This window comes from Janthinobacterium lividum (assembly GCF_034424625.1).
Classification (GTDB): Bacteria; Pseudomonadota; Gammaproteobacteria; order Burkholderiales; family Burkholderiaceae_D; genus Janthinobacterium; species Janthinobacterium lividum.
Genome location: NZ_CP139976.1, coordinates 3,253,070 through 3,310,740, shown reverse-complemented (window position 1 = coordinate 3,310,740; position 57,671 = coordinate 3,253,070). Strand labels below are relative to the sequence as shown.

The 57,671-nt window shown below is 62.6% G+C and carries 45 protein-coding genes and 3 tRNA genes (1 of these 48 cut by a window edge); 20 read left to right on the top strand and 28 right to left on the bottom strand.

Features of this window, described 5'->3' with window-relative positions:
* Nucleotides 1-1,622: the 3' portion of a tetratricopeptide repeat-containing response regulator gene (locus U0004_RS14935; RefSeq protein ID WP_070259783.1), read on the top strand. The gene continues 4 nt to the left of window position 1, outside the view; 1,622 of the gene's 1,626 nt are visible here — the last part of the coding sequence; its start codon lies beyond the left edge, outside the window; its stop codon occupies nucleotides 1,620-1,622.
* A gap of 99 nt (nucleotides 1,623-1,721) precedes the next feature.
* Entirely contained in the window at nucleotides 1,722-2,171 is a 450-nt protein-coding gene (locus tag U0004_RS14930) for a VOC family protein (protein ID WP_070259781.1), read from the top strand.
* A gap of 15 nt (nucleotides 2,172-2,186) precedes the next feature.
* Here U0004_RS14930 and U0004_RS14925 read toward each other — a convergent pair whose 3' ends face one another.
* The 4 genes from U0004_RS14925 to U0004_RS14910 all read right to left on the bottom strand — a co-directional run bounded on the left by U0004_RS14925 (nucleotide 2,187) and on the right by U0004_RS14910 (nucleotide 7,180).
* The gene (locus tag U0004_RS14925) at nucleotides 2,187-2,432 is read right to left on the bottom strand and encodes a hypothetical protein (RefSeq protein ID WP_034787325.1); all 246 of its coding nucleotides are present in this window, start codon (nucleotides 2,430-2,432) and stop codon (nucleotides 2,187-2,189) included.
* 345 nt (nucleotides 2,433-2,777) lie between these two features.
* On the bottom strand, nucleotides 2,778-3,413 hold the full coding sequence (locus tag U0004_RS14920; RefSeq protein ID WP_081345873.1) for a TetR/AcrR family transcriptional regulator: 636 nt from the start codon (nucleotides 3,411-3,413) through the stop codon (nucleotides 2,778-2,780).
* 11 nt (nucleotides 3,414-3,424) lie between these two features.
* Nucleotides 3,425-5,851: a membrane-bound PQQ-dependent dehydrogenase, glucose/quinate/shikimate family gene (locus tag U0004_RS14915; protein WP_081345872.1), complete on the bottom strand. Its 2,427-nt coding sequence runs from the start codon at nucleotides 5,849-5,851 to the stop codon at nucleotides 3,425-3,427.
* A gap of 282 nt (nucleotides 5,852-6,133) precedes the next feature.
* Nucleotides 6,134-7,180 (bottom strand): NAD(P)-dependent alcohol dehydrogenase, encoded by a 1,047-nt coding sequence (locus U0004_RS14910; RefSeq protein ID WP_034787320.1) that lies wholly within the window; start codon nucleotides 7,178-7,180, stop codon nucleotides 6,134-6,136.
* A 180-nt stretch (nucleotides 7,181-7,360) separates the two neighbouring features.
* On the opposite strand from U0004_RS14910, the gene U0004_RS14905 reads away from it, so the two are divergent.
* Nucleotides 7,361-8,323 (top strand): AraC family transcriptional regulator, encoded by a 963-nt coding sequence (locus U0004_RS14905; protein WP_070259776.1) that lies wholly within the window; start codon nucleotides 7,361-7,363, stop codon nucleotides 8,321-8,323.
* On the opposite strand, the gene U0004_RS14900 is transcribed toward U0004_RS14905, so the two are convergent.
* The gene (locus U0004_RS14900; protein ID WP_070259774.1) at nucleotides 8,305-11,877 is read right to left on the bottom strand and encodes a hydantoinase B/oxoprolinase family protein; all 3,573 of its coding nucleotides are present in this window, start codon (nucleotides 11,875-11,877) and stop codon (nucleotides 8,305-8,307) included. The genes U0004_RS14905 and U0004_RS14900 overlap by 19 nt on opposite strands.
* 132 nt (nucleotides 11,878-12,009) lie before the next feature.
* Here U0004_RS14900 and U0004_RS14895 point away from each other — a divergent pair, with 132 nt between their 5' ends.
* Entirely contained in the window at nucleotides 12,010-13,554 is a 1,545-nt protein-coding gene (locus U0004_RS14895; RefSeq protein WP_070259772.1) for a bifunctional ADP-dependent NAD(P)H-hydrate dehydratase/NAD(P)H-hydrate epimerase, read from the top strand.
* Between the two features lie 108 nt (nucleotides 13,555-13,662).
* Here the strand turns inward: U0004_RS14895 and U0004_RS14890 are convergent, their stop codons facing one another.
* Entirely contained in the window at nucleotides 13,663-14,415 is a 753-nt protein-coding gene (locus U0004_RS14890; protein WP_070259770.1) for an ABC transporter ATP-binding protein, read from the bottom strand.
* Between the two features lie 55 nt (nucleotides 14,416-14,470).
* Between U0004_RS14890 and U0004_RS14885 the strand changes: the two genes are divergently transcribed.
* Entirely contained in the window at nucleotides 14,471-15,103 is a 633-nt protein-coding gene (locus U0004_RS14885; RefSeq protein ID WP_034787626.1) for an arylesterase, read from the top strand.
* Nucleotides 15,104-15,286: 183 nt separating this feature from the next.
* Here the strand turns inward: U0004_RS14885 and U0004_RS14880 are convergent, their stop codons facing one another.
* The 11 genes from U0004_RS14880 to U0004_RS14830 form a co-directional block, all read right to left on the bottom strand.
* The gene (locus tag U0004_RS14880; protein ID WP_070259836.1) at nucleotides 15,287-17,212 is read right to left on the bottom strand and encodes a SurA N-terminal domain-containing protein; all 1,926 of its coding nucleotides are present in this window, start codon (nucleotides 17,210-17,212) and stop codon (nucleotides 15,287-15,289) included.
* A 410-nt stretch (nucleotides 17,213-17,622) separates the two neighbouring features.
* Nucleotides 17,623-17,699: transfer RNA gene (locus U0004_RS14875), tRNA-Asp, on the bottom strand.
* A 17-nt stretch (nucleotides 17,700-17,716) separates the two neighbouring features.
* A tRNA-Asp gene (locus tag U0004_RS14870) sits at nucleotides 17,717-17,793 on the bottom strand.
* Between the two features lie 125 nt (nucleotides 17,794-17,918).
* On the bottom strand, nucleotides 17,919-18,191 hold the full coding sequence (locus U0004_RS14865; protein ID WP_010398442.1) for an HU family DNA-binding protein: 273 nt from the start codon (nucleotides 18,189-18,191) through the stop codon (nucleotides 17,919-17,921).
* Between the two features lie 204 nt (nucleotides 18,192-18,395).
* The gene (gene lon, locus U0004_RS14860) at nucleotides 18,396-20,807 is read right to left on the bottom strand and encodes an endopeptidase La (RefSeq protein WP_034787304.1); all 2,412 of its coding nucleotides are present in this window, start codon (nucleotides 20,805-20,807) and stop codon (nucleotides 18,396-18,398) included.
* A gap of 276 nt (nucleotides 20,808-21,083) precedes the next feature.
* Entirely contained in the window at nucleotides 21,084-22,352 is a 1,269-nt protein-coding gene (gene clpX / locus U0004_RS14855; protein ID WP_034787303.1) for an ATP-dependent Clp protease ATP-binding subunit ClpX, read from the bottom strand.
* Between the two features lie 200 nt (nucleotides 22,353-22,552).
* A complete protein-coding gene (clpP, locus tag U0004_RS14850; RefSeq protein WP_369811567.1) occupies nucleotides 22,553-23,170 on the bottom strand; it encodes an ATP-dependent Clp endopeptidase proteolytic subunit ClpP in 618 nt (205 codons plus the stop codon).
* An 85-nt stretch (nucleotides 23,171-23,255) separates the two neighbouring features.
* Complete coding sequence (tig, locus tag U0004_RS14845) at nucleotides 23,256-24,596, bottom strand: trigger factor (protein ID WP_070256539.1); 1,341 nt, start codon at nucleotides 24,594-24,596, stop codon at nucleotides 23,256-23,258.
* A 726-nt stretch (nucleotides 24,597-25,322) separates the two neighbouring features.
* Nucleotides 25,323-25,405: transfer RNA gene (locus U0004_RS14840), tRNA-Leu, on the bottom strand.
* Between the two features lie 175 nt (nucleotides 25,406-25,580).
* Entirely contained in the window at nucleotides 25,581-28,679 is a 3,099-nt protein-coding gene (locus tag U0004_RS14835) for an efflux RND transporter permease subunit (protein ID WP_070256143.1), read from the bottom strand.
* The gene (locus U0004_RS14830) at nucleotides 28,676-29,839 is read right to left on the bottom strand and encodes an efflux RND transporter periplasmic adaptor subunit (RefSeq protein ID WP_070256147.1); all 1,164 of its coding nucleotides are present in this window, start codon (nucleotides 29,837-29,839) and stop codon (nucleotides 28,676-28,678) included. The genes U0004_RS14835 and U0004_RS14830 overlap by 4 nt, the downstream gene beginning before the upstream one ends.
* A 288-nt stretch (nucleotides 29,840-30,127) precedes the next feature.
* Here U0004_RS14830 and hpnC point away from each other — a divergent pair, with 288 nt between their 5' ends.
* From hpnC to U0004_RS14800, 6 genes are all read left to right on the top strand, one after another.
* Nucleotides 30,128-31,009 (top strand): squalene synthase HpnC, encoded by an 882-nt coding sequence (gene hpnC / locus U0004_RS14825; protein WP_034787618.1) that lies wholly within the window; start codon nucleotides 30,128-30,130, stop codon nucleotides 31,007-31,009.
* Nucleotides 31,010-31,055: 46 nt separating this feature from the next.
* Entirely contained in the window at nucleotides 31,056-31,889 is an 834-nt protein-coding gene (gene hpnD, locus U0004_RS14820; protein ID WP_058050483.1) for a presqualene diphosphate synthase HpnD, read from the top strand.
* Nucleotides 31,882-33,261, top strand: coding sequence for a hydroxysqualene dehydroxylase HpnE (gene hpnE, locus U0004_RS14815; protein ID WP_070256150.1), 1,380 nt, complete (start codon nucleotides 31,882-31,884; stop codon nucleotides 33,259-33,261). The genes hpnD and hpnE overlap by 8 nt, the downstream gene beginning before the upstream one ends.
* Nucleotides 33,262-33,391: 130 nt before the next feature.
* Nucleotides 33,392-33,547, top strand: a complete 156-nt coding sequence (locus U0004_RS14810; protein ID WP_161789615.1) for a hypothetical protein — start codon at nucleotides 33,392-33,394, stop codon at nucleotides 33,545-33,547.
* A 19-nt stretch (nucleotides 33,548-33,566) separates the two neighbouring features.
* The gene (locus U0004_RS14805; RefSeq protein WP_231958248.1) at nucleotides 33,567-34,364 is read left to right on the top strand and encodes a DUF1700 domain-containing protein; all 798 of its coding nucleotides are present in this window, start codon (nucleotides 33,567-33,569) and stop codon (nucleotides 34,362-34,364) included.
* 10 nt (nucleotides 34,365-34,374) lie between these two features.
* Nucleotides 34,375-35,181 carry a head GIN domain-containing protein gene (locus U0004_RS14800; protein WP_070256157.1) on the top strand — a complete coding sequence of 269 codons (807 nt, stop codon included), beginning with the start codon at nucleotides 34,375-34,377 and terminating at the stop codon, nucleotides 35,179-35,181.
* On the opposite strand, the gene U0004_RS14795 is transcribed toward U0004_RS14800, so the two are convergent.
* On the bottom strand, nucleotides 35,168-36,418 hold the full coding sequence (locus U0004_RS14795) for a TIGR03862 family flavoprotein (RefSeq protein ID WP_070256159.1): 1,251 nt from the start codon (nucleotides 36,416-36,418) through the stop codon (nucleotides 35,168-35,170). The two genes, U0004_RS14800 and U0004_RS14795, sit on opposite strands and share 14 nt — an antisense overlap.
* 155 nt (nucleotides 36,419-36,573) lie before the next feature.
* Between U0004_RS14795 and U0004_RS14790 the strand changes: the two genes are divergently transcribed.
* Entirely contained in the window at nucleotides 36,574-36,807 is a 234-nt protein-coding gene (locus U0004_RS14790; RefSeq protein WP_034781412.1) for a hypothetical protein, read from the top strand.
* A 47-nt stretch (nucleotides 36,808-36,854) separates the two neighbouring features.
* On the opposite strand, the gene moaD is transcribed toward U0004_RS14790, so the two are convergent.
* From moaD to thrC, 3 genes are read right to left on the bottom strand one after another with little or no spacing between them, the layout of a single operon-like run.
* Entirely contained in the window at nucleotides 36,855-37,121 is a 267-nt protein-coding gene (gene moaD / locus U0004_RS14785) for a molybdopterin converting factor subunit 1 (protein ID WP_070256161.1), read from the bottom strand.
* 10 nt (nucleotides 37,122-37,131) lie between these two features.
* Nucleotides 37,132-38,358, bottom strand: a complete 1,227-nt coding sequence (locus tag U0004_RS14780; RefSeq protein WP_070256543.1) for a molybdopterin molybdotransferase MoeA — start codon at nucleotides 38,356-38,358, stop codon at nucleotides 37,132-37,134.
* 14 nt (nucleotides 38,359-38,372) lie between these two features.
* Nucleotides 38,373-39,869: a threonine synthase gene (gene thrC / locus U0004_RS14775; RefSeq protein ID WP_070256163.1), complete on the bottom strand. Its 1,497-nt coding sequence runs from the start codon at nucleotides 39,867-39,869 to the stop codon at nucleotides 38,373-38,375.
* 269 nt (nucleotides 39,870-40,138) lie between these two features.
* On the opposite strand from thrC, the gene U0004_RS14770 reads away from it, so the two are divergent.
* Complete coding sequence (locus tag U0004_RS14770) at nucleotides 40,139-40,879, top strand: AAA family ATPase (protein ID WP_070256164.1); 741 nt, start codon at nucleotides 40,139-40,141, stop codon at nucleotides 40,877-40,879.
* A gap of 122 nt (nucleotides 40,880-41,001) precedes the next feature.
* Here U0004_RS14770 and U0004_RS14765 read toward each other — a convergent pair whose 3' ends face one another.
* From U0004_RS14765 to kbl, 3 genes are read right to left on the bottom strand one after another with little or no spacing between them, the layout of a single operon-like run.
* On the bottom strand, nucleotides 41,002-42,402 hold the full coding sequence (locus tag U0004_RS14765; RefSeq protein ID WP_070256166.1) for an L-serine ammonia-lyase: 1,401 nt from the start codon (nucleotides 42,400-42,402) through the stop codon (nucleotides 41,002-41,004).
* 46 nt (nucleotides 42,403-42,448) lie between these two features.
* Nucleotides 42,449-43,414 (bottom strand): NAD-dependent epimerase/dehydratase family protein, encoded by a 966-nt coding sequence (locus tag U0004_RS14760; RefSeq protein WP_070256169.1) that lies wholly within the window; start codon nucleotides 43,412-43,414, stop codon nucleotides 42,449-42,451.
* Between the two features lie 20 nt (nucleotides 43,415-43,434).
* On the bottom strand, nucleotides 43,435-44,658 hold the full coding sequence (gene kbl / locus U0004_RS14755) for a glycine C-acetyltransferase (protein ID WP_034781436.1): 1,224 nt from the start codon (nucleotides 44,656-44,658) through the stop codon (nucleotides 43,435-43,437).
* 221 nt (nucleotides 44,659-44,879) lie between these two features.
* Between kbl and U0004_RS14750 the strand changes: the two genes are divergently transcribed.
* The 6 genes from U0004_RS14750 (at nucleotide 44,880) to U0004_RS14725 (ending at nucleotide 50,660) form a co-directional block, all read left to right on the top strand.
* A complete protein-coding gene (locus U0004_RS14750) occupies nucleotides 44,880-45,455 on the top strand; it encodes a helix-turn-helix domain-containing protein (protein ID WP_034781438.1) in 576 nt (191 codons plus the stop codon).
* 91 nt (nucleotides 45,456-45,546) lie between these two features.
* Nucleotides 45,547-46,473, top strand: coding sequence for an STM4015 family protein (locus U0004_RS14745; RefSeq protein ID WP_070256172.1), 927 nt, complete (start codon nucleotides 45,547-45,549; stop codon nucleotides 46,471-46,473).
* A 6-nt stretch (nucleotides 46,474-46,479) separates the two neighbouring features.
* Nucleotides 46,480-47,556: an STM4014 family protein gene (locus U0004_RS14740; RefSeq protein WP_115057480.1), complete on the top strand. Its 1,077-nt coding sequence runs from the start codon at nucleotides 46,480-46,482 to the stop codon at nucleotides 47,554-47,556.
* Nucleotides 47,549-48,403 carry an STM4013/SEN3800 family hydrolase gene (locus U0004_RS14735; RefSeq protein ID WP_070256178.1) on the top strand — a complete coding sequence of 285 codons (855 nt, stop codon included), beginning with the start codon at nucleotides 47,549-47,551 and terminating at the stop codon, nucleotides 48,401-48,403. The genes U0004_RS14740 and U0004_RS14735 overlap by 8 nt, the downstream gene beginning before the upstream one ends.
* Complete coding sequence (locus U0004_RS14730; protein WP_217495238.1) at nucleotides 48,400-49,779, top strand: STM4012 family radical SAM protein; 1,380 nt, start codon at nucleotides 48,400-48,402, stop codon at nucleotides 49,777-49,779. Before U0004_RS14735 ends, U0004_RS14730 begins: the two co-directional genes overlap by 4 nt.
* Nucleotides 49,780-49,793: 14 nt before the next feature.
* Entirely contained in the window at nucleotides 49,794-50,660 is an 867-nt protein-coding gene (locus U0004_RS14725) for an STM4011 family radical SAM protein (protein ID WP_070256181.1), read from the top strand.
* An 88-nt stretch (nucleotides 50,661-50,748) separates the two neighbouring features.
* Here U0004_RS14725 and U0004_RS14720 read toward each other — a convergent pair whose 3' ends face one another.
* A complete protein-coding gene (locus tag U0004_RS14720; protein WP_115057479.1) occupies nucleotides 50,749-52,947 on the bottom strand; it encodes a prolyl oligopeptidase family serine peptidase in 2,199 nt (732 codons plus the stop codon).
* Between the two features lie 407 nt (nucleotides 52,948-53,354).
* Between U0004_RS14720 and U0004_RS14715 the strand changes: the two genes are divergently transcribed.
* On the top strand, nucleotides 53,355-55,142 hold the full coding sequence (locus U0004_RS14715; protein ID WP_070256549.1) for a GGDEF domain-containing protein: 1,788 nt from the start codon (nucleotides 53,355-53,357) through the stop codon (nucleotides 55,140-55,142).
* A 45-nt stretch (nucleotides 55,143-55,187) separates the two neighbouring features.
* Here the strand turns inward: U0004_RS14715 and U0004_RS14710 are convergent, their stop codons facing one another.
* The 3 genes from U0004_RS14710 to U0004_RS14700 form a co-directional block, all read right to left on the bottom strand.
* Nucleotides 55,188-55,631, bottom strand: coding sequence for a DUF6386 family protein (locus tag U0004_RS14710; RefSeq protein WP_070256184.1), 444 nt, complete (start codon nucleotides 55,629-55,631; stop codon nucleotides 55,188-55,190).
* Complete coding sequence (locus U0004_RS14705) at nucleotides 55,628-56,104, bottom strand: DUF4262 domain-containing protein (RefSeq protein ID WP_070256186.1); 477 nt, start codon at nucleotides 56,102-56,104, stop codon at nucleotides 55,628-55,630. Before U0004_RS14705 ends, U0004_RS14710 begins: the two co-directional genes overlap by 4 nt.
* 101 nt (nucleotides 56,105-56,205) lie before the next feature.
* Nucleotides 56,206-57,594, bottom strand: coding sequence for a tetratricopeptide repeat protein (locus U0004_RS14700; protein ID WP_070256189.1), 1,389 nt, complete (start codon nucleotides 57,592-57,594; stop codon nucleotides 56,206-56,208).
* Between the last annotated feature and the right edge of the window lie 77 nt (nucleotides 57,595-57,671).

The window sequence follows — 57,671 nt, the reverse complement described above, 5'->3', positions numbered from 1 at the left end:
CAGAAACTAGCGACTTATCTGTCCTGATCGTCGACCCGAACCCCAGCATGCGGGGCAATCTGCACAATATGCTGAACCAGGCGGCCATCACCAAGGTGGAATATGCCGTCAATTCCGGCACGGCCATCCGCTTGCTGACGAAGAAACCGTTCGACATCATCCTGTGCGAATACGATCTTGGTAGCGGCACGGACGGCCAGGATGGCCAGCAATTGCTGGAAGACTTGCGCCACCATAAGCTGATCGGGCTGTGGACAATCTTCATCATGCTGACCTCGGAAGCCATCCACAGCAAGGTGATCAGCGCGGCCGAGCTGACCCCGTCGGACTACATCTTGAAACCGTTTACCGTCGATGTCCTGAGCGGGCGCATCGCGCGCGCCATCGAGCGGCGCGCCATGTTCCTGCCCACGTATCAGCTGATCGACAAGGGCGACCTGCGCGAAGCCGTGAAAAGCTGCCGCGCGGCCGAATTGCAGCACCCGCGCCTGGCGGCCGATTTCGCGCGCCTGCGCGCCGAACTGCACATCGCGCTCGATGAATGGAAGGAAGCGGAACAGCTGTACGGCGACATGCTGGCCACGCGGCCCATGGCCTGGGCCCATCTGGGACTGGCGCGCACCCTGTTCGAGCAGCAGCGCCACGAAGAGGCGCAGGATGCGCTGCTGGAACTGGTGGAAGTCTATCCCCGCTTCATGGCCGCCTATGATTTGCTGGCGCAAAACCATGAAGCCATGGGCCAGCAGCTGCAGGCGAAGAAAATCCTCGAGGACGCGGTGGCCATCTCGCCGCACATGGTGCGCCGCTTGCGCCACCTGGGCGGCATCGCCTATGACACGGGAGACATCGGCGCGGCCGAACGGGCATATAAACAGGTGGTGACGAAAGCGAAGTACTCCGAATTCCGCGACCCGGAAGACCATGTCAACCTGGTCAAGACGCTGGTCAAGAAAGGCGATGCGCCGCAGGCGAGCGGCGTGCTGCGCGACATGGAACGCTCGCTGCGTGGCGGCGCCAACGTGGAAGCGTGCCGCGCCATCTCGGCGGCCATGCTGCATGAATTGTCGGGCAACGACATCGCCGCCGCCAGCGAACTGCAGCTGGCCGCCGCCGCCCTGGACACGGCGCGGGGCCTGTCGACGCAGCTGAAGGTGGGCCTCGTGCAAAGCTGCCTGAAAAACAATCTGGAACAGGCGGCGTCCGACGTCATGATGAAACTCGTCAATGAAGCCGACAGCGACGTGACGATGGAAGCGGCCGTCGATGTCTTTGAAAAGGCGGGCCGCCACGACCTGGCGCAAGGCATGGGCCAGCAGATCAGCAACCAGGTGCAGGAACTGATGCAGGATGCGGCCAGCAAATCGGAAAGCGGAGAGCTCAAGGGCGCCGTCTTCGTGCTGCGCCAGGCCCTGCGCAAGACGCCGGGCAACCTGCCGGTGCTGTTCGCTTCCGTCGACGCCATCCTGCGCCAACTCAACATGCTGGGCTGGGAAGCCCCGCTGGCCGAACAGGCGCAGCACCAGATGCAGGTGATCAGCAAGATCGATCCCAAGCATCCGAAACTGGAGTCGCTGAAGCAGCAGTATGCAGCGACCCAGCATAAGTACGGTATTGCTACCTGATGCTGTCGCAACCCTGTGACCATGAGAATCTGCGGCGAGAGTGCATGCGTCAAGGCGGCAATTTGACGTCCAGTTGACGTTAGGCAACCAGGAGGCAAGATGACAGTCACGCGTATGGACAACGTCGGCATCGTGGTAGAAGACATCGATGCCGCCATCGAGTTCTTCACCGAACTGGGCCTCGTTCTCGAAGGGCGCGCCCCGGTTGAAGGAGACTGGGCAGATGGCGTCACCGGACTGCACGGCATGCGCGTCGAGATTGCCATGATGCGTACGCCGGACGGTCACAGCCGTCTCGAGTTATCGCGCTTCCTCGCGCCGCCCGTGGCCGCCGATCACCGCAACGCCCCAGTGAACGCTCTCGGTTACCTGCGCGTCATGTTTACCGTCGACGATATCGACGATACGCTCGTCCGGCTCGTCAAACGCGGCGCGAAGCTGGCCGGCGAAGTCGTCCAGTACGAAAACATGTATCGGCTGTGCTACATCCGTGGCCCTGAAGGCATCCTCATCGGGCTTGCCGAACAGCTCCCGCAGAAGAAGCCCTGATGAATGGCTGGCGCATCAAGGGAGGGTCATGTCCAGACCAACCATCCTGACAATGACGAAGGTGACGAGTCCCAGGCCCATGAGCAGTAGCACGAAGCCTGCGACCACCTTGCCGCTCGCGCGCAGCACCGCGCGATTCTGCTTCGCCTTATCCTTATCCTTCTTCCCTTGATCATAATGCCACTTGATGGCGAAGAACATGCCCGTGCCGAGCACGAGAGCCTTGAACGTAACGAAGACTATAGGGGTCCAATCCATCATTTTGCGTATTTCCAGTCTATTACTTGACACTATCTATCGTGAGGAGCGCTACCTCAAAACACTGCTTCAGCAGCGTCTGCTCAAGGTTGGTGTTGCTGCACGCTTTGATGCATACTACTTTAAAACAATTTCCATACATTGAGACAAAATGTCCCAGTTGCAAACAATGCAAGATGAAGACCGGAAGGCTCGGGATAGTCTGGCGGGACGGTACAGCGGCGCGGCAGACGGCCTGCATGTATGGCGTCGCTTCACGCCGGCGGAGGCATGCGCAACTGGCAGCGTATCCGTGCATGCGATTCGCGGGATCACGCCAGCCGGATTGCAATCTTCCCGGGCCTAGTCCTACCTGCGCGCCACCCGCGCCACCACCAGCTCGATCAGTTCCGCGATCAAGGGCCGGAACGTGGCCGCATCGCCGCCCTGCCCCAGCATGACGGTACGCGTGGTGAGGTGCGAGAAGACGGCGTCGAACAGGATTTGCGGCAAATTGGAAAACGAGGTGTCGGGCGCGATGCGGCCCTGGCTGCGCTGTTGTTCCAGCAGGCGCAGGATCAGCGCGTGCCACACTTGCGGGCCGTGTTCGTACCAGGTGAGGCCCACGGCCGGCACGGCGGCGGCGCCCGTGACGACGAGGCGGTAGAAGTCCACGTGGCGGGGGCTGGTGACGACGGCCACCAGTTCATCGAGGATCAGCTGCAAGCCCTGTTCCAGGCCCGCTTGCGAGGTATCGAGCCGGCGCAGGTCGATGATGAAGTCGGCGCACAGGTATTCGACCACGGCCACCAGCAGCTCCTGCTTGCTGCCGAAGTAGCGGTAGGCGGTGGCTTTCGAGCCGCCCGCCTCGGCCACGATGGCGTCCATGCTGACGCCGTCATAGCCTGAGGCGAGGAAGAAGTGCGCTGCCGCCACCAGCAGCTTGCGCCGCCGCTCCTCGCTTCGGGTAGTCGGGGAAGCTGGAACGGTGCGCAACTGGGGCATGAAGCAAACTCTTACTGTGTCTTGGGAAGCGCGTATGCTATCACGTAATCCCCCCGGTCCGGACTCTGGCGGGCGCCGCCAGCGACCACCACGACATACTGGCGACCCGACCTGGGCGACACATACGTCATCGGCGTGCCTTGCGAGCCGACCGGCATGCGCGCCTTCCACACTTCGCGGCCGGTGGCGATATCCATGGCGCGCAAATAATAATCCTGCGTGCCCGCATAAAACACCAGGCCGGACGCCGTGCTCATGCCGCCGCCCAGGGTCGGCATGCCCAGCGGGACAGGCAGCCGGGCGCGCACGCCGTTGATAACGGCATCCTGCACCGTGCCGGCCGGACGCTCCCACACTTTCGTGCGCGTTTTGAGATCGATGGCGGCAAACACGCCCCACGGCGGACTTTGGCAGGGAATGCCCAACGGAGAGTTAAGCGCCTTGTGGTCGATGACGAACGGCGTGCCATCCATCGGATAGGTGCTGCCCACGCCATGGCCCGAGGTCAGCTTGGCCACGTCCACCGTTTCGCGCGGCACCAGCCTGACCACTTGCGGCATGCGGATATCGTTGACGAACATATAGCCATTGCTTTCATCGACGGCCGCGCCGCCCCAGTTGAAGCCACCGTAGTAGCCCGGGTAGATCAGGGTTTCGCGCGTAGCTGGCGCCGTGAACTCGCCCTGGTAATTGAGTTTGCGGAAGCTGATGCGGCACGCCAGCTGGTCGAAGAAGGTGGCGCCCCACATGTCACGCTCCGTCAGCGTTTCCGCACCGAGGGCCGGCATGCCGGTGGAATATGGCTGCGTCTTTGCCACCCAGTCGCCGGCTGCGTGCTCCTGCGGCACGGCTTTTTCGATGACTTCGGCGATCGGCTTGCCCGTGCGGCGGTCCAGCATGAATATCTGTCCCCGCTTGGTCAGCTGCACCAGCGCGGGAATCTTGCCACCCTTGCCGTCCGGGACGTCGTACAGGGCCGGCTGTGCGGCCACGTCGTAATCCCAGATATCGTGGTGGACGGTTTGATACGTCCAGCGCTCGCGGCCCGTGGCCATGTCGAGGGCGACGATGGCCGACGCGTATTTTTCCGTCAGCGGCGGGCGCTTGCCGCCCCAGAAGTCGGGCTGCTCGTTCCCGGTCGGCAGGTACACCAGGCCCAATTCGTCGTCGAAGGCCGGGGTCGACCACATGTTGGGCGTACTGCGCGTGTAGGTCTGCCCTTGCGGCGGCAGTTTGGTGATGGCCGGATTGCCCAGGTCCCAGGCCCACACCAGTTCTCCCGTGTCGGCGCTGTAGGCGCGCACGACGCCCGACGGTTCATCCGTGGAGCGGCCATCGAAGACCCAGCCGCCAAGGATGATCAGGTTGCGCGCCACCGTGGGCGCGGACGTGTAGGCGTAGTACGGCACGTTCATCTTGACCTTGCCCAGGCCGACGGTCAGGTCGACGGAGCCCTTGTCGCCGAAGCCCTCGCACTGCTTGCCCGTCTGCGCGTCGATCTCGATCAGGCGCGCATCCATGGTCACTTGCACGATGCGCCTGGCGCACGCGCCCGCCACCGGCGCGCTGGCCGGCTGCATGCCCTCGAACTGGAACGGTTTTGTCACTGCGGCCGGCTCGTAGTAGCCGACGCCGCGGCAGCGGTTCCACGTCTTCGTGTTGGCTGGCTTCGGATCGAAGGTCCAGCGCTCCTTGCCCGTGTCCGCGTCCAGCGCGATGACCTTGCTCGTCGGCGTACACGTATAGATGGTGTCGCCGATCTGCAGCGGCGTATTCTGCGATTCGGACGCGCCTTCGGCCAGTTCACCCGAGCGGTAGGTCCACGCCACCTGCAACTGATCGACGTTAGCCTTGTCGATCTGCGTGTACGGCGCGAAGCGCGTGCCCTGCGGTCCATAGCCATAATGCGCCCAGTTGGCGCTGCCGTCATTGATGGCCTTCACGGCATCCTGCTGCGGCTGCGCGGTGGCTTCCAGCACGCCGTGCGGCTTGAACATGGCAGCGAAACCGGCTACCAGCACGACGGCAAACAGGGCCGCGAAGCCGCGCGACTGCCCATTGTGCTTGCGGCCCGCCAGCCACGGATGCAGCAAGGCGGCCACCAGGCCGATGACGAGGAACGGCGCCAGGCGCGGCACCATGGGCCAGAAGGCGAAGCCGATTTCCCATACGGCCCAGACCAGGGTGGCGATGACCAGCACGGCGACGATGCTGCTGGCCAGCGGCTTGCGGCGCAAATACAGCACGCCGGCGAGGAGCAGGCCCAGACCGGTCGGCAGGTAATACCAGGAACCGCCGAGGGTAATCAGTTCGATGCCACCGGCCGCCAGGGCCAGACCCGAAAACCCGAGAAAAATGCCAAAAACCGTCAGGGCAAGCCGCTTGCCCCTGAAAACCGCCGGGATCGCCGGCGCTCCCTTATTTGCTGAAGTGTCCATTTTTTATCCATGACGCCTCCCCTGCCCAGGCCAACGCGCAGGGGATGGCTGATTTTTTAAATCTACGTAGTGAAACTGTACTGTACGGTTTCATTTTATGCCGATTTTTGACGCAAGGAAAGAAAAATTGACAGGGGAGCTTGATTTTTGGCGGGGATGGGATGATTTGGTGGGGATGTCGGATTACGCTCTGCGAGCTAATCTGACCTACCGGAACGCTGGATATGCGTAGGTTGGATTAGCGCAAAGCGCGTAATCCAACAAACACAGGCGCGCCGGGTGTTACAGCGACGCCATGTCAATCACAAAACGATATCTGACATCGCTTTTGACCACGCGCTCGAACGCCTCATTGATATCCTGGATGCGGATGATCTCGATGTCCGACACAATATTGTGCTTGCCGCAGAAATCCAGCATTTCCTGGGTTTCCTTGATCGAACCGATCATGGAGCCGGACAGGCTGCGGCGCGCGCCCACCAGGCCGAAGGCGCTGATCGGCGGCACGGCGCCGTCCGGGATGCCGACGATGACCATGCTGCCATCGACCTTCAGCAGGTTGATGTACTGGTTCCAGTCGATGGACGCGCCCACCGTGCAGATGATGAGGTCAAACGTGCCGGCCAGTTTGCTGAACGTTTCCGCATCGTTGGTGGCATAGTAATGATTGGCGCCCAGGCGCAGGCCATCTTCGCGCTTCGACAGGGTCTGGCTCAGCACCGTCACTTCGGCGCCCATGGCGTGGGCGATTTTCACGCCCATGTGGCCCAGGCCACCCATGCCGAGGATGGCGACCTGCTTGCCAGGGCCCGCCTTCCAGTGGTTCAACGGCGAATACAGGGTGATGCCGGCGCACAGCAGCGGTGCGGCCGCGTCCAGCGGCAGGTTGTCGGGAATCGACAGCACATAGCCCTCCTTGACGACGATGCTGTCCGAGTAACCGCCCTGCGTGGCCGTCTTGCCGTCCGCTTCCAGGCCATTGTAGGTCTGGATCAGGCCGGGCATGTACTGCTCCAGGTCCACGTTGCGCGTCTTGCAGGTGGTGCAGGAATCGACGAAGCAGCCCACGCCCACGTGGTCGCCCACCTTGAACTTGCTGACGTTGGCGCCAACGGCCGTGACGACGCCGGCGATTTCATGGCCGGGCACCATCGGGAAGGCGGCGCCGCCCCATTCGTCGCGCGCCTGGTGGATGTCGGAATGGCACACGCCACAATATTTGATCGAGATGGCCACGTCGTCTTCGCGCGGGGCGCGGCGCTCGAACGTGAACGGTTGCAGTGCGGAAGTCGGGCCCAGTGCGGCGTAGCCTTTGGCGATGGTGGTCATGAAAACTCCAGTATCTATATGTGTGTGACGAGGGGGTGACGCGTGCCGTGCATGCGATTGCACAAGTGTGCCCGAGATACCCGGCTGCCGTTATCGCGATCCTGCAAGACCTTTGCACGATCCTCCAAATCTGCGTAAGATCAGCCCCTGCCCTTTCCTACCTGACGCATACTGGCCCACATGTCCACCCTGCCCACACCACTCCCGCCGCAAGATGAAATCGCCGCCCTGATCAGCCGCCACGCGCCGCGCACGGGCGACTACACGACGGCCATCGGCAACCTCACCTTCCACCGCCAGTCATCCGTCACGGAATCGCTGTTCCATGCGGCGCGCCCCAGCGTGGCCATCATTGCGCAAGGGGCGAAGGACGTCACCCTGGGCAGCGAAACCTTCCACTACAGCCGCATGCAGTATCTGCTGACCTCCGTCGACCTGCCGGTGCAGGTGCGCGTGGTGGAGGCGAGCGTCGACAAACCGCATCTGTGCGTGGTGCTGGGCATCGACATCGCCGACGTGGCCGCGCTGCTCGACAGCGAAAGCAGCAGCGCAAGCGCGGCGCAGCAGAAAATCCTGCCCGCCACGCGCGGCATTTCCGTCAGCGACGTGTCGGCCGAGCTGCTCGACGCCATGCTGCGCCTCGTGCGCCTGCTCGACAAGCCGGGAGAAATCGCCACGCTGGCGCCATTGATCCGCCGCGAGCTGACCTACCGCCTGCTCAATGGTCCTGTCGGCGCGCGCCTGCGCCACATGGCGCTGGCCAGCAGCCAGTCGCACCAGGTGGGGCAAGCCATCGACTGGATCAAGCACAATTATTGCGAACCGCTGCGCATCGAGCACCTGGCCGGCATGGCGAACATGAGCATGTCGTCGCTGCACCACCACTTCAAGGCGATCACGGCCATGACGCCGATGCAGTACCAGAAGCTGCTGCGCCTGCAGGAAGCGCGGCGCTTGATGCTGGTCGAGCAGATCGACGCGGGCACGGCCGGCTACCGCGTCGGCTACGCCAGCGAATCGCAGTTCAGCCGCGAATACAGCCGCCAGTTCGGCCGCGCGCCCATGCGCGACGTGGGCCAGGTGCGCGCGCAGCTCAGCGGTTCCAGTGCCAGTGCCGACATGGCCTATTCCGTCTTGCCGTAACCGCCGCCGCCCGGCGTCTCGATGACGAACACGTCGCCCGCCAGCATACCGGTCTTGCCGATATGCGCCAGGTGCTCCACCGTGCCGTCCGCCCGCTCCACGTAATTGCGTCCCAGCGCGCCCGCCTCGCCGCCGTCCATGCCGAAAGGCGGATGGATGCGGTTGTTCGACAGGATCGCCGCCGTCATCGGCTCCAGGAAGCGCACCCGGCGCACGCCGCCATTGCCGCCGTGCCAGCGCCCCGCCCCGCCCGATCCGGCGCGGATGCTGTAGCTGTCCAGGCGCACGGGGAAGCGCCACTCGAGGATTTCCGGGTCCGTCAGGCGCGAATTGGTCATGTTCGTCTGCACCACGTCCGTGCCGTCAAAACCAGGGCCGGCGCCCGAGCCGCCCGATATCGTCTCGTAATACTGGTATTTGGCGCTGCCGAACGTGAAATTGTTCATCGTCCCCTGCGAGGCGGCCATGGCCCCCAGCGCGCCATACAGGGCGTTCGTGATGCAGGTCGAGGTTTCCACGTTGCCCGAGACGACGGAGGCCGGATACTGCGGGTTGAGCATGGAGCCGGGCGGGATGATCACGGTCAAAGGTTTCAGGCAGCCCGCGTTCAAGGGAATCTCGTCGTCGACCAGGGTACGGAACACGTACAGCACGGCCGCCATGCAGACGGCGGACGGCGCATTGAAATTGTTCGGCAGCTGGCTTGAGGTCCCCGTAAAGTCGATGACGGCGCTGCGCCGCGCCACGTCGACCTTGATCGCCACCTGGATGCGCGCGCCGTTATCGAGGTCCAGCGCGTAGCTGCCATCCTTCAAGGTCGTGATGACCCTGCGCACGGCTTCCTCGGCATTGTCCTGCACGTGGCCCATGTAGGCTTGCACGACGGCGTGGCCGAAATGCGCGACCATCTTGTGCAGTTCCTCGGCCCCCTTCTGATTGGCCGCCACTTGGGCGCGCAGGTCGGCCAGGTTTTGCCGGGGATTACGGGCCGGCCAGCTGGCGCCCGCCAGCAGGGACAGTGTTTCCGCCTCGCGTAACAAACCCGTGGCGCCGTCGACCAGCTTGAAATTGTCGATCAACACGCCCTCTTCCTCGATGCGCGTGGAGTCGGGCGGCATGGAACCGGGCGTGGTGCCGCCGATATCGGCATGGTGGCCGCGCGAGCCCACGTAGAACAGGATGGATTCTCCCTTTTCATCGAAGACGGGCGAGATCACCGTCACGTCGGGCAAGTGCGTGCCGCCGTGGTACGGGTCGTTCAGCATGTACACGTCGCCCGGCCGCATGGCGCCTGCATTGCGCGTCATGACCGTGCGGATGCTCTCGCCCATGGACCCCAGATGCACGGGCATGTGCGGCGCATTGGCGATCAAATGGCCTTGCGCATCGAAGATGGCGCAGCTGAAGTCGAGCCGCTCCTTGATGTTGACGGAATGGGCCGTATTTTGCAGGCGCAGGCCCATCTGCTCGGCAATCGACATGAACAGGTTGTTGAAGATTTCCAGCATCACGGGGTCCGCATTGGTCCCGATGGCGTGCCGCTCCGGCAAGGCGGCGACCCTGCGCAAGATCAAATGCCCATGCGCCGTGACGTCCGCGCGCCAGCCCGGTTCGATGACGGTGGTGGCATTGGCGTCGCTGACGATGGCCGGTCCATCGATGGCATCGCCGGGACGCAGGCTGTCTGCCGCATACAGGCCGCTTGGCCGCCACGCTCCGGCGCAGTACATGTCCACCGTCTGCAGGGGCGCCAGCGCGCCCGCGCGCGCCGCATGGACCGGCTCGGCCGGCTGCGGCGCATCGGATGCGCCGAGGGCTTCCACGGAGATCGCCTCGACGATCAGCGCGCGCGCCGGCATCAGAAAGGAAAAGCGTTTTTTATACGCCGCTTCGAACTGCGCCTGCATGCTGGCGACCGTATCGAACAGCACGACGAGGGCCGAATCCGTGCCTTCGTAGCGCAGGTGCACGCGCGACACCAGCGCGATGCGCTCCCCTGCCACGCCCTGGCGCAGCAAGTCGCCCCGCGCCAGTTCGCCCAGTTGCGCGAAAGCGCCAGCGAGATCCACACCCAATACCGCCTCGATGGCCTGTTCGCGCATGGCGCTCTGGTCGGCCAGGCCCATGCCGTAGGCCGACATCACGCCAGCCAGGCTGTGGATGAACACCGTGCGCATGCCCAGCGCGTCGGCCACCAGGCAGGCGTGCTGGCCGCCCGCGCCGCCAAAGCTGGTCAGAGTGTATTCCGTGACGTCGTGGCCGCGCTGCACGGAAATCTGCTTGATGGCGTTGGCCATATTGCCCACGGCGATGGCGATATAGCCTTCGGCCACCTGCTCCGGGGTGGAGCTCACCGTGCGCGCCAGCGCCTCGAACTGGGCCCGCACCGTGGCCACGTCCAGCGCTTCGTTCGCGTCGGGGCCGAAAACCCGGGGGAAGAACGCGGGCTGCAGCTTGCCCAGCATGACGTTGCAGTCGGTGACGGCCAGCGGGCCGCCGCGCCGGTAGCTGGCGGGGCCGGGATTGGCGCCCGCGCTGTCCGGCCCCACCTTGTAGCGGGCGCCGTCGAAATGCAGGATGGAGCCGCCGCCCGCGGCCACCGTGTGGATGCTCATCATGGGTGCGCGCATGCGCACGCCGGCGATCTGCGTCTCGAACACCCGTTCGAACTCGCCCGCGTAATGCGACACGTCGGTGGACGTGCCGCCCATGTCGAAGCCGATGACTCTATCGAAACCGGCCAGCGCGCTGGCGCGCACCATGCCGACGATGCCGCCCGCGGGACCGGACAGAATGCTGTCCTTGCCCTGGAAGGCGCGCGCATCCGTCAAGCCGCCGTTCGACTGCATGAATTGCAGGTGCACGCCGGGCAGCTCCATCGCCAGCTGGTCGACGTAGCGGCGCAGGATAGGCGACAGATAGGCATCGACCACCGTGGTGTCGCCGCGCGCCACCAGTTTCATCATGGGGCTGACCTCGTGCGACACGGACACCTGCGTGAAACCGGCCTCGCGCGCCAGCTGCGCCACCCGCGCCTCGTGCGCGTGATAGCGGTAGCCGTGCATCAGCACGATCGCAATGGCGCGCACGCCGCGCGCATAGGCCTGGTCCAGCGCGGCCTGCGCGGCCGCCTCGTCGAGCGGCATCACGACGTCGCCATGGGCGCCCACCCTTTCATCGATCTCGATCACGTCGCCGTACAGCAGTTCGGGCAGGATGATCTGGCGGGCGAACAGCTGCGGGCGGTTCTGGTAGGCGATGCGCAAGGCGTCGCGAAAACCGCGCGTGATGGCCAGCACGGTGGGCTCGCCCTTGCGTTCGAGCAGCGCATTGGTGGCGACCGTCGTGCCCATCTTGATGGCGCCCACCTGTTCCACGGGCAGCGGCGCGCCAGGCGCAAGGCCCATCAGCTGGCGCATGCCGGCCAGCGCCGCGTCGCGATACTGGCCCGGGTTTTCCGACAGCAGCTTGAAGGTGGCCAGGCTGCCGTCAGGACGGCGCGCCACGATGTCCGTAAAGGTGCCGCCCCGGTCGATCCAGAATTGCCAGTCCATCGCCTTGCCCCCGCGCTTATGTGAGATGGCTATTGTAGCCGCCAAACAGGGACGCGTTTCAGGCGTGCGCGCCTTGCCTTTCGACCGCTTCGGCCTTATGTTGAAAACATGCTGACTAACGGAACACGCTCCATGCCCCTGATCGACTCTGCAACACCGCTGTACTCCATCGCCGAACTGCGCGCCATCGAACAAGCGGCCATGCAGGACCTGCCGCAAGGGCTGCTGATGCAGCGCGCGGGCCAGGCTGCCGCCAGTACCGCCCTGAAGCTGCTGCACACCCAGGAAGATGGCGACGGCGCGGGCCACCGGCGCGTACTGGTGCTGGCCGGCCCCGGCGACAACGGCGGCGACGCGCTGGAAGCGGCCGCGCACCTGGCCGGCAGCGGCACCGAGGTGCTCGTCTGGCTGGCGCCCGAGGCGCAAGCCACGTCGCCCGAGCGCGAACAGGCGCTGAGCCGCGCGCGCAACAGCGCCGCGCGCTTCATGGAAGCGGCAACTTCGATGGCGTCTGCGGCAGTGGGCGCGGCGCCCTGGCACCTCGTCATCGATGGCCTGTTCGGCATCGGCGCGTCGCGTCCCCTGGACGGCGAATGCCGCGACATGGCGCAGCTGGTCAACAATCTCGATTGCCCCGTGCTGGCGCTCGACGTGCCCAGCGGCCTGCACGCGGACACGGGCGCCATCGACGGCGTCGCCATCCGCGCCACGCATACGCTCACCTTCATCGGCGACAAGCCGGGCCTGCACACGGCGAATGGCCGCGACCATGCGGGGGAAGTGGAAGTGGCGGCCCTGGCCATAGCCCCTGCCCTGCTGCCCGCGGCGAAGGCGCAGCTGGGCGGCCTGCACCTGTTCGCCCGCCAGCTGCAGCCACGGCGCCAGAATACGCACAAGGGCAGCTACGGTAGCGTGGCCGTCATCGGCGGCGCGCAAGGCATGGCCGGCGCGCCCATCCTGGCCGCCCGCACAGCCCTGCATGCGGGCGCGGGACGCGTGTATATCGCGTTTCCCGACGCACCGCCCGCCTTCGACAGCGGCCAGCCGGAACTCATGTGCCGGCACGCCAAGGACGTGGATTTCTCGGGCCTGCACTTCGCGGCCCTGGTGGCCGGCCCCGGCCTCGGCGACAAGGCCGATACGGTGGAACTGCTGCAGCGTGCCATTGACAGCGACAGCCCCCTGCTGCTGGACGCGGACGCGCTGAACCTGATGGCGGCCGAACCGGAGCTGCAATCGGCGCTGGCCGTGCGCACGGGTGCGGGAGCGACGATATTGACGCCGCATCCGCTGGAAGCGGCACGCCTGCTCGACATGACGGTGGCCGAAGTGCAGGCCGACCGCCTGGGCGCGGCGCGCCAGCTGGCCACGCAGCTGGGCGCGATCGTGGTATTAAAAGGTTCGGGCACGGTGATCGCCGCGCCCGACGGCCAGGTCGTCGTCAACAACACGGGCGGCCCCGCGCTGGCGACGGCCGGCACGGGCGACGTGTTGTCCGGCCTATGCGGCAGCCTGCTGGCGCAGCGCTGGCCCGAATGGGAGGCGGCGCTGGGCGCCGTCTGGCTGCATGGCGCCGCCGCCGATGCGCTGGTGGCGGCAGGCAGCGGCCCCATCGGGTTGACGGCGGGGGAGCTGATCCCGGCCATACGCAAGTTGATCAATGCCTTGTCGGCATAAGCGTATGGCGTGGGTGCGTTGGATTACGCTGCGCTAATCCAACCTACACCTCGGAGGTCGGGTAGGTCGGATTAGCGGAACGCGTAATCCGACAAACACGCGCAACAATCACACCAATCGGCCCGCCGCAATCGTGATGGTGCGGCCGCAGCGGGCCGCGATCGAGCTGTCGTGCGTGACCAGCACCAGGGTCGAGCCGCGTTCGCGGTTCAGTTCGAACATCAGCTGGATCACGGCCTCGCCGGTGGCCGCATCGAGGCTGCCCGTCGGTTCGTCGGCGAACAGCAGCGGCGGTTCCGTCACGAACGCGCGGGCCAGGGCCACGCGCTGCTGCTCCCCGCCGGACAGGTATTTCGGATAGTGTTTCAGGCGGCTGCCCAGGTTGACTCTGCCCAGCATGGCTTGTGCCTTCTCTTTCGCATCCGGGTCGCCGCGCAATTCCAGCGGCAGCATGACGTTCTCCAGCGCCGTCAGGTGGGCCAGCAGCTGGAAGGACTGGAACACGAAACCGAGCTTTTCCTTGCGAAAACCGGCGCGGCCGTCTTCGTCGAGGGCGAAGATATCCGTGCCATCGAGGATGACCTTGCCCTCGCTGGGCGTGTCCAGGCCCGCCAGCAAGCCCAGCAAAGTCGACTTGCCGGAACCGGAGGCGCCGACGATGGCCAGCGTCTCCGCCGTTTGCACGGTAAAATCGACTTGATGCAGGATGGTCAGCTCACCATCGGCATCGGGTACGCGCTTGGCCAGCTGGACCACTTCGATGGCCGGCTGGGCATTTTGGCTGTGGGGTGCGGCGGGCCGCTGGGCCGCTGCTTCTGACGGGAGAAAACTGGTGGAAGTCGCTTTAGGGAATTCGGGCATGCTGATCTATCTTAAAAAATTTCGTGAACAAATAAGTGTCAAGGGCAGCAGCCGCATGCGGCGGCGCACGCTGTCCCTGCTTCCTGCGGCAGCCCTGCTGCTGGTATCGAGCATGACGAACGCCTATTCTGCACCAAAAACGCTGCTGGTGCTCGGCGACAGCCTCTCGGCCGAGTATGGGCTGGCACGGGGCACGGGCTGGGTGGCGCTGCTGGAACAGCGGCTGCAGGCGCAAAAGAACGATACGCGCATCGTCAATGCCAGCATCAGCGGCGAGACCACCAGCGGCGGCCGCGCGCGCCTGCCCGCCCTGCTGTCCAAGCACCAGCCCGATGTCGTGCTGATCGAACTGGGCGCCAACGACGGCTTGCGCGGCTTGCCCGTGGCGGCGGCCGAAGCGAATCTGCGCGCCATGGGTGAGGCGGCCAAAAAATCGGGCGCGCAGGTGGTGCTGGTGGGCATGCGCATGCCGCCCAACTATGGCCGCGCCTACGGCGAACAGTTTTACGGCGTATACGGCAAGCTGGCCAGGGAATGGAAGGCGCCGCTGGTGCCCTTCATGTTCGAAGGCATCGCCGACCAGCCGCAGCTGTTCCAGGCCGACCGCATGCACCCGAATGCGCTAGCCCATCCAACCATCCTGAAAAACATCTGGCCACAGCTGGCGCCGTTGCTGAAAGCTAAGTAAACCAGTGTACCGAACACCTGATAAAACTGTAGCGAGCGGAAGTGAATTGTGGATGAGAAGCGGAACTGTGCTTTAGCACAGTGAGCATCGCAAGACGCAAGTCACGACGCGCAGTAAGTTTTAGCAGGTGTTCAAAAAAATAGCCGCTTGAGAGCGGCTATTTTTATGCGTGGAAACTAAATCTTACGGTGCTTCCGGCGCTGGGGTGGCTGGGGCGGTGACCGGCTTGACGATCTTCACCTTGGCCTTGGCTTTCAGGTACTCGACATAATTGAACATTTCCTGTTGCGCCAGGATGCCGCCGATCTGGTCTTTCTCTTGCTGGCGGCGCGCCGCGTCCACTTGCTCCGGCTGCTGCACCTTGGCAATGCGGTAGATGCCGTAGCCCAGGGCTGGCAGGTCCACGCCCACATAGGCTGGCAGCTTGCTCGTGTCCGCTTTCATGACTTGCGCGATGGCGGCACGGTTGATGCCGTCCAGCTTGCTGCGCGATACCCATTGCGCCGCGCCGAAACCCGTCGCATCGCCGGATGCCTTCAAGGCTGCCAGCTTGGTCTCGCCCGCTTTCTTGGCCAGCTTTTCCGCTTCTTCCAGGGTCACGCGCTGACGGATCATCGCTTCGACTTCGGCCAGCGGACGCTTGGTCGCCGGCTTGAATTCCACCACGCGGCCGGCGATCAGCACGTTCGGCGCAACGGTCACGGCTTCCGTGTTGCGCTTGTCTTTCAGCGAATCGTTCGAGAAGATGGCCGACAGGAACTTGGCATTGTTGAACGGCGCCTTGCCCAGTGCTGGCGACGGCGTGCGCGACAGGTTGGCGACGGTTTCCACTTTCAGTTTCAGCTTGTCGGCCACCGGCTTCAGGCTGTCCGATTGCTCGTAGACCGTGTTGGTGAACGTTTCCGCCATTTCCGAGTATTTCTTGGCGGCAAATTGCTTGCGCAGATCCGCCGTGATTTCGCCGCGCACTTCATCCAGCGCACGCACGTGCTGTGGCTTGAGCGAGGTGACGGTCAGGATGTGGAAGCCGAAATCGGAAGCGACGACGTCGCTGATCTCGCCTTGCTTGAGTTTCGCGACAGCGCTCAGCAGCGGTGCCGGCAAGCCATCCTTGCCAATCACGCCCAGGTCGCCGCCCTGCTCTGCGGACGCCGGATCTTCCGACTTGGCTTTCGCCACGGCGGCAAAGCTGGCAGGCGTCTTGCGCACGTCGGCCAGGATGGCTTCGGCCTTGGCCTTGGCGGCTGCCTTGTCGGCGGCCGAGGCGTCTTTCTTGACGGCTACGAGGATGTGGCTGGCCTGGCGCGCTTCTTCCGTCGTGTAGGCTTTCTGGTTCTTCGCGTAGTAGCCGGTCACGTCGGCGTCGGTGACGTCGACTTGCTCGCCGGCGGCGCTGTCGTCCAGCACGACGTATTCGACCTTGGCTTGTTCCGGGATTTCGAAGAACTTGCTGTTCTTGTCATAGAAAGCCTTAATCATGGCGTCCGTCACTTTGACTTCCGGCACGTACTGGGCGATCGGCAGCAGCAGTTCCTGCACTTCGCGCTCTTCCGAAGTGATGTCGGACAAACGCTTGGAGACGGTGCTCGGCGCGAAGGCGGTGCCTTGCACGGCGCCGGCCAGTTGCTGCAGGGCCAGGTCGCTGCGGCGGCGCGCATCGTACATCTGCGGCGTCATGCCTTGGGCTGCCAGCATGGCCTTGTAGCGTTCCAGGTCGAATTTACCGTCCGGCAAGGTCAAGCCCGGGATTTCCAGCACTTCCTTTTGCAGCACGGCATCGCTGATGACCAGGTGGCTACGGCCCACTTCGGCGGCCACGGCGCGCTCGGCGATCAGGTTGTCGAGGATGCTCTGGCGTGCTTCCGGCGTGTCAAACATTTTCTGGTCGAACTGCTCGCCCATCATCTGGCGGTAGCGGTCGATCTGCTGGCGTTGCGCTTCTTCATATTGCTGCTGCGTAACGACCTGGTCGCCGACCTTGGCGATGGTGTTCGCGCCATCGCCGAAGCTTTGGTAGCCGCTGATACCGACCAGTGCAAAAGACGGGACGATGACCAGCATCAAGAGAAACTGCATCAAGCGTCGATGGGTACGAATAAATTCAAACATGGTCAGCCAATTCGGGATGAGTGGATCACTATAAAAAAAGGCGAACATGCGTTCGCCTTGATTTCTTCGGCGGAATGGACGGGACAGATGTCCACTTCCCCTTTAGATTCAACAACTTGGCGCTGGAACTAAAGCAGGATTCTGACGCCCAAGCCATTATCTCCTGATTCTACAATGCCCATAGCGCTATAGCAAGAGTAAATCAGGGCGCGCGCCCTGCCCTGGCGGCGCATGGCCGGCCAGGCGACAGCCTGGACATTAAACCTGGCAAAGCTTAAAGCGGATTTAAATGCGCGCGCGGGCCATTCGGAAAAGCATGGCGGCAGAATTAAAACGAGGGGGGCAAAGATAATCGGGCGCATAAAAGAAAAACCCGCGCTACTTATTCAGCAACGCGGGCTTCTATATTCTGGCGGAGCGGACGGGACTCGAACCCGCGACCCCCGACGTGACAGGCCGGTATTCTAACCAACTGAACTACCACTCCTTAAGAGCGTATTTTTTTGGCGGAGCGGACGGGACTCGAACCCGCGACCTCCGACGTGACAGGCCGGCATTCTAACCAACTGAACTACCACTCCGAAAAATACACAGTACTACTTGCATTTGTATCCAGGGTTGCGATTCAAAGAACTTCAACCCTGAAATCGCGGCACCCGAAGGCGCCGCCAAATGTTTCCGGTGATTGTCACCTCACCGAAGTCCGTTAGTTTACAGCATCCTTCAAAGCTTTACCAGCTTTAAATTTTGGAACTTTTGCAGCTTCGATCGTGATCGCTTCTTTGGTACGCGGATTGCGGCCGGTACGCTCAGCACGTTCGCTGACCGAGAAAGTGCCAAAACCAACCAGCGTCACGCTGTCGTTGTTTTTCAAAGTTTCCGTCACGCCGCCGATAACAGCGTCGAGTGCGCGCGCAGCGGCGGCTTTGGAAATGTCAGCTTTTTCAGCAATGTGGTCGATCAATTCAGTCTTGTTCACTAGCATCCCCAATTACAAAGGTATAAAACGTTTACCGTATCGTTGCGGCACTTTTGGCACCACAGCTGTCCGGCGAAAAAAATGTGCAGGCGTATTAAACAAGCCACACTGTATATGTGTCAAGCGCTTTGGGGGCGCAATTCACGTTTCAATATAAAACAAGCGCTCTAAAAGCGCTTGTTTGGGGAAAACAGGGGTAAAACGTTAGTGTTTTACTACCTCGCCGGCCGCGTCAGGCTTGGCCGCGGCAGCCGTGACAGCCTCCACCGCAGCGACGTCCGCCAACGCTTCAGGCATGCGTTCGAGGGCGATTTCCAGCACTTTGTCGATCCAGCGAACGGGAACGATCTCCAGTTTGTTCTTGACGTTGTCCGGAATATCGGCCAGGTCTTTCACATTCTGCTCTGGAATCAGGACCGTCTTGATGCCGCCGCGATGCGCTGCCAGCAGCTTTTCTTTCAGGCCGCCGATCGGCAATACTTCGCCGCGCAAGGTGATCTCGCCCGTCATCGCCACGTCGGCGCGCACGGGGATGCCCGTGAATACCGACACCATCGCCACCGTCATGGCCGCGCCAGCCGAAGGACCGTCCTTCGGTGTCGCGCCTTCCGGCACGTGGATGTGGATGTCGCTCTTCTCGAACACGTCCGCCTTGATGCCCAGGCGCTGTGCCCGGCTGCGCACCACCGTGCGGGCTGCCTCGATCGACTCTTTCATGACGTCGCCCAGCGTACCCGTGCGGATGATGCCGCCCTTGCCCGGCATCGACACGGCTTCGATAGTCAGCAGATCGCCGCCCACTTCCGTCCATGCCAGACCGACCACCTGGCCTACCTGGTTTTCTTTCTCTGCGACACCAAAATCATAACGGCGCACGCCAAGGAATTTATCCAGGTTCTTCGAGTTGACGATGACCTTCTTGTCGGATTTCTTCAGCAGCAGCATCTTGACCACCTTGCGGCAGATCTTCGACACTTCACGCTCGAGCGAACGCACACCGGCTTCCCGCGTGTAGTAGCGGATGATGTCGCGCAAGGCCGACTCGGCCACCGAGATTTCCTCTTCCTTCAAGCCATTGTTCTTGATCTGCTTCGGCAGCAGATAACGCTGCGCGATGCTGGTCTTTTCGTCTTCCGTGTAACCGGACAGACGGATCACTTCCATGCGGTCGAGCAAGGCTGGCGGAATATTGTACGAGTTCGACGTGGCCACGAACATCACGTCGGACAAGTCGAAATCGACTTCGATGTAATGGTCGGAGAACGTGTGGTTCTGTTCCGGATCGAGCACTTCCAGCAGGGCCGACGATGGATCGCCACGGAAATCGGCGCCCATCTTGTCGACTTCATCGAGCAGGAACAAAGGATTGCGCACGCCGACTTTCGACAGCGATTGCAATATCTTGCCCGGCATCGAGCCGATGTAGGTGCGGCGGTGGCCGCGGATCTCGGCTTCGTCGCGCACGCCGCCCAGGGCCATGCGCACGAACTTGCGGTTCGTCGCGCGGGCGATGGACTGGCCCAGCGAAGTCTTGCCGACGCCCGGAGGACCGACGAAGCACAGGATAGGCGCTTTCAGCTTGTCGACGCGCTGTTGCACCGCGAGGTATTCCAGGATGCGTTCCTTGACCTTGTCGAGGCCGTAGTGGTCGCCCTCGAGCACTTTTTCCGCATTCGCCAGGTCGTTATTGACCTTGGATTTCTTTTTCCAAGGCAAATTGACCAGGGTGTCGATGTAGTTGCGCACGACGGTGGCTTCGGCCGACATCGGCGACATCAGCTTGAGTTTTTTCAGCTCGTTGGTGGCCTTGTCGAGCGCTTCCTTCGGCATCTTTGCCGAAGCGACTTTTTTCTCCAGCTCGTCGAGGTCGGCGCCATCTTCGCCCTCGCCCAGTTCCTTCTGGATCGCCTTGACTTGCTCGTTCAGGTAGTACTCGCGCTGCGACTTTTCCATCTGGCGCTTGACGCGGCCGCGGATGCGCTTTTCCACCTGCAGGATGTCGAGCTCGCCTTCGAGCTGGCCCAGCAGGTGCTCGAGGCGCTTGGCCACGCTGAAAATTTCCAGGATGACTTGTTTTTGCTCAAGCTTCAGCGGCAGATGCGCGGCAACCGTGTCGGCCAGGCGGCCGGCATCGTCGATGCCCGACAGCGAAGCGAGGATTTCCGGTGGAATCTTTTTGTTCAGTTTGACGTACTGGTCGAACTGCTGCACGATCGCGCGGCGCATGGCTTCGACTTCCGACTCGTCGCCCGGCTCGGACTCGAGCGGCGTCAGGTCGGCGATGAAGTGCGTCGGCGCATCGCTGATGTGGTTGATACGGGCACGCTGCGCGCCTTCGACCAGCACCTTGACGGTGCCATCGGGCAGCTTCAGCATTTGCAGAATATTGGCAACGCAGCCAATTTCATAGATATCCGAAGGAGACGGCTCGTCCTTCGCGGCTGCTTTTTGAGCGGCAAGCATGATGCTCTTGCCCTGCTCCATCGCAGCTTCCAGCGCCTTGATCGACTTTGGACGGCCAACGAACAGCGGTATCACCATATGCGGGAAAACGACGACATCCCGCAACGGCAATAACGGCAGTTGAGTTTGCTCAGTTAATTTGGAAGTTGTCATGGCGTACCTTATAGAAAGCGTGTTTACGATGTTGGCGCTCGCTGCCAAAACACAAGACCGGCGAGAATAAATAATTCTGTGAAACAAACATTTTTCTGTCTATTTCGCAAAACACACCCGCATGACGGTAATAAATGCAGTTTTCACAGTAAAAAAGCCACGCGCAGCTAAGCGCCGCGAGTGGCTTTCCGATTGAAGCCTGCACTCATTGATTTAAATTGTACTGCCATGCATTAAGGAATCAAAACCCTTTTTATGCATTTGTCTCGGCAGTAATCAATTTTCTCCGGAGGCCTTGGCAGTCTCTTGATAAATCAACAAAGGTTTGGCGCCGCTGGTGATGGTATTTTCGTCGATGACGACTTTCACCACATTTTGTTCGCTCGGCAGTTCGTACATGACGTCCAGCAAAGCATGTTCCAGGATGGAACGCAGGCCACGGGCACCGGTCTTGCGCGCCAGCGCCTTCTTGGCGATCGCATGCAAGGCGGCCGGACGAATCTCCAGTTCCGCGCCTTCCATCTCGAGCAGCTTCGAATACTGCTTGATCAGCGCATTCTTCGGCTCGACCAGGATCTGGATCAGCGCCTCTTCCGTCAATTCAGCCAGGGTGGCGATGACGGGCAGACGGCCGACCAGTTCCGGGATCAGGCCGAACTTGACCAGATCTTCCGGTTCCGCTTGCAACATCAGTTCGCTGGCCGTGCTTTGCGACTTGCTGCGCACCGTGGCCGAGAAGCCGATGCCGCTCTTTTCGGAACGGTTGGCGATCACTTTCGACAAGCCATCGAAGGCGCCGCCGCAGATGAACATGATGTTGGTCGTGTCGATCTGCACGAAATCCTGGTTCGGGTGCTTGCGGCCGCCTTGTGGCGGCACGGAAGCCATCGTGCCTTCGATGAGTTTCAACAAGGCTTGCTGCACGCCCTCGCCCGACACGTCGCGCGTGATGGACGGATTGTCGGACTTGCGCGAAATCTTGTCGATCTCATCGATGTAGACGATGCCGCGCTGGGCTTTTTCGACGTCATAGTTGCAGCTTTGCAGCAGCTTCTGAATGATGTTTTCCACGTCTTCACCCACGTAACCGGCTTCGGTCAGGGTGGTGGCGTCGGCGATCACGAACGGCACGTTGAGCATGCGCGCCAGGGTCTGTGCCAGCAGGGTCTTGCCCGAACCGGTAGGACCGACCAGCAAGATGTTGCTCTTGGCCAGTTCGATGTCGTCTTTCTTGCCCAGGTGCTTGAGGCGCTTGTAATGGTTGTACACCGCCACCGACAGGATGCGCTTGGCAGTCTGCTGGCCGATCACGTACTGATCGAGCAAGGCGGCAATTTCTTGCGGCGTCGGCAGGTCGGATTTGGTACCGGTCACCGTCTCGATGCTCGACGTTTCATCACGGATGATGTCGTTGCACAAGTCGATGCACTCGTCGCAAATGAATACGGACGGGCCGGCGATGAGTTTCTTCACCTCGTGCTGGCTTTTGCCGCAGAACGAGCAATACAGTAATTTTTCGCCGCTAGAGGATTTTTTGTCTGACATAAGGCATTTTGGTTGGAACTGCATTAACAATATTGCAAAATCGCAAGCCGGATGATGGTTGCTGCCCGTAAAGGCCGCTAGCCATGGCGCAAGTCAACAACGCGCACAAGCTCCATGCTACCCGAAATAAAAGCGAAACGCCCGAACGTTTGAGCGCCCGGGCGTTAACTTACGTACTTAGCAATACCGGTAGGGGCTCATCAAGCGCGGCTGGTCAACACTTTGTCGATCAAACCATACTCAACGGCCTCGTCGGCGGACATGAAACGGTCGCGGTCGGTGTCCTTGGCGATCTGTTCGATCGTCTGGCCCGTGCGCTCGGCCATGATGCCGTTCAAGCGGGTGCGCAGGTAAAGGATTTCCTTCGCCTGGATCTCGATATCGGACGCCATGCCTTGCGAACCACCGGACGGCTGGTGAATCATGATGCGCGAGTTCGGCAGCGAGAAACGCTTGCCCTTGGCGCCAGCGGCCAGCAGGAAAGCGCCCATCGAAGCAGCCATGCCCGTGCACAGGGTCGAGACGTCCGGCTTGATGAACTGCATGGTGTCGTAGATGGCCATGCCGGCCGAGACCGAACCACCTGGCGAGTTGATGTAGAGCGAGATTTCCTTTTCCGGATTTTCGCTTTCCAAGAACAGCAGCTGGGCGACAACCAGGTTGGCCATCTGGTCATTGACCGGGCCGACCATGAAAATCAAGCGTTCTTTCAGCAGGCGCGAGTAAATATCATACGAGCGCTCGCCGCGACCGCTTTGTTCCACCACCATCGGCACCAGGCCGAGCATCTCTGTGTCCAGCGCCGGATTACGGTTCATACCTGTCATTTCATTTCCTTGTGAAGCAGTTAGGGGATGCCGCCACTACCTTGCGGCAAGAGCCGGCACCCGGATACCAACTGGTTTACGCTTGTGCGTTGCTTCCCATCAGTTCGTCGAAAGCAACTGCTTTCGTCGTGACTTTCGACAGGCCCAACACGTAAGTGACGACGTTTTCTTCCAATACAAGGGCTTCGATCTCGCCCAGACGACGACGGTCGCTGTAGTAGTACTTCAGCACTTCGCGTGGATCTTCGTAGCTTTGGGCGAAATCTTCGATTTGCGCCTTGACTTGCTCAGGCGTAGCCTGCAGCTTGTTGTCGCCAACCAGTTGCGACAGGATCAGGCCCAGGCGTACGCGACGCTCGGCTTTTTCTGCGAACAGTTCTGCTGGGAAAGGCACGTCCTTGACGTTCATGCCGCGCTGCGCCATGTCCTGGCGGGTCATTTCGGCCAGGCGCTCGGAATCCTGAGCGATCAGCGTTTTTGGCACTTCCAGCTCAGCAACTTTGATCAGCGCGTCCATGACGGCTTCCTTGTTGCGTGCTTTTACGCGGCCAGCGACTTCGCGTTGCAGGTTGACTTTGATGTCTTCGCGCATTTTGGCCAGGTCGCCATCGGCAACGCCCAGCGACTTTGCGAATTCGGCATCGACTTCCGGCAGGTGCGCCCATTCCAGCTTTTGCAGGGTGATGGTGAACGAAGCGGTTTTGCCGGCAACGTCCTTGCCGTGGTAGTCCTCTGGGAACGACAGTGGGAAAGTCTTCGACTCGCCTACTTTCAGGCCCAGGGTCGCTGCTTCGAATTCTGGCAGCATGCGGCCTTCGCCCAGCACGAAAGCGTAGCCTTCAGCTTTGCCGCCTGGGAATTCAACACCGTCGATCGAGCCGACGAAGTCGACGGTCACGCGGTCGCCGTTGGCAGCGATCGGCTCACCGCCGTCGCCGTGTTCGCCAGCTTCGCCCTTGGTGTGGAAGTGCACGCGCTGCTTGCGCAGGATGTCGATGGTCTTGTCGATTTCGGCTTCCGACACGTCGGCTTGCACGGTTTCGATTTCAACGGCCGTCAGGTCGCCGATGGCGACTTCCGGATACACTTCGAACGTTGCGTCGAAAGCCAGCTGGCCTTCGGCTGCTTCTTCTTTCGGCACGATGTTCGGGAAACCGGCCACGCGCAGATTGTTTTCGTTGGCGGCGTCGTTGAACGCGCGGCCGACTTTGTCGTTCAGCACTTCGGATTCAATTTGGTAGCCGTATTGTGCTGCGACCATTTTCAACGGCACTTTGCCCGGACGGAAGCCCGGTGCCTTAGCCGTACGGGCTTGCACTTTCAGGCGCTTCTCAACTTCCGTGCGGACGTCCGTCAGCGGGAAGGAGATCGTGATACGACGTTCGAGTTTGCCCAAGGTTTCGACTGCAGTTGCCATGTAAAAAATCGTCCAAAAAATAAACACTGTTGGTGCGAGAAAAGAAGACCCGACCCCTTGCGCCATCACTGGCAACAAGACATGGGTCCAGCTTCACTCGCTCGCATATTCATCTGTAAAAGTACTGCAAGCAGGACAATGGACCTGGTCTACCCGGCTGAGGGAAAAACCCGCACCAGGCACCAAACAATCCGCCGCTTCCAGTACTGCGACAGGGCTCCGAGCGTCCAGCCTTGCTTCTAAGTAAATGCAGGGCCGGCCATCATTCGGTAAAGCGTGGCATTATAACAAAGGACTTCGGGAAAGTGGCTGGCTTTGCAGCCCGGCCACAGAGGATACCAGCGGCGGCGAATGAATCGCCACAGCCTGGGGGTGCCCTGTCTTTACTCTTGCCCCGGCATTCTTTATTTCGCCAGAGACAGGCTTTCCAGCCTGCTTCGTTCATTAGTATATGCGAACTGGCGCCCCGTCCGAAACAAAGAAATGCGCCCAGAGCGAAGATTTCGGGCAAAAAACCTTTGATTTACCTCAATTTGGCCATTTTTCAGGCAAATCTCCGCCCGGACCCTTCCCTGCCGCCCGATCTCTGGCGAAAAATGGCGCAAGCAAAGGCAGCCCGGATGACGGAAATACAGGAAAGGCAACAGGAAAAACAGGAAAGACGCCTGCAACGAGGCTGAAGAACAACTTGATGGTGCTGCACGTCCGGGCTGGAACAACCCGGATTGGTGCGGATGGGGAGACTCGAACTCCCAAGCCGAAGCACTGGCTTCTAAGACCAGCGTGTCTACCAATTCCACCACATCCGCATTTTGTACTACTTTGCACTGCTTGCCACAGGCGACTTCCCTGATTTTAACAACTCGGGAGCGATCTGGCTACCGTGGACTCAACGGGCAAGCCCTCGGTAAAGCAAAGGCGGCATTCTACTGGATTTCCCAGAGGAATGCCGTCTTTTTTATGCCTGCGCCGTGGCGCTGGCTGCTAGCCTTCTTTTGCGCTCACCGGCTCCGGCTTCTTGACCCGGAACCAGGCCGCATACAGGGCCGGCAGGAACAGCAGGGTCAAGGCCGTCGCCAGGATCAGGCCGCCCATGATGGCGACTGCCATCGGCCCCCAGAACACGGAACGCGACAACGGGATCATGGCCAGCGCCGCGGCGGCGGCCGTCAGCACGATGGGACGGCAGCGGCGCACGGCCGAGTCGATGATGGCGTCCCATGGGGCCGAACCATCGCGGATGTCTTGCTCGATCTGGTCGACGAGGATCACCGAGTTGCGGATGATCATGCCGAACAGCGCAATGACGCCCAGGTTGGCCACGAAACCCAGCGGGCGGTGCAGCAGCAGCAAGGCAAAGGCGGCGCCCGCCACGCCCAGCGGCCCCGTCAGGAACACCAGCAGGGAACGCGAGAAACTGTGCAACTGCAGCATCAGCAAGGTGAAGATGATGAAGATAGCCAGCGGCAAGTTCGCCGAGATCGACGCTTCCGCCTCGCCGCTGTCGGCCGCCACGCCTTTCACATTGATGCGATAGCCGGCCGGCAACTTGGCCCGCAAGGCGTCCAGCTGCGGCGCCAGCTGCGTCGACACCGTCGCGCCCTGGATGCCATCGATCACGTCCGATTGCACGGTAATGGCCCATTCGCGCTTGTCGCGCCAGACGACACCTGGCTCCCACACGAAATGCGCGCGGGCCAGCTGCGAAATGGGCACGGACTTGCCCGTTGCCGTCGGGATATTCGTGTCATTCAGCACGGAAATCGTCGCCCGCTCTTCCAGCGGCTGGCGCACCTGGATGTCGATCAGCTTATTGTCTTCACGGAATTGGCCGATGACGGTACCCGACAGAATCGTATTGGCCGCCTGCATCACCGTTTTCGAGGTGACGCCCAGCGCGCGCATCTTGTCCTGGCCCAGGTCCAGGCGCAGCACTTTCACCGATTCATTCCAGTTGTCGTTCACGCCCAGGGTGTTCGGATTGGCGCGCATGATGTCCTTGACCTGGTCGGCGATGGCCCGCACACCGGCCACTTCCGGTCCCGTGACGCGAAACTGCACGGGATACGGCACCGGCGGTCCGTTCGGCAACAGTTTTACGCGGCCCCGCACTTCCGGAAAATCCTTCTTGAAGACATCGACGATTTGCTGGCGCAAGCGTTCGCGGTCGGCCAGGCTCTTCGGCAAGACCACCACTTGCGACACATTGGTCTGCGGGAAAATCTGGTCCAGCGGCAAGTAGAAACGGGGGCTGCCCGTGCCCACATAGCTGGTCACGCTTTCCACGCCGTCGAGCTTGCCGACGAACGCTTCGAATTTCTTGACCTGCTTTTCATTCGCCGCAAAGGTCGTGCCTTCAGGCGACCACAGTTCCACCATCAGTTCAGGACGACTGGAATCGGGGAAGAATTGCTTTTCGATAAAGTTAAAGCCATAGATGCCCAGCGCAAAGATGGCCAGGGTGGCGGCGATCGTTGTCTTGCGCCATTCCACGCACCAGGTGACGGCGCGGCGGAAGCGGCGGAAGTTCGGCGTATCGAACAATTCATGGTCGTTGTGCGCGTGCGGCTTGACCTTCAGCAAGACATAGCCGATGTAGGGCGTGAAGACGACCGCCACCACCCACGAGATAATCAGGGCCAACGCATTGACGGAGAACAAGGAGAACGTGTATTCGCCGGCGGCCGACTTGGCCAGGCCGATGGGCAAGAAGCCCGCCACCGTGATCAGGGTGCCCGTCAGCATGGGCATGGCCGTCGATGTGTAGGCGAAGGTGGCCGCGTCGAAGCGCGACATGCCCTCTTCCATCTTGCGCACCATCATCTCGACGGCAATGATGGCGTCATCGACCAGCAAGCCCAGCGCGATGATCAGGGCGCCCAGGGAAATCTTGTGCAGATCGATGTCGAGCAGGCGCATGAACAGGAAGGTGACGGCCAGCACCAGCGGGATGGTCAGCGCCACCACCAGGCCGGGCCGCACGTCGATGCGCAGCGGTTTCGTGTGCAAGCCCAGCGCGACGAAGCTGACGGCCAGCACGATCAAGATGGCTTCGATCAGGGTATGCACGAATTCACCCACGGAAGCGGACACGGCTTCCGGCTGGTTCGATACGCGCTGCAGCTCTATGCCAACCGGCAATTCGCTCTTCATGCGCGTCACCGTTGCCTGCAAGGCCTTGCCCATGTCGATGATATTGCCGCCCTTTTCCATCGACACGCCCAGGCCGATCACTTCCTTGCCATTGAAACGCATCTTGTCCTTGGGAGGATCGACGAGTTCGCGCTTTACTGTGGCGAAATCACCAAGGCGGAAGGTGGTGCCGTTGGCGCGCAGTTCCAGGTTTTCCAGGTCCTTGACGGTCACCATGGCGCCCGTCACGCGCACTTGCAGATTGTCCGTCGGCGTCACCAGCACGCCGGTGGCGTTGATGCTGTTTTGCGCGGACAGTTGCTGCACGATGGCGTCGAATGGAATGCCCAGCTGGGCAAATTTCTTGTGCGAAAAGATGATATTGATCTTTTCATCCTGCACGCCGAACAGTTCCACCTTCGATACCTGCCCCACGGCCAGCAGTTCCTGGCGCACCTTGTCCGCATAATCCTTCATTTCCGCGTACGTAAAACCATCGCCGGACAGGGCGAAGATGGAGCCGTACGTGTCGCCGAACTCGTCATTGAAGAACGGGCCCACGACGCCGGCCGGCAAGGTGCCCTGGATGTCGCCGATCTTCTTGCGCACCTGGTACCAGGCGGCCGCCGTTTCCTTGGGCGGCGCCGATTCGCGCAGCTCCAGCAGGATCAAGGTTTCGCCCGGCTTCGAATAGCTGGTGATCTCGTCGATGTACGGCGTTTCCTGCAGTTTCTTTTCCAGCTTGTCCGTCACCTGCTCGGCCATCTGCAAGGCCGTGGCGCCGGGCCAGTAGGCTTGCAAGACCATGGCGCGGAAGGTGAACGGGGGATCTTCATCCTGGCCCAGGCTGGCGTAGCTGAGCATGCCGCCAATCAGCAGCACGGCCATCAGGTAGCGCGTCAGCGGGATGTGTTCGAGCGCCCAGCGCGACAGATTGAAGCCGCCCTTCATTTGGCCGCACCCACGCTGACGGGGGCAGCGGCCACTTCAGGCTTGCTGGCCAGTTCGGCGCCGAGAATGGTCACTTTCTGGCCCGGCTTGAGCAGGTTGACGCCGGCCGTGACGACCGTCTGGCCTTCCTTCACGCCCGAGGTCAGCAGCAACTCATTGCCCGCGACGCCGCCCACCGTCACCGGCACGAGCTTCACGGCGCCGTTTTCCACCACCCACACGGAACTTTGCGATTTCTCGTTGAACAGGGCCGTCAACGGCACCTTGATCTGCGGCGTGGTCGTTTGCGAGGCGAACTGCACCACGGCCGTCATGCCCAGGCGTGCCTGCGGCGCGTCCGGGATGCTGACTTTCGCCAGGTAGGTGCGCGTGGCGGCATCGGCCACGGGCGATATTTCGCGTATCTTGCCCGGCAACGCCTGCTTCGGGTCGGCCCACAGGCGCACCACCACATCCTTGACGCCGCGCAAGGTTTCAACCTTATCTTCAGGAATGCCGATCACGACTTCCTTCTCGCCGCTCCTGGCCACTTGCACCACGGGGGCGCCGGGCGCCACCACCTGCCCCACTTCAGCCTCGATGCGCGTGACGACGCCATCGACGTCAGCCAGCAAGCTGGCATAGCCGGACTGGTTCGCCTGGCCCCGGTACAGGGCCTGGGCCGCTTCCACGTTCGCCTGCGCCGCCTTGTAGGTCGCATCCTTGCCGTCAAGCACGGCCTGGCTGACAAAGCTCTTCTCGCGCAAATCCTGGTAGCGCTTCAATTCCGCGCGCGCCAGGTCGCGGCTCGTCTCAGCGCTGACCAGCGAGGCCTTGGCCTGCGCCTGCGAGAGCTGCAAGTCGACAGGATCGAGCTGCATCAGGACTTGCCCCTTCTTCACGCTGGCGCCCACGTCGACCTTGCGCGCGACGATCTTGCCGCCCACGCGGAAGCCCAGCTGCGATACGACACGGGGCACGACCTCGCCCGACAGCTCGGCACTCACGTCAACATTACTGCTAGACAACACAATCGCGCGCACGGGGCGCACGTCTTCCACTTTGACGGCAGGCTTGGAACAGGCCGCCAATGTCATCGCCAGGGCTGCGGCTGCAATCAGCCGCAGGGCAGGAAGTGCGGAAGCGCCGGTCTCGTGGCGCAGGGTTTTCAGGGCAAACAAGGTATTTTCCTTTACTATGCGGGCTGTAATATTTTTATGCGGAGAAACTTTTTGCCTGTCCTTTGGGCCAGGCCAAACTTTTTCGCACGCGATATCCTTAAATTTGTGACAATATCAGTTTGGTCATGGCGGAAGTACTCTTCGCCTAATGACTTTCTGGTTATTAATTATAATCGTGCGTAAAAGTTTTTAGTGACTTATGCGTCATTAATCTTGAGACGTACAACGCCCGGCCACATTCCAGCGTTTGAGGGTGCCGGACAAACGCAAGACTAGAGAAGTGTGTTCATGCCTGTAGACCATTACGAAAATTTTCCTGTTGCATCATTTTTACTGCCGCGCCGCCTGGTGCCCGCCGTCGAAGCCATCTATGCCTTCGCCCGCAGCGCCGACGACCTGGCCGACGAAGGCGACGCCACGCCGGCCGAGCGCCTGGCGGCCCTGCACGCCTACGAAGAGGCGCTGGGCCGCATCGCGCGCCACGAAGGCCATGGGGGCGAGAACGCCGCCATGTTCGAACGCCTGGCCGCCGTCATTGCCAAACACCAGTTGCCGCTGAAGCCATTCCACGATTTATTGTCCGCCTTCAAGCAGGATGTGGAAACGACGCGCTACGCCAGCTATGACGACGTGCTCGATTACTGCGCCCGTTCCGCCAACCCCGTGGGACTGCTGATGCTGCACCTGTATGGCGCGGCCGATGAACAGAATGTACGCGATTCCGATGCCATATGTTCAGCTTTGCAACTAATTAATTTCTTGCAAGACGTCGCCATCGACCAGCAAAAAGAGCGCATCTACCTGCCGATGGAAGACCTGACCCGCTTTGCCGTCTCCGCCGCCGCCTTCGAGCGGCCCGAGGCGCACGGCAAGTGGAGCGCCCTGATGCGCTTTGAAGTGGCCCGCACGCGCGCCCTGATGCTGTCCGGCGCGCCGCTGGCCCTGCGTTTGCGCGGGCGCATCGGCTGGGAGTTGCGCCTGGTGGTGCAAGGGGGCTTGCGCATCCTCGAGTGCATCGAAGCCGTCAATTACGACGTGTTCCGGCGCCGTCCCAAGCTGGAGAAACGCGACTGGCTGATCATTTTCTGGCGCGCCCTGCGCATGTCGCGCAAAAGCTTGCATCAAGAGACACAAGTAAAAACGGCTTTTCCACCGTCGCCCACTCTGTAAGACGATAGAATAGCGGCTTCGATCTGCAACCCTTGCTCTTTTGACTATGTCTCCCGACGAATACTGCCAACAAAAGGCCGCCCAGAGCGGCTCCAGCTTCTACTACAGCTTCCTGTTCCTGCCCGCCGAGCGCCGCAAGGCCATCACGGCCCTGTACGCCTTCTGCCGCGAAGTCGATGACACGGTCGACGAATGCACGGACGAAGCCGTGGCACGCACCAAGCTGGTCTGGTGGCGCAAGGAAGTCAAGGCCATGTACGAGGGCAATCCCACGCATCCCGTGATGCGCGCGCTGCAGCCGCACCTGGACGTATATAAACTGGAAGAAAAGCATTTGCAGGCCATCATCGACGGCATGGAAATGGACTTGAACCAAACCCGCTACCTCGACTACCAGGCCATGAGCCGCTATTGCTGGCACGTGGCCAGCGTGGTGGGAATCTTGTCGGCCAGCATCTTCGGCGCGACCCGCCCGGAAACCCTGCTGTATGCGGAAAAGCTGGGCCATGCCTTCCAGCTCACCAATATCATCCGCGACGTGGGCGAAGACGCGCGCAAGGGGCGCATCTATCTGCCGATCAGCGAATTGCAGCAATTCAATGTGACGGCGGCCGACTTGCTGAATGCGCGCCACAGCGAAAACTTTGAAAACCTCATGCGTTTCCAGGTGGCGCGCGCGCAAAAGGCGTATGACGAAGCCTTCGCGCTCTTGCCGGCAGAAGACCGCCGCGCCCAGCGCCCGGGCCTGATCATGGCCGCCATCTACCGCACCCTGCTCAATGAAGTCGAGCGCGACGGCTACCACGTGCTGAAACAGCGCATCTCGCTCACGCCGATCCGCAAACTGTGGCTGGCCTGGAAGACCTGGGTTCGTGGCTGACAAGGCCGTGAAGCAGCGCTACGCCGTCATCGGCGCCGGCTGGGCTGGCTGCGCGGCGGCCATGGAACTGGCGCGCGCCGGTCACGCGGTGAGTGTATTCGAGGCCGCGCGCACCCTGGGTGGGCGCGCGCGCCGGGTCGAACGCGAAAGCACTGTGCTCGACAACGGCCAGCACATCTTGCTGGGCGCTTACACGGAAACCTTGCGCCTGATCAAGCTGGCGGGGCAAGACCCTGCCGAGCTGATCCTCACCCTGCCCCTGCAGATGCGCTATCCGGCCGGCTCGGGTGGCATGGATTTCATCGCGCCGCGCCTGCCCGCGCCCCTGCACCTGGCATGGGCCCTGCTGCGCGCCCAGGGATTGTTGCGCGCCGACAAGCTGGCCCTGATGCGCTTTTCCACCGCCATGCGGACGATGGGCTGGCAGCTATACAACGATTGCTCGGTCAGCGAATTGCTGCAGCGCTTCGACCAGACAAACCGTTTGAACCGGCTGATGTGGCACCCGCTGTGCCTGGCCGCATTGAATACCCCGCCCGAGCGTGCCTCGGCCCGCGTCTTCCTCAACGTGCTGCGCGACAGCCTGGGCGCGAGCCGCCGCCGCGCCTCCGACATGCTGATCCCGAAGGCGGACCTGAGTGCCCTGTTACCCGACGCGGCAAGCCGCTACGTGGTGCAGCATGGCGGTGAAGTCCGCACGGGCGCCAAGGTGACCGCTTTGCAGGCGCTGCCCGATGGCCGCTGGGGGCTTGATGACGGCGTCGATGACGGCGAAAGCTTTGACGGCGTGATCGTGGCCACCTCGTCCGTGCAGGCGGCCAGCCTGCTGCAAGGCTTGCACGACGCCCACCTTGACGAAGCGGTGAACCGCATGCAAGCGTTCACGCCGGAAGCCATCAGCACCTGTTACCTGCAGTACGATGCCTCGGTGCGCCTGGACTTGCCGTTCTACGCCCTCGTCGATGCGCCGGAGCAACAGCACTGGGGCCAGTTCGTCTTCGATCGGGGCCAGCTCGACAGCAACCAGGCGGGCTTGCTGGCCGTCGTCATCAGCGCCTCCGGCTATGCCGCCGAGCAAGGCCATGGACCGCTGGCGCAAGCCATCGCGGCGCAGCTGGCCCAGGTGTTGCAGCGCCCTGCCCTGGCGCAGCCCCTGTGGACCCAGCTGATCACGGAAAAGCGCGCCACCTTTGCCTGCACGCCCGACCTGGCTCGCCCCGGCAACGCCAGCGGCGTGCCTGGCTTGCTGCTGGCAGGCGACTACACGGCCAATGATGACCGGACGCAAGACTATCCGGCCACCATCGAGGCCGCCGTGCGCAGCGGCGTGGCGGCGGCAAAAGCCATTACCACGGGCAAGGTGGCAAAGTAGACTTGACGGTGCATCCTCCCCTGGTGTCGCTCGCCCCCGCGAAATTGCATTCTGTCGCACCGCGCTGGTGCGCTCGCGTGCACTTGGGTACAGTCTGATCATCGACAACGGCCATGCCACGGGGAATACCATGCACACCACCTTGCACTTGAAAAACAGCTTGAAAGCCCTGGCGCTGCTGGCTGGTGTGGTGCTGGCCACATTCATCGTCATTCACGCACAGCAGGCGCCACAGGCACCATTGCTGCTGAGCCAGGCAAGCATGCTGCTGCCGGCCATGGGCTGAAGCGGCGGACAGGAAGAATATGATGAACAAACAAGATTATCTCGACGCACTGCGGCGCGCGCTGGCAGGCTTGCCACCGGACCTGGTCGCCAAGACGCTCGACTATTACGAACAGACCTTCATCGAAGGCGCTGCGGCCGGCCGCAGCGAGCACGAGATCGCAGACGACCTGGGCGACCCGAAAAAAATCGCCCTTACCTTGCGCAACAGCACGCACCGCCAGGCTTTCGAGCAAAAGAAAACCCCCGTCAACCTGCTGCGCCTGCTCGTCTCGCTGGTGGGCCTGGCCATCTTCAACCTGTTCATGGTCGTGCCTGCCGCCGTGTACGCGGCCCTGCTGGCCACCCTGTACGCCGTCGGCCTGAGCTTTTACCTGGCCGGCATCGCCATCACGGCCAGCGGTTTGTCCGGCGCCAACGAACTGGTGCTCGACGGTCCTCTGCGCCACGTCTTCATCCACGACGATGACGGCGGCGAAAATGGCGAACGGCGCGAAACGCGCATCACCATCGGCGACACGGGCATCGAAGTCGATCACCTGCCCGGCCGCTTGCAGCATGACCCGGCCGAGTCCGAGCCGGGGGCGCCCGGTGCTTCCTCGCGCATGATGGAGCGGGCCGAAGCGCTGGCCGGCGGGGGCATCCGCATCTCCACCGACATGGACCGCGATGCGCGCACCACGCAAACCGTCTTTGGCGTGGGTATGCTGCTCGGCGGCATCGCCATCTTCCTGCTCAGTCTGGTCGTAACGCGCTATACCTTGATCGGCATCAAGCGCTACGTTGCCATGAATGTTTCCCTGCTCAAAGGTCACTAGAAAGGCTGCCATGAAACGCTTGCTCAAAGTTGGCCTGTCCATGCTCTTGCTGGCACTGGTCCTGATCGCCATGTCATATGCCGCGCTGCGCGCCAAGGGAATCAGCAATCCCAGCAGCGCCGCCGGCCGTGCCGTGCGCAGCGAAACGCGCCCGGTTTCCCCCAATATCAACAGCATCGACCTGGCCGGCCCCATCGACCTGGTGCTGCGCCGCGGCGCCACACCCTCGCTGAAGGTCAGCGGCGAGCAGCGTCTGCTGTCGAACGTCGACACCACGCAAGATGGCACGACCCTGCATATCGGCCCGAAAGGCATGCTGTTCCACCACCGCCAGCCCCTGCAGGTGGAACTGGTGCTGCCCGCCCTCGTCCGCGTGGAAGTGCACGGCAATGGCGACAGCAAGATCACGGGATTTTCCGGCGACAGTTTCATCCTGGAATTGACGGGTTCGGGCGATGTCAGTTTCACGGGACGCTACAAGCAGGTTGCCGCCACCGTCAACGGTAGCGGCGACCTCGACATCAATGGCGGCAACAGCGACAGCGTGGTGCTGGAAATGGTGGGCTCCGGGCGCATCGCCGCCAGCGGCAATACCAAGTTCCTGCGTGCCGACCTGAGCGGTTCAGGCGATATCGATGCCGAGCACCTGGCCGCCGACAAGGCCAGCGTCAGCCTGCAAGGCTCCGGCACGAGCACCGTCTTCGTGCGCGACGCCAGCAACCTGACCCTGCGCGGCAGCGGCGACATCCACGTCCACGGCAACCCGCGCCAGCGCGAAACCCAGAAAAGCGGCTCGGGCGAAATTACCTGGCACTAACGTTCTCTTCCAGCCAACTGACCGCCTGCTCGCCGGCCGCCTTGCCTTGCGCCAGGCAGGCCGTCAGCAGGTAGCCGCCCGTCGGCGCTTCCCAGTCCAGCATTTCCCCCGCCAGAAACACGCCCGGCATGGCGCGCAGCATGCTGCCTTTGACACCGTCGAATTCCACGCCGCCGGCGCTGCTGATGGCTTCATCGATGGGGCGCGGACGCACAAGTCGGACGGGCAGCAGCTTGATGGCGTCCGCCAGCCTGGCTTCATCGGCGAAGTCGGCCGCGCTCAGGCATTCGCGCAGCAAGCCCGATTTCACGCCCTTGATGCCCAGACGGCTATTCAGGTGGCTGGACATGGAGCGGGAACCGCGCGGGCGCGTCACTTCCTCGAACACGCGTGCATGCGTGTGGTCGGGTGCCAGGTCGAGCCAGATGGTGGTGCTGCCCTCGGCGGCGATCTGCTCGCGCAGCGCGGCCGACAGCGCGTAGATCAGGCTGCCCTCGACGCCGCCCGCCGTGATGACGAACTGGCCCTGGCGCTTGATGAGCAAGCCATCGATATCGCGCGCCGTGATGGCCACCGTCGCCAGCGGTTCGCCGGCATGGCGACTGCTGAAATGCCCGCTCCAGTCTACGTCGAAGCCGCAATTGGCCGGCGCCAGGGGCGTCACGGCCACGCCGCGCTCTTGCAGCAGCGGCACCCAGGCGCCGTCCGATCCTAGCCGCGCCCAGCTGCCGCCACCGAGCGCCAGGATCACGGCGTCGAAGCCGCGCAGGCGTTCGCCGTCCGGCGTGGCAAAGGCCAGCTGGCCGTCGCGCCAGCCCGTCCAGCGGTGGCGCATGTGAAATTGCACGCCCGCCTCGCGCAGGCGGTGCAGCCAGGCGCGCAGCAAGGGCGCCGCCTTCATGTCCGTCGGGAAGACGCGGTTCGAGGAGCCGACGAAAGTATCCACGCCCAGGCCGTGCACCCAGTCGCGCACCTTTTGCGGGCCGAACTGGTCCAGCGCCGGCTTGATCCAGCGGGCCGGCCTGCCGTAACGCGAGACGAAGGACTGGTAGTCTTCCGCATGCGTGATATTCATGCCGCCGCGTCCCGCCAGCAGAAATTTACGGCCGACGGACGGCATGGCGTCGAACAGCTCCACCCTGGCTCCCTGGTCGGTGGCAGCCTGGGCGGCCATCAGGCCGGCAGGGCCGCCGCCGATGACGGCGATGTGAAAGGGAGGAAGGCTGGAATGGGTCATGGCAGGCTGGAAAGACGGTGAAAACCCCGGCATTTTAGTCGAGATAAGGCGCGGGGATGGCAAGAATGCCGAAAAATGATGCATACTGCGCCAACATGCTGCAGCGATCGGCACTTTGACTTCACGAGACAACGAGACGACAAGAGGAGAAACACATGGGTGCAGGATTCTGGATTTCCCGTTATTTGCTGGCCAGTTCGATCTTATTCATCATCCTGACGGTGGTCGAGTACAGCAAGGGCACCACCAGCCAGGCCGACATCCTCAGCGCGCTGGCCTGGTCGCTGGTGGCGTCGGCCATCTTCATCGGTTCGAAATACTGGCGCTACAAGAAAGCCATCGCCTGCGCCACGTGCAGCGGGGACAAACCGAAAACCAAGTCTTCATGAAAAAACGGCCACTTCGATGAAGTGGCCGTCTCATTTGGGAAGCGGGATCAGCCGCCCGTCACGGGCGGGAAGAACGCCACCTCGTCGCCGTCGCCTATCACGGTAGCGGCATCGCACATCACCTGATTATGCGCCATGCGCAGCGCACGGCCCTGCGCAAGCGCGTATTCCCAGTTGCCGCCGCGGGCGATCAGGAGATTGCGCACCTCGCCCACCGTCAGCCGTGACGCGGCCTCCGCGCTCACTTCCAGCACTTCATGGCCGGTTCCCACCAGCTCGCGCACGCTGGCAAAAAATCGCAGATTGATCTTCATCGCTACTTCCTTAGTACAGCAATTCGTTAAACGGAATAAACCGCAGCATGTCGCCGCGCGCAATCGACAGCCCCGGCGGGCAATCGATCAAGCCGTCGCCCCACACGGTGGACGTCAGCACGCCCGAACTCTGGTTGGCGAACAGTTCCAGCTCGCCCTCCCCATTGACCTTGGCGCGCAAGAACTCGTTGCGCTTGTCCGCCTTCAGGCGCTCGAACGCGGCCGGCAGCTTGTAGCTGCGCGGCGCCAGATTCCCCGCCACGCCTTGCAGGCGCAGGATGAAGGGGCGCACGAACAGCAGGAACGTGACGAAGCTGGAGACGGGATTGCCAGGCAAGCCGATAAAGAAGGCATCCTGCACTTCGCCAAACGCCAGCGGCTTGCCCGGCTTGACGGCGATCTGCCACATGTTCAGCCGCCCTTCCGCTTCCACGGCCGGCTTGATATGGTCTTCCTCGCCTACGGACACGCCGCCCGAGGTGATGATCAGATCATTGCCCTGGGCCGCCTGGCGCAGCACGGCCTTGGTCGCTTCCAGGCTGTCGGGCACGATGCCCAGGTCCGTGATCTCGCAGCCCAAATTCTCCAGCAGGCCGCGCAAGGTAAAACGGTTCGAGTTGTAGACGGCGCCCGGCGCCAGGGCCTCACCGGGCATGGCCAGCTCGTCGCCCGTGAAGAAGACGGCGACGCGCAGCTTGCGCAGCACCGGCAGCTGCGCCAGGCCCACCGAGGCGGCCAGGCCCATTTCCTGGCTGCGCAGGCGGCGGCCGGCACCGAGGATCTCGCCGCCGGCGCGGATATCCTCGCCCTGGCGGCGCACCCATTCACCGGCCTGCGGCACGTGATTGACCGTCACTACGCCATCAAGCAAGGTGCACTGCTCCTGCATCACGACGCAATCGGCGCCGTCCGGGATCAGGGCGCCCGTGAAGATGCGCGCCGCCGTCCCCGGCTGCAAGGGCTGGCCCACGTGGCCAGCCGCGATGCGCTGCGACACGCGCAAGCTGGCCGCGCCGCTGGCGCAATCCTGCGCGCGCACGGCATAGCCATCCATCTGCGTGTTGTCGCGCTCGGGGACGTTCATGGTCGACGTTTGCGCGGCCGCCAGCACGCGGCCGTTGGCGCGCATGGTGTCGACCAGCTCCACCTCGGCCACCGGGCGCGCCGCGCCCAGCATGAAGGCTTGCGCCTCGGCCACGGACAGCATCGGCTTGCGTTGTGCGGTCGGATCGTTCATCACAGGCCCGCTCATCACAAGCCCGTGTTGGCGGCGATATACGCCTTCATCTTTTCCACGTCCGCATCCATCACGACGAACTTTTGCGGCAAGTCTTCGATGTTCTCGAAGCCCTTTGGCCGTTCCGCGTCCACGCCCAGTGCTTCGAGGATGGTTTCGTTGAACTTGGCCGCCAGCGCCGTTTCCAGCACGATCATCGGCACGTTGGGCTCCAGGTGCTCGCGCGCCACCTTGATGCCGTCGGCCGTGTGCGTGTCGATGGTGATGCCGTAGTCGTCGGCCACGTCGCGGATGGTATCGAGGCGGTCCTGGTGCGTGGACTTGCCCGACTTGAAGCCGTACTTGGCCACCAGCTTGAATTCGTCGCCGTCGCTGCCAGGCTTGCCGGACAAGTCGAAGCCGCCATGCGTTTCCACTTTCGTGAACAGGGCGCGCACGCGGTCGCTGTCGCGGCCCACCAAGTCGTAGACGAAGCGCTCGAAGTTCGACGCTTTCGAGATATCCATCGACGGGCTGCTCGTATGGTAGGTCTCGGCGGACTTGCGCACGCGGTAGACGCCCGTGCGGAAGAATTCGTCAAGCACGTCGTTTTCATTCGTCGCCGCCACCAGTTTCGAGATGGGCAGCCCCATCATGCGGGCGATATGGCCGGCGCAGATATTGCCGAAGTTGCCCGACGGCACCGTGAACGACACTTTTTGCTCGTTGCTGGTAGTGGCCGCCAGGTAGCCGCGGAAGTAGTACACGACCTGCGCCACGACGCGCGCCCAGTTGATGGAGTTGACGGTGCCGATCTTCTGTTTCGCCTTGAACGGCAAGTCGTTCGAGACGGCCTTGACCATGTCCTGGCAATCGTCAAACACGCCTTCGACGGCGATGTTGTAGATATTCGGGTCTTGCAGGCTGAACATCTGCGCCGTCTGGAAGGCGCTCATTTTCTTGTGCGGCGACAGCATGAAGACGCGGATGCCCTTCTTGCCGCGCATCGCGTATTCGGCCGCGCTGCCCGTGTCGCCCGACGTGGCGCCAAAGATATTGAGTTCGGCGTCGTGCTTGGCCAAGGTGTATTCGAACAGGTTGCCCAGCAGCTGCATGGCCATGTCCTTGAAGGCCAGGGTCGGGCCGTTCGACAGCGCCTGCAGCATCAGGGTGGTCTGGCCGCCCTTGACGACGTTTTCTTCGAGCACGCGCAGCGGCGTGATGTCGGCCGCGTTTTCGCCGGCGCGGGCGTTCTTGTAGACTGCCTTGGTATAGGTTTTCGCCGTCAGTGCCTTCAGGTCCGCGGCCGGGATATCGGTGGCGAACTTCTTCAGGATTTCGTAGGCCAGGTCGGCATACGACAATGTGCGCCAGGCGTTCAGCTCGGCACCAGTGACTTGCGGGTAGTGTTCAGGGAGATACAGGCCGCCATCGGGGGCGAGGCCGCCCAGTAGGATGTCGGAAAATTGCTGCAAAGATGACTGTTGCGACTGCAATGGCGCTTTATCAGCGCGGGTAGACACGTAATGCATAGATTTGAAGAGTCCAGTTGAGCTGAGAGCGGTTAATCATGAATGGCAGCGGATATTATAGTGCCAGCCGCCGTCCAAGGCGAATCGCGTGGCGCCAGCCAGGTCAGGATGTGACAATTGGAGAGCCTGGATATTGTCAATGCAGCCATAATGGCATGAGATCAAGCCAGGCAAACATGGCCGGCGTGCGTACTGGCGTGCGCCGCCGATTTGCGCCACACTGTGCTTTCTGCCCTGTAAAGTGCCAATCATGGAGTCGAAAACCGGCCATGCCGATCAGTAAAAAACCGTATTTGCAAAGCGCCGCGCTGCGCCCCGACGCTGTCGTCGACATGGACCACTATCCGTTCACCATCCCCGCCATCCGCGACTTCGTGCACATGGATTTCCACCGCGACGTGACGTTTTTCGTGGGCGAGAATGGCAGCGGCAAGTCGACCATGCTCGAAGCGCTGGCCGTGGCGCTGGGCTTCGGCAAGGATGGCGGCACGCGCAACGTGCGCATCGCCCTGCCGTCGGACGAGGAATCGGGCTTGCACGCGCACTTGCGCCTGAGCAAGAGCTACAAGAAGCCCGAGGACAGCTATTTCCTGCGCGCCGAAAGCTTTTTCAACGTCGCCACCTACATGGACGACATGCCCGAATACCTGGCCAGCTATGGCGGCAAGTCGCTGCACGCGCAATCGCACGGCGAAGCATTCATGGCGACCCTGATCAACAAGCTGCGGGGCAAGGGCTTGTATCTGCTGGACGAGCCCGAGGCGGCCCTGTCGCCGAGCCGCCAGATGGCGGCGCTATCGGTGATCCACCAGCTGGTGCAGGACGACTCGCAACTGATCATCGCCACCCATTCGCCCATCCTGCTGGCCTACCCGAACGCGAAAATCCTGATGTTTACGGGCGGCGGCATCCACGAGGTGGCATATGAAGACACGGAACACTTCGCCGTGACGCGCGATTTCTTGAATAACTACCCCAGGAGGCTGGAGCAGTTGTTTGAGGAGGAGTGAAGTTGCTGGCTAGCGTGGCAATGTCGGCTTACGCGCTTTGCGCTAAGCCGACCTACGCCGACCGTGGCGTATCGTAGGTCGGATTAGCGCTCCGCGCGTAATCCGACACTACCAGCAACACATCAGCAAGCGGCGTGGTTGACGGTGATTACATGCACGGCCAGGCCGCCCAGCGATGTTTCCTTGTACTTGTCCTGCATGTCCGCGCCCGTCTGGCGCATGGTTTCGATGACTTCGTCGAGGCTGACGAAATGCGTGCCATCGCCCTTCAGCGCCAGCGAGGCGGCCGTGATGGCTTTCACGGCGCCCATGCCATTGCGCTCGATGCAGGGGATCTGCACCAGGCCGCCGATGGGGTCGCACGTCATGCCAAGATGGTGTTCGATGCCGATTTCGGCCGCGTTTTCGATCTGCTCGTTGGTGCCGCCCAATGCCGCCACCAGGCCGGCGGCCGCCATGGCGCACGCCACGCCCACTTCGCCCTGGCAGCCCACTTCGGCGCCCGAGATCGAGGCATTGCGCTTGCACAGCATGCCGATGGCGGCTGCCGTCAGCATGAAGCGGCGCACGCCGCCGACCGGATCGCTGGGGCGGCAATCCTGCGCATAGTAGCGCAGCACGGCCGGGATGATGCCGGCGGCGCCGTTGGTCGGGGCAGTGACTACGCGCCCGCCGGCCGCGTTTTCCTCGTTGACGGCCATCGCGTACAGGCTGACCAGGTGCACGGCGTCGTGCGGCAAGTCGTTGGCGCGGTTGTCGGACGCCTTCGCTTCCTGCGCCAGGCGCCACAATTTCGCGGCGCGGCGCTTTACGTTCAAGCCGCCCGGCAGGTTGCCCGTCGTTTCCAGGCCGTGCGCGATGCAGTCGCGCATGACGTGCCAGATGCGGTCCAGTCCCTCATTGAGTTCCGCGTCGCTGCGCTTGACGCATTCGTTCGCGCGCAGCATTTCAGGGATCGACAGGCCGCTTTCCACGCCGTGCGCCAGCAACTGCTCCATGGTATCGAAAGGGAAGACGACCCGTGCGCTGGCGGCCGACTCCACGGCCGCTTCGGCTTGCGCCTCGCCCGCTTCGCGGATAAAACCGCCGCCGATCGAGTAATACACCTTGTCGACCCGGCTGCCGTCCGCCAGTTTCAGGGTAAAACGCATGCCGTTCGGATGTTCGGGCAGGGATTCGCTCTTGTGCCAGATCAAGCCCGTGGCGGCCGTGAACGGCACCACGTGCGTACCCAGCAAGGCGATCTCGCCGGCCGCCTCGATGGCGGCCAGCTTGGTGTCGACGGCATCGGGCGCCACGTCCTGCGGCGTTTCGCCCATCAGGCCAAGAATGACGGCCTTGTCCGTGGCATGGCCCACGCCCGTCAGCGCCAGCGAGCCATACAGGGCCGCCTCGACGCCCACCACCTGGTCCAGCGGACCGTATTCGACCAGGAACCGCCGCGCCGCCACCATCGGCCCCACCGTGTGGGAACTCGACGGCCCGATGCCGATCTTGAACAGGTCAAATACGCTCATATCCATGTGGTGTCTCTTTATATTAGTATGTTTTTAAATGCGCAGGCGTGCTTCAGGCAGCCTTGGCGGCGTGACCCACGTCGACATTGGCCAGCATGTCCGTGACCATCTGCTCGACGCCGATCTGCGCCTTCCAGCCCCAGTCGGCGCTGGCCTTGCTGTCGTCCAGGCTTTGCGGCCAGCTGTCGGCGATGGCCTGGCGGCTGTCCGGCTTGTAGCTGATCTTGAAGTCCGGCACCATGCGCACGATGGCCTTGGCCAGCTGCTCGGGGTTGAACGACACGCCGGCCACATTGTAGGACGAACGGATCTTGATCTGCGACACAGGAGCGTCCATCAGTTCGATGGTGGCGCGGATGGCGTCGGGCATGTAAATCATCGGCAAGGTGGTGTTCGCATCGAGGAAGCAGTCATAGCGCTCGCCGCGCAAGGCCGCATGGAAGATGGCGATGGCGTAATCGGTGGTGCCGCCGCCCGGAGGCGATTTATAGCTGATGATGCCAGGATAGCGGATGCTGCGCACATCCACGCCGTACTTGTTGAAGTAGTACTCGCACAGGCGCTCGCCGGCCAGCTTGCTGATGCCGTACATCGAGGTCGGGTCCATCACCGTCATTTGCGGCGTGTTCACCTGCGGCGTGTTCGGACCGAAGGCGGCGATCGACGATGGCCAGAAGATGCGCAGCGGCTTGCCTGCCTCGCCGCGTTCGCGCGCCAGTTCCAGGATATTCAGCAAGCCATCCATGTTCAGGCTCCACGCCTTCAACGGCGCCGCTTCGCCCGTGGCCGACAGCATGGCCGCCAGCTGGTACACCTGGGTGATGCCTTCATCGGCGATGATCTTCGCCAGGCCTTCCTTGTCCAGCACATTCAACTGCGCGTAGCGCTTGGCCTGGTACAGGTTGTTCGTGCCGATGTCGCTGGCGATGACATTGTCCGCGCCGTGCTGCTGCGCCAGCGCGCCCACCAACTCACTACCGATTTGGCCGTTTGCGCCAATGACTAAAATACGTTCCATCTTCTTATCCTGATTTCTTGTTAATTGGTAGTGGTAGTGGTCAGCAGACCGAGTTCCTTGCCAGCCTGCTCGAAGGCGGCCAGCACTTGCACCAGCTGTTCGCGGGTGTGGGCAGCCGAGAGCTGCACGCGCACGCGGGCCTGGCCCATCGGCACAACCGGGTAGAAGAAGCCCGTCACCAGCACGCCCAGTTCATACAGGCGGGCGGCGAATTTCTGCGCCACGGGAGCGTCGAACAGCATCACGGGAACGACCGGATGGGTGCCCGGCTTGATGGTGAAGCCGATGCGTTCGATCTCGCTGCGGAAGAAGGCCGTGTTGTCATGCAGGCGGTCGCGCAGTTCCGTCGACTTGGCCAGGCGCTCCAGTACCGACAGCGAGGCGCCGGCGATCGATGGCGCCAGCGTGTTCGAGAACAGGTAGGGACGCGATTTCTGGCGCAGGGTGTCGATGACTTCCTTGCGCGCCGACGTGAAGCCGCCCATGGCGCCGCCCAGGGCCTTGCCCAGGGTGCCCGTGATGATGTCGATTCGGCCCATCACATTGTGGTGCTCGTGCGTGCCGCGGCCCGTCGCGCCCATGAAGCCGGAAGCGTGGCATTCGTCGATCATCACCAGCGCGCCGTATTGGTCGGCCAGGTCGCAGATCTTGTCGAGCTGCGCAATCGTGCCGTCCATCGAGAACACGCCGTCCGTGACGATGACCTTATGGCGCTTGCCGGCGGCAATCGCCGCTTTCAGCTGCACTTCCAGGTCGGCCATGTCGTTATGCAGGTAGCGGTAGCGGCCAGCCTTGCACAGGCGGATGCCGTCGATGATGGACGCGTGGTTCAGCGCATCCGAGATGATGGCGTCGTTTTCATCGAACAGGGGTTCGAACACGCCGCCGTTGGCGTCAAAAGCCGCCGCGTACAAAATCGTGTCCTCGGTCCCCAGGAACGCGGAAATCGCCTGTTCCAGTTCCTTGTGCACGGTTTGCGTGCCGCAGATGAAACGCACGGACGACAGGCCGTAGCCGTACTTTTGCGTGGCGGCAATAGACGCTTCCTGCGTCTGCAGGTCGCCGGACAGGCCCAGGTAGTTATTCGCACACATATTGATCAGGGTACGGCCATCGTCGCACACCACTTCGGCGCCCTGGCGCGAGGCGATCACGCGCTCGGGCTTGTACAAGCCCTGCTGGCGCAGTTGATCGAGATTCTGTTGCAGACCGCTGAAAAAGGTGTTCTTCGCTTGCTCGCTCATGATGATCCTTGTGTGTCCCTGTTGTATGTGTGGTATCCGGGTGACCTCAGCCGCCATAGGGAAAAGCCGCCGCTTGACCGGTGCGCGCAGTATGCTGTACCGTGAAGCGCTGTTTGAAGTCTACACGTTTCCGTGTTTTTCCTCAAAATCCACTATTTCGAACTGAAATTCAATATAGTGGATATTACCCAAGCCTTTTGAACTTTGCAAGCCACCTGCCGATGAAAACCAGCGTTTCGACCAATTCTCCCCCTGAAGTAGGTGCCACCCTGCAACGGCTGCGCCTGGCGCGCGGCCTGACACTCGAGGATTTGTCGCGCATCGCGGGCGTCTCGAAGTCCATGCTGTCGCAGATCGAGCGCGAAAAAGCCAATCCCACCATCGCCATCACGTGGCGCCTGGCCAACGCCCTGGGCGTGCAGATCGGCGAATTGCTGTCCAGCGCGGAAAAAACCGTGGAAACCATCCGCATCACGGACGCCCACGAAACCCCCACCCTGCCCGGCGACCACGCGGGCTACGTGCTGCGCATCCTCGGGCCGATGGAACTGGCCGGCAAATACGAATGGTATGAAGTGACGCTGGCGCCGGGCGGCGAACTGGCGTCGCAACCGCACGATCCGGGCACCACCGAGCATTTGACGGTGATCCACGGCAACCTGGAGCTGGAAGTGGGCGCGGCGAAGAAAAAGGTCAAGAATGGCGGCACGGCACGCTATCCGGCGGACCAGCCGCATACCATCCGCAACCTGGGCAAGACGGAAGGCAAGGCCTTATTGGTGGTAATCCATAGATAGTTGCTTTTCAGCGGTGTGCAATAAGCTCTTTCGCCCATGCTAAGATTTTGGATTAGACAAGATTTTCACTGTCTTTCATGGAGCCTTAGCAATGACGATTTCCGAAAGCACCACCCTCTTCCACCAAAAAAAGGTCGTCCAGTACGATCCTGATATTGCGCTGCAACCCGGGCAGGATATCGTCTACCGCCTCTCGCTCGAGTATGACGACAAGCGCAAGATGCCGGATCTGATCGCCGGCTTCCTCGAAAAAACCGACAAGCATGCGCTTGAGGCGCTGATCATCGGCATGTGGGGCGACCCGTACGAGGCAGGCGCCGACGAGGTGATCGCCGCGCTGGCCAGCCACGCGCCGCAGTTGCCGAACTTGCGCGCCCTGTTCATTGGCGACATGACGTACGAGGAATGCGAAATCTCGTGGATCGTGCAAGGCAACTACAAGCCGCTGCTGGACGCTTTCCCGCAGCTGGAAGAACTGCGCATCCGTGGCGGCAATGAATTGATCATCGAACCGTTCGCGCACCAGAACCTGCGCAAGTTCACCATCGAGTCCGGCGGCCTCGATCAGAAGATCGCGCAGGCGCTGGCACAGTCGAGCATGCCCAAGCTGGAATACCTGGAACTGTGGCTGGGCACGGAGGACTACGGCTTCTCGGGCGACGTGGCGCTGTATCAGCAGGTACTGGCGCAACTGGCCACGCCAACCCTGCGTTACCTGGGCTTGCGCGATGCGCAGATCGCCGACGAGCTGGCCGTCTGGCTGGCCAACGAGCCGCTGCTGGCCACGGTCGAGACCCTGGATCTGTCGCTGGGCACCCTGGGCGACGTCGGCGCCGAAGCACTGCTGCACGGCACGCAATTGGGCAATCTGAAGCGCATGGACCTGTCGCACCACTATATCTCGGAAGCGAACCAGGAAAAACTCAAGGCCCTGCCCTTCCCGGTCAGACTCGATGATCCGCAGGAAGACGACGAGGACGACGACGAAGTCTATCGCTACGTCGCCGTCGGCGAATAAATAGGGATGCTTTTGCTGGCCACCGGCGGCAGCAAGCGCGTGCGCCTGATGCAGGCGGCGCGCGCGCAACTGCGCCTGCCGCCCGCGCAAGTGCTGGAATGGCGCGACTGGCTGGCGCGGCCGGCGCTGCTGGAGGAAGCCCTGCGCCAGCCCTGCCTGTTCAAGATCGAGCCGCCCGGCGACGATCCGGCCGCCCACCTGCTGTTGCTGCATGACGGTTGCCGGCGGCTGGGCCGGCCGCCGGTCGATGCGCCCGCGCATGGCGAGCTGCTGGCGATGGATGCCTGGTTTGCGGGCTTTGCCTCTGCCATGGCCTCGCTGGCGGCGCAACTGGCCGAGCTGCCGCAGGCGCGCGTCTTCAATGCGCCGGCCGACATCACCCTCATGACGGACAAGCTGGCTTGCCAGCGCCATCTGGCCGCGCACGGCATCGCCATTCCCGCCCTGCTCGGCCCCGTGCACGGCTACGGCCATCTCCAGTCGCTGCTGCACGAACACCAGCTTGACCGCGTTTACCTGAAACCGCGCTACGGTTCGTCCGCGTCGGGCGTCGTTGCCTACCGCAGGAATAGAGCTGGCCGCCAGCAAGCCACCACCTCTGCAACCTTATCGCGGGCGGACGGCCAGATACGCTTGTTCAACGTCAAGCGCATGGCCCGCTACGAGACGCAGCACGACATCGCCGCTCTCGTCGACGCGCTGGCCGCGCAACAGCTGTATGCGGAGGCATGGCTGAACAAGCCGCGCTGCGGCGACAGCCACTACGACCTGAGAGTCGTGACCCTGGCGGGCCAGCCCGCGCACCGGGTGGCGCGCATCGGCGACCGGATGATGACGAATCTGCACCTCGACAACCGGCGCGGCGACGCGGCCGGCCTGTTGAACGCGGCCGACCTGGCGGCGCTGGAAGCGGCCAGCGCCCTGGCCGCGCGCGCCTTCCCCGAGAGCCACGTGACGGGCTACGACCTCGTGGTGCGCCAGGGCCAGGCTCATGTGCTCGAAGCGAATGCCTTCGGCGACCTGCTGCCAGGCCTGCTGTGGCAAGGCGCGGACACTTACAAAGCGCAACTGACACATGTTTAAAGACACACCAGCCATCCCCGACATGCGCGCCGTCGTGGGCAGCCACGACATCGTCTTCATCACGCTCGACACCCTGCGCTTTGACGTGGCGCAAGCGCTGCATGAAGCGGGCGAACTGCCCGTGCTGGGACGTTTTTTACCACCTGGCGGCTGGGAACGGCGCCACTCGCCCGCCACGTTCACGTATGCGGCGCACCAGGCCTTTTTTGCCGGCTTTTTGCCCACGCCAGCGGCACCGGGCCGCCATCCGCGCCTGTTCGCCAGCGCTTTTGCCGGCAGCGAAACCACCTCGCCGCACACGTTTGCGTTCGAGGAAGCGGACCTTCCCGCCGCCCTGGCCGCGCGCGGCTACCGCACGATCTGCATCGGCGGCGTGGGCTTTTTCAATAAACAAACGGCGCTGGGCACGGTGCTGCCGTCGCTGTTCCAGGAAAGCCACTGGAGCGCCGGCATGGGCGTGGCCAGCCGCCATTCGACGCAAAAGCAGGTGGCCCTGGCCATAGCCCGCCTGGCCGCCAGCGACGAGCGCACTTTTTTGTTCATCAATGTGGCCGCCCTGCACACGCCGAACCGCGCCTACCTGCCCGGCTGCCGTGCCGACTGCCTGGAAAGCCATGCGGCGGCCCTGCGCTATGTGGATGGCGCGCTGGCGCCCCTGTTTACCGCGTGCGCCGCGCGCGCGCCCACGTTTGCCATCGTCTGTTCGGACCATGGCAGCGCGTATGGCGAAGACGGCTACCGGGGCCACAGGGTCGCCCACGACAGCGTGTGGCAGGTACCGTACGCGCACTTTTTTATCGTCCCCGAGACCGATACCGATACACCTCCCAAGGAATCCCCACCGTGAACCCAGCCGAACAACCTGGCACCCTGGCGCAGCGCATGCGCCACACGCCCTACCAGGCGTATTCATATTCGTATCCGCACAAGGCAGCCTATCGCACCTTGCCACAGGCGGCGCCGCTTGCGCCCCTGTGGGCGCGGCAAGACCGCTCCGCCCTCTTCGCCTACATCCACATCCCGTTTTGCGAGATGCGCTGCGGCTTTTGCAACCTGTTCGCCATGGCACGCCCCGGTGCAGACATGGTCGAGCGCTACGTGCAGCAAGTGCTGGTGCAGATGCGCGCCCTGGCCGGCGCGCTGGGCGAACGGCGCTTTGCCCGCTTCGCGCTGGGCGGCGGGACCCCTACCTATCTGTCGCCGGCGCAGCTGGACACCTTGCTGTGCGGCGCGCGCGACATCCTCGGCATCGACCTGCAAGCCACGCCGGCCGGCATCGAGGCGTCGCCGGAAACCATCACGGCCGAGCGCCTGGCCGTGTGCCGCGCGCACGGCATCGACCGGGTCAGCCTGGGCATCCAGAGCTTTGCCGCCGGCGAGATGCGCGCGCTGGCGCGCCCCCAGCAAAACGCCACCGTGCACCACGCCATCGGCCTGATACGCGCGGCCGGCTTTCCCACGCTGAACCTGGATCTGATCTACGGCATCGCCGGGCAAACCGTCGCCAGCCTGCTCGCTTCCATCGACAGCGCGCTGGCCTTCCAGCCGGAAGAAATCTACCTGTACCCGCTGTACGTGCGCGAACAGACGGGCCTTGGCAAGATCGCGCGGCGCAAAGGCGCCGATACGCTGAACCCCATCATGCTGGCCCGCGACGGCGACAGCCGCCTGGCCCTGTACGCGGCCGCGCGCGACCATTTGCGCGCCCAGGGCTATGAGCAGGTATCGATGCGCATGTTCCGCGCCCCGCATGCACCGGAACAGAACGGCCCCTCGTACTGCTGCCAGAACGATGGCATGGTGGGGCTGGGCGCGGGCGCCCGCTCCTACACGGCCAACCTCCATTATTCGAGCGAATACGCGGTGGCGCGCACGCAGACCATCGGCATCATAGAACAATACCTGGCGCTGGACGAGGCGCGCTTCGCGCAGGCCGAACACGGTTACCAGCTCGATGACGAAGAACAGCGCCGCCGCTACGTGATCCAGTCGCTGCTGACGGAACCAGGCCTGGACCGCGACGCCTACACGGCGCGCTTCGGCAGCCGCTGCGAAGCAGACCTGCCGCAGCTGGCAGAACTGCACGCGCTGGAACTGGTGGAAGAGAGCGGCCCCCTGCTGCGCCTGAACGACCGGGGCTACAGCTACGCCGACACCATCGGCCCGTGGCTGGCATCCGATACGGTGCGCGCGCTGATGGCGCAAGAGGGCCAGGCGTGCTGACAGCGCAACCTAGCATGTTGTCCCTGCTTTACCGGGGCACTCTGGCGAGCTGCAACTACGCCTGCGGCTACTGCCCGTTTGCCAAGAAGCGCGACAGCCGCGCCACCTTGGCACGCGATGCGCGCGAAGTGGCGCGTTTTACCAGCTGGGTGGCGGCACAAAAGCGGGACATCGGCATCCTGTTTACGCCGTGGGGCGAAGCCCTGGTGCGGCGCCACTACCGCACGGCCATGCAGACGCTGGCCAGCCTGCCGCACGTGCGCCAGGTGGCGCTGCAGACGAATCTGTCCGGCCCCCTGAACTGGCTGCAAGGGATGGTCGGGCTGGAAAAAATCGGCCTGTGGTGCACCTACCACCCGGACCAGACGACACTGGCCCGTTTTCTCGAACGCTGCGCGCGCCTGGACACGATGGGCGTGCGCTATTCCGTCGGTGTCGTGGCGATGAACGAGCACCTGGACGCCATCCGCGCCCTGCGCGCGGCTCTGCCCAAGCACGTCTACCTGTGGCTGAACGCGTATGACCGGCGTGCTCCCCACTACTACAGCGAGGAAGACCTGGCCTGGTTTGACGCCGTCGACCCGTGGTTCGCGCACAACCGCCGTCCCTCTTCCTCGCGCGGCAAGCCGTGCCTGGCGGGCGAAACGTCGCTGTCCGTCGATGGCGACGGCGAACTGGCGCGCTGCCACTTCGTGCCGGAGCGGCTGGGGAATTTATATGAGGATGACCTGGCGGACATGCTGCAAGAAAAATCCTGCCCGCGCTTCAAGTGCGATTGCTATATCGGCTATGCGCAGCGCAAGGATTTGCCGTTCCAGGCCGTGTTTGGGGAGGGGGTACTGGCGAGGATTACGGAGGCAGGTCGGAGTAGGTCGGATTAGCGGCGGCAGGCCGCGTAATCCGACACATTGTTGGCGCTGGTGGTGTCGGATTACGCCCTGCGGGCTAATCCGACCTACCGCTACCGGCTTACTGCGCCGCCACTTTCGCCGGTTCCGGCGCCGCGACTGGCGTCATCTTCAGCGAACGGCTGAGGAAGCCCCAGCGGTCCGCCACTTCTTCGATCTGCTTGGTCGTTGGCTTGCCGGCGCCATGGCCCGCCTTGCTGTCGATGCGGATCAGCACAGGCGCCGCGCCGCCTTGCGCTGCCTGGGCAGCGGCAGCGAACTTGAAGCTGTGGGCAGGCACGACGCGGTCGTCATGGTCGGCCGTCGTGATCATGGTGGCTGGATAGCAGCCGCCCGCCTTCAGGTTGTGCAGCGGCGAGTATTTCACCAGCGCCTTGAACTGCTCGGCATCGTCCGACGAACCGTAGTCAGGCACCCAGCCCCAGCCCACGGTGAACTTGTGGAAGCGCAACATGTCGAGCACGCCCACTTGCGGAATCGCCGCGGCGAACAGGTCGGGACGCTGCGTCATGGCTGCGCCCACCAGCAGGCCGCCATTGCTGCCGCCGCCGATCGCCAGCTTGGATGGCGAGGTGACCTTGTTGTCCACCAGCCATTGCGCCGCGCCGATAAAATCGTCGAACACGTTTTGCTTGTTCAGCTTGGTGCCAGCCTGGTGCCAGGCTTCGCCGTATTCGCCGCCGCCGCGCAGGTTGGCCATCACGTAGACGCCGCCCATTTCTACCCAGGCAAGATTCGCAACGGAGAAGCTCGGCGTCAGCGAAATATTGAAGCCGCCATAGCCGTACAGATAGGTCGGGTTCGTGCCGTCCAGCTTCATGCCTTTTTTCGAGACGATGAACATCGGCACCTTGGTGCCGTCGCGGCTGGTGAAGAATTGCTGGCGCGTTTCAAAGGCGTTCGGGTCGAAATCGACCTTCGGCTGGCGGTACACGCTGCTCTTGCCCGATTTCATGTCGTAGCGGTAGATGGTCGCTGGCGTCGTGAAGCTGGCAAACGAGTAGAACGTTTCCGTATCGCCACGCTTGCCCGCAAAGCCGCCCGCCGAACCGATGCCCGGCAGGGCCACTTCGCGCACCAGCTTGCCATTCAGGTCGACGATCTTGATCTGCGTTTGCGCATCTTTCAAGTAATCGAGCACCAGCTGGTTATTGATCAGGTTGACGGCAACGAGGGTTTCCGCGCTTTGCGGCACGATTTCCTTCCAGTCGGAGGGCAGCGGTTTACGCGTATCGATGGCGATTACGCGCGATTTTGGCGCCTTGTTGTCCGTCTTGAAGAAGAATACGGGGCCGTCATTGTCGATGAAGGAGTAGGAAGCGTCGAACGCTTCCAGCAAGCCGACGACCTTGGCGTTCTTCTGGCGCAAGTCCTTGTAGAAGATGCGGTTCTTGCGTTCCGTGCCTTGCGTGGCCGTGATGATCAGGTAATTGCCATCGTCGCTGACGGTGCTGCCGCCAAACGCCCATTCTTTCTGGTCGGGACGGTCGAAGACCAACACGTCGTCGCTTTGCGGCGTGCCGATCTTGTGGAAATACAATTTCTGGAAGTAATTGATATCGGCCAGCTTGGTGGCTTCGTTCGGCGCGTCATAGCGGCTGTAGAAGAAACCGGTGTTGTCCTTGGTCCACGAAGCGCCGGAGAACTTGGCCCACTTGATGTGGTCCGTCAAATCCTTGCCCGATTCGATGTCACGCACTTTCCACTCGTTCCAGTCGGAACCGGAAGCGGACGTGGCATACGCCAAATACTTGCCGTTCGGGCTGATCGAGGTGCCGGCCAGCGCCACCGTGCCATCCGTGGACAGGGTATTCGGATCGAGCAGCAGACGGGGCTCGTCCGTCAGTTTTTTTACCGTGTACAGCACGGCCTGGTTCTGCAAGCCGTCATTGCGGCTGTAGAAGTAACGGCCGCCCTGCTTCGTTGGCGTAGAGAAACGCTCATAGTTCCACAGCTTGGTCAGGCGCTGCTTGATCGCGGCGCGCTCCGGGATGGTACCCAGGTACGACTGCGTCAGCTTGTTTTGCGCCGTCACCCACTCGCCCGTTTCCGCGCTGTTGGCGTCTTCCAGCCAGCGGTACGGATCGGCGATGGTGGTGCCGAAATAGCTGTCTTGCTGGTCGACTTTTTTGCTGACAGGATACGTCACGGCAGCGCCGTCGCCGGCCGGGCACGATGGCATCGCGGCGCTTTGCGCCAGGGCATTGCCACCGAAGGCGGCCATCAAGCTGAATATGAGGGTTGCACTACGTAATTGCATGGGTTGTCGTCTCATTGTTGGATGTCGGGGAAAGCATACCGCTCAAGCACGGCTGCCTATGTTGACTTTCGCCAAGAGAAATCATAGCGCGGATTGCCACTTTTAAAGCACAGTTATCGGATGGATTTGCCATCTTTTGTTTGGGTAAATTACATGGATGACCATGATAAATATCGCTTTCGCCGGAATCGGCAAACTGACGTTCATGCAAGAAACATTATCAAAAACAAAGTCGTTTCATCAAGTTGTCATAAATCTTCTTTACTATCGGCAACATGTTCATGGCCCGTCCAGAGGCCGTGCCGCCACATCCGCCTATGCACACTCTCGCCCTCCCTGCCGCCACCGCCGCGCCGCCCGGCCCGACGCCATCGAATGTGGCTTACCTGAAGCCGCCATCGGCCACCATGAGCATCGAAGGGACGGATGCCTTGCACGAGATCCTGGCAGGCCGCAAGCTCAACGCGCTGTTCCAGCCCATCATCCACATGCACAGCGGCGACATCATCGGCTACGAAGGCTTGATACGGGGACCGTCCGACAGCCCCCTGCACGCGCCGATGAATCTGTTCAAGGTGGCGCGCGCGCATGACCTGACCCTGGAAGTGGAGCACCTGTGCCGGCAAGTGGTGCTCGAGCGCTTTGCCGAACTGCAGCTGCCGGGCAAGCTGTTTCTCAATGTCAGCCCCGAATGCCTGCTGCTGCGCAATGCCCGCCATGGCGAAACCCTGGAATACATCGAGCACATCGGCATCAATCCGGACCGTGTCATCATCGAACTGACGGAAAACCAGCCCACCTACGATTACGAACTGATGCGCGAAGCGGTACTACATTACCGCAATATGGGTTTCCAGATTGCTATCGACGACCTGGGCGAAGGCTTTTCCAGTCTGCGCCTGTGGTCCGAACTGCGCCCGGAATACGTGAAAATCGACATGCATTTCATCCAGGGCATCAATAATGACCCCGTGAAACTGCAATTCGTGCGCTCGATCCAGGAAATCGCGGAGAAATCGGGCACGCTGGTGATCGCCGAAGGCATCGAGGCGCAGACGGAATTGCTGGTCTTGCGCGACCTGGGCGTGGCGTTCGGACAAGGCTATCACCTTGGCCGGCCCAATGCGGTGCCGGCACGGGCCCTGCCGGCGGAAGTGGTGCAGGCGCTGGGGCGCAATGGCGTGGCCGTGTATCCGCAGCGCAGCAGCCTGGAAAAGAATGGCGCCAGCATCCGCAAGCTGCTGCACCGGGTGGTGGCCGTTTCGCCTGAGAAAAACAATAACGAGGTGTACGACATCTTCCTGAAGGACCCGAAGCTGATGATCATTCCCGTCGTCGACGACGGCGTGCCGCTGGGCTTGATCAGCCGCTTCGAAATGATCGACCACTTCGCCCGCCCCTACCAGCGTGAACTGTATGGCAAGAAATCATGCAGCCTGTTCATGGATGCCACGCCCCTGATCGCCGACCACGAGACGAGCTTGCAGGAACTCAGCTACACCATGGTGCAATCGGATGCCCACCACCTGTTCAACGGTTTCATCATTACCGAACACGGCCGCTACCTGGGCATGGGCACGGGACACGACCTGATGCGCGAAATCACGCAGATGCAGATCAACGCGGCCCGCTATGCCAACCCGCTGACGCAACTGCCCGGCAACGTGCCCATCAACGAGCATATCGACCGCCTGCTGCACAGCGGCAGCCGCTTCTGGGTCTGCTATTGCGACCTCGACCACTTCAAGCCCTTCAACGATGTGTACGGCTACCGCAAGGGCGACGACGTGATCCAGCTGACGGGAGAAATCCTCAGCAGCCATTGCGACCCGAACCGCGACTTCATCGGCCACATCGGCGGCGACGATTTCATGATTTTGTTCCAGAGCGAAGACTGGGAAGCGCGCTGCCAGGCCATGCTGGACGACTTCGCGGCCGCCATCCTCGCCTACTACAGCACCAGCGATTGCGAACGGGGCGGCTACATCAGCGAAGACCGGCAAGGCAAGAAAGTGTTTTACTCATTGATCAGCCTATCGCTGGGCGTCATCAAGGTGGAGGCGCACCAGTACTACACGCACCATCAGATCGCCACGCAAGCGGCCGAAGCAAAGAAGCAGGCAAAGAAAATCCACGGCAACAGCCTGTTCCTGGACCGGCGGCAAGGTGCGGGCGTGGCGCGCATGGATGCGTAGCCAGGACCAAGAATCAGAAGCTGAACGGGAATCGGAGACGCACGATCAAATCCGCACGAGGTCGCCAAACGCATTGCTGCCGCAGGCATCGGGCACGAATGCCAGGCTGATGTGCGCGCCATCGCGGCGCGCCTGCACGCGGTAGCTGCCCACAGGCACGTCCACGAAGAGGCCGCCGTATGCCGTGTCCGGTTCAAGGCCGCCCCCCGTGACATCCTCCCCGGCACCGATGAAGACGCGGCCCGAGACGACAGCCAGATGCACTTCCACATGCGGTTCGGCAAGTTCGGCGTGCAAGGCAAGTTCATACGCGCCGTCGCCGCCCACGTTGAAAAATGCCACCTGCCCCGCATTCACGGCCGCCAGTTCCGCACTGGGAAGGCTCCACCAGTCGCAGTCCTCTTCCAGCTTGTGGCGCAAGAGCGCCGGGTCGAACACGCACACGGTCGCCGTGCCGGTCACAATGCTGACGGAGGGGCCTGCCGTCATGCGGCCAGCGGCGCCGGCCCCAGCAAGGGCTGGCTCTCCACATACTGCGCACTGGCTTGCGCCTGCCACGGAAAATGGCCATCGCGCGACGGCCAGACGATCTGGTACAGCGTAAAATCATCACCCTGGTAATACCAGCGCGCATAGCCGACATAGTTGCGGTATTGCTCGATGGGCACGCGCACGAAGGCGCACTGATGGCCTTCCAGCAAGACATCCGTGGTAGCCGTGAAATCCGTGATGGCACCGCTGCGCGCGGCGTCCAGCGCCACATCGAGTATCTGGTGGGCCATGGCGCGCGGCAAGCCCATGATGAGGAACTCGGGCTGGCCGAAACTGTGGCAAGCACCTATCGTGAAGGCATAGCCGGGACCTTCTTCATCCGCACCGATATGCACGCCATGCCAGCCGTGCGTGGCGATGTCGTCGATGACTTTTTGCTCGGATGCATCCTCGCCTGCCTGCCTTACCATGGTTCACCTTTCACTGTGCCAAAAACCTTGCCGCCTTCGCGACATGCTTACCGGCAATTATCGCATGCAGCACGCGTCCGCGCGCGCACGGTGCCTGTGCTTCAGTCGCGCGGAGGCCGCGCAGGGAAGCGCACCTGGTGCCATTGCCGCATGCGCTGCTGCGCCTCTTGCAGCTGGGCCGGCTCCAGCCTGGCGCCAGCCGCCTCCCTGGCCCTGGCAGCCCCGCTGTCGCCGCCCTCGGCCGCCAGTGCCAGCCACATGTAGCCACAGACGGGATCCTTCTCCACGCCGCGCCCGCTGTTATACATGCCACCCAGGTTGTATTGCGCCAGAGCATGGCCCTGGCCGGCCGCGCGCGCATACCATTGCACGGCCAGGCCGTCGTCTTGCGGCACGCCATGGCCGTTCGCATACATGACGCCCAGGTTGTTCTGCGCGCTCGCATCGCCCTGCTCGGCGGCCGTGCGATACCAGCGCACGGCGCACACCTCGTCGCGCTCCACACCCTGGCCATTGGCATACATCACGCCCAGGTTGAACTGCGCATTCGACGCGCCCTGGTCCGCCGCCCTGGCGTACCAGTCCAGTGCCTGGCGCAAGTCGCGGCCCACGCCGCGTCCGCCCGCAAACATGCCACCCAGATTGTATTGCGCCATGCAATGGCCTTGCATGGCGGCACGCCGGTACCAGACGACGGCACGCGCCTCGTCCTTGTCCACGCCCTGGCCGCGCGCCAGCATCAGGCCCAGGTTGAACTGGGCATCGGCGTCGTCCTGCTCGGCCGCCCGCTGCAGCCAGGCATACGCGCGCAGCTGGTCGGGCGCCACCCCCAGGCCTTCCGCATACGCCACGCCGAGTTGCCGCTGCGCCACCGCCAGGCCCTGGGCAGCGGCCTGGCGGAACCAGGCCAGCGCCTGCGCATCGCTCTGCACCACGCCCTGGCCCCGCTTGTAGACGAGCCCCAGGTTCAGCTGCGCCTGCGCATCGCCCTGCAAGGCGGCCTTGCGGAACCAGGCCAGGGCCAGCGCATCGTTCTTTTTCGCCCCCAGCCCCTGCGCATAGGCTTCGCCCAGCAGCGATTGCGCGCTGGCCACACCCTGTTCGGAGGCGCGGTAAAACCACGCCAGGGCCAGCTCGTCGCTCTGCAGCACGCCCCGTCCCTTGCGGTACATCTGCCCCAGGTTTTGCTGGGCCGAGGCATCGCCCTGGGCGGCCGCGCGGCGAAACCACAGCACGGCGTCCTCGTCACTCTGCGCCACGCCGCGGCCGTGGTAATACAGGGCGCCCAGGTGGTTCTGCGCGAAGGCCAGCCCTTGCAACGCGGCCAGGCGTAACCAGACAAAGGCGCGCGCATCGTCCTGCGCCACGCCTTCGCCCTTCTTGTACATCAATCCCAGGTTGAACTGGGCGTAGGCATTGCCCTGCTCGGCCGCCGTGCGGAACCAGATATACGCCTGATGGCTATCTCTGGCAGTATGGTGCTTGTCCATGTGCGCCCCCATCCACATTGCGCTTGCCGGCAGCACGCGCAAAACGGCGGCCCAGGGCGGCGAAATCGTGTGTTGCT

What these genes read in the sequence shown, in the direction of transcription:
- U0004_RS14930 (WP_070259781.1), top strand. Translation starts at nt 1,722, where the DNA reads ATGACAGTCACGCGTATGGACAACGTCGGCATCGTGGTAGAAGACATC.
- U0004_RS14925 (WP_034787325.1), bottom strand. Translation starts at nt 2,432, where the DNA reads ATGATGGATTGGACCCCTATAGTCTTCGTTACGTTCAAGGCTCTCGTG.
- U0004_RS14920 (WP_081345873.1), bottom strand. Translation starts at nt 3,413, where the DNA reads ATGCCCCAGTTGCGCACCGTTCCAGCTTCCCCGACTACCCGAAGCGAG.
- U0004_RS14915 (WP_081345872.1), bottom strand. Translation starts at nt 5,851, where the DNA reads ATGGACACTTCAGCAAATAAGGGAGCGCCGGCGATCCCGGCGGTTTTC.
- U0004_RS14910 (WP_034787320.1), bottom strand. Translation starts at nt 7,180, where the DNA reads ATGACCACCATCGCCAAAGGCTACGCCGCACTGGGCCCGACTTCCGCA.
- U0004_RS14905 (WP_070259776.1), top strand. Translation starts at nt 7,361, where the DNA reads ATGTCCACCCTGCCCACACCACTCCCGCCGCAAGATGAAATCGCCGCC.
- U0004_RS14900 (WP_070259774.1), bottom strand. Translation starts at nt 11,877, where the DNA reads ATGGACTGGCAATTCTGGATCGACCGGGGCGGCACCTTTACGGACATC.
- U0004_RS14895 (WP_070259772.1), top strand. Translation starts at nt 12,010, where the DNA reads ATGCCCCTGATCGACTCTGCAACACCGCTGTACTCCATCGCCGAACTG.
- U0004_RS14890 (WP_070259770.1), bottom strand. Translation starts at nt 14,415, where the DNA reads ATGCCCGAATTCCCTAAAGCGACTTCCACCAGTTTTCTCCCGTCAGAA.
- U0004_RS14885 (WP_034787626.1), top strand. Translation starts at nt 14,471, where the DNA reads ATGCGGCGGCGCACGCTGTCCCTGCTTCCTGCGGCAGCCCTGCTGCTG.
- U0004_RS14880 (WP_070259836.1), bottom strand. Translation starts at nt 17,212, where the DNA reads ATGTTTGAATTTATTCGTACCCATCGACGCTTGATGCAGTTTCTCTTG.
- lon (WP_034787304.1), bottom strand. Translation starts at nt 20,807, where the DNA reads ATGACAACTTCCAAATTAACTGAGCAAACTCAACTGCCGTTATTGCCG.
- clpX (WP_034787303.1), bottom strand. Translation starts at nt 22,352, where the DNA reads ATGTCAGACAAAAAATCCTCTAGCGGCGAAAAATTACTGTATTGCTCG.
- clpP (WP_369811567.1), bottom strand. Translation starts at nt 23,170, where the DNA reads ATGAACCGTAATCCGGCGCTGGACACAGAGATGCTCGGCCTGGTGCCG.
- tig (WP_070256539.1), bottom strand. Translation starts at nt 24,596, where the DNA reads ATGGCAACTGCAGTCGAAACCTTGGGCAAACTCGAACGTCGTATCACG.
- U0004_RS14835 (WP_070256143.1), bottom strand. Translation starts at nt 28,679, where the DNA reads ATGAAGGGCGGCTTCAATCTGTCGCGCTGGGCGCTCGAACACATCCCG.
- hpnC (WP_034787618.1), top strand. Translation starts at nt 30,128, where the DNA reads ATGCCTGTAGACCATTACGAAAATTTTCCTGTTGCATCATTTTTACTG.
- hpnD (WP_058050483.1), top strand. Translation starts at nt 31,056, where the DNA reads ATGTCTCCCGACGAATACTGCCAACAAAAGGCCGCCCAGAGCGGCTCC.
- U0004_RS14810 (WP_161789615.1), top strand. Translation starts at nt 33,392, where the DNA reads ATGCACACCACCTTGCACTTGAAAAACAGCTTGAAAGCCCTGGCGCTG.
- U0004_RS14805 (WP_231958248.1), top strand. Translation starts at nt 33,567, where the DNA reads ATGATGAACAAACAAGATTATCTCGACGCACTGCGGCGCGCGCTGGCA.
- U0004_RS14800 (WP_070256157.1), top strand. Translation starts at nt 34,375, where the DNA reads ATGAAACGCTTGCTCAAAGTTGGCCTGTCCATGCTCTTGCTGGCACTG.
- U0004_RS14795 (WP_070256159.1), bottom strand. Translation starts at nt 36,418, where the DNA reads ATGACCCATTCCAGCCTTCCTCCCTTTCACATCGCCGTCATCGGCGGC.
- U0004_RS14790 (WP_034781412.1), top strand. Translation starts at nt 36,574, where the DNA reads ATGGGTGCAGGATTCTGGATTTCCCGTTATTTGCTGGCCAGTTCGATC.
- moaD (WP_070256161.1), bottom strand. Translation starts at nt 37,121, where the DNA reads ATGAAGATCAATCTGCGATTTTTTGCCAGCGTGCGCGAGCTGGTGGGA.
- U0004_RS14780 (WP_070256543.1), bottom strand. Translation starts at nt 38,358, where the DNA reads ATGAACGATCCGACCGCACAACGCAAGCCGATGCTGTCCGTGGCCGAG.
- thrC (WP_070256163.1), bottom strand. Translation starts at nt 39,869, where the DNA reads ATGCATTACGTGTCTACCCGCGCTGATAAAGCGCCATTGCAGTCGCAA.
- U0004_RS14770 (WP_070256164.1), top strand. Translation starts at nt 40,139, where the DNA reads ATGCCGATCAGTAAAAAACCGTATTTGCAAAGCGCCGCGCTGCGCCCC.
- U0004_RS14765 (WP_070256166.1), bottom strand. Translation starts at nt 42,402, where the DNA reads ATGGATATGAGCGTATTTGACCTGTTCAAGATCGGCATCGGGCCGTCG.
- U0004_RS14760 (WP_070256169.1), bottom strand. Translation starts at nt 43,414, where the DNA reads ATGGAACGTATTTTAGTCATTGGCGCAAACGGCCAAATCGGTAGTGAG.
- kbl (WP_034781436.1), bottom strand. Translation starts at nt 44,658, where the DNA reads ATGAGCGAGCAAGCGAAGAACACCTTTTTCAGCGGTCTGCAACAGAAT.
- U0004_RS14750 (WP_034781438.1), top strand. Translation starts at nt 44,880, where the DNA reads ATGAAAACCAGCGTTTCGACCAATTCTCCCCCTGAAGTAGGTGCCACC.
- U0004_RS14745 (WP_070256172.1), top strand. Translation starts at nt 45,547, where the DNA reads ATGACGATTTCCGAAAGCACCACCCTCTTCCACCAAAAAAAGGTCGTC.
- U0004_RS14740 (WP_115057480.1), top strand. Translation starts at nt 46,480, where the DNA reads ATGCTTTTGCTGGCCACCGGCGGCAGCAAGCGCGTGCGCCTGATGCAG.
- U0004_RS14735 (WP_070256178.1), top strand. Translation starts at nt 47,549, where the DNA reads ATGTTTAAAGACACACCAGCCATCCCCGACATGCGCGCCGTCGTGGGC.
- U0004_RS14725 (WP_070256181.1), top strand. Translation starts at nt 49,794, where the DNA reads ATGTTGTCCCTGCTTTACCGGGGCACTCTGGCGAGCTGCAACTACGCC.
- U0004_RS14720 (WP_115057479.1), bottom strand. Translation starts at nt 52,947, where the DNA reads ATGCAATTACGTAGTGCAACCCTCATATTCAGCTTGATGGCCGCCTTC.
- U0004_RS14715 (WP_070256549.1), top strand. Translation starts at nt 53,355, where the DNA reads ATGAGCATCGAAGGGACGGATGCCTTGCACGAGATCCTGGCAGGCCGC.
- U0004_RS14710 (WP_070256184.1), bottom strand. Translation starts at nt 55,631, where the DNA reads ATGACGGCAGGCCCCTCCGTCAGCATTGTGACCGGCACGGCGACCGTG.
- U0004_RS14705 (WP_070256186.1), bottom strand. Translation starts at nt 56,104, where the DNA reads ATGGTAAGGCAGGCAGGCGAGGATGCATCCGAGCAAAAAGTCATCGAC.
- U0004_RS14700 (WP_070256189.1), bottom strand. Translation starts at nt 57,594, where the DNA reads ATGGACAAGCACCATACTGCCAGAGATAGCCATCAGGCGTATATCTGG.